The organism is Bacteroides clarus (assembly GCF_015555825.1).
In the GTDB taxonomy this organism is placed as follows: Bacteria; Bacteroidota; Bacteroidia; order Bacteroidales; family Bacteroidaceae; genus Bacteroides; species Bacteroides clarus.
In genome coordinates this window covers 1-57671 of record NZ_JADNLF010000007.1, presented here as the reverse complement: position 1 = coordinate 57671, position 57671 = coordinate 1, and the positions used below count along the sequence as shown (strand labels likewise).

The window sequence follows — 57671 nt, the reverse complement described above, 5'->3', positions numbered from 1 at the left end:
GATATGCATAAGAATCTGGAAACGCTGGCTTCGGTGTGGCAGGCTTTAAGCGAGCAAGGAGCTACCCGCCACTCACTATTAATAAATTTGGGCGGCGGTATGGTAACCGACCTCGGCGGTTTTGCCGCTTCCACCTTTAAGCGAGGAATAGCTTATATCAATATCCCCACGACCTTGCTTGCTATGGTAGATGCATCGGTAGGCGGAAAAACAGGTATTAATTTCAACGGATTGAAAAACGAAATCGGAGTTTTTGCACCTGCCGCCAGCGTATTGTTGGAAACCGAATTCTTACGCAGTCTCGATTCCCATAATTTCTTCTCCGGTTACGCCGAAATGCTGAAACATGGTCTAATCAGCACTCCCGAACATTTAACAGAATTATTATCTTTCGATACGGAAAACATAAACTATACTGCTCTCAAAGCAATGGTAGGCCGTTCTGTTCAAGTGAAAGAAGATATTGTAGAACAAGACCCCCAAGAACATGGTATACGTAAGGCGCTTAACCTCGGCCATACCGTAGGGCATGCTTTCGAGAGCCTTGCCTTGGCAGAGAACCGTCCGGTACTCCATGGTTATGCCGTAGCGTGGGGAATAGTATGTGAACTTTATCTTTCGCATATACAAACGGGCTTCCCTAAAGAAAAGATGCGTCAAACCATTCAGTTTATCAAGGAGAATTACGGAGCCTTTGCTTTTAACTGCAAACAATATGACCGCTTATATGAACTGATGCAGCATGACAAGAAAAATACCGCCGGCATCATTAACTTCACACTGCTTAAAGAAGTCGGGGATATTTGTTTGAATCAAACGGCAGACAAAGAAACAATATTCGAGGTATTCGACTTTTATCGGGAATGTATGGGTGTATAAGCTCCTTATTAGCATAAAGAATATAAAGAAGTTACAAAATAAAGGAGCAAAAAGTTAAGGAATTATTTGCTATTTCAAAATAAAGCCGTACTTTTGCATCCGCAATTCGGGGTGTAGCTCAGCCCGGTTAGAGTACGCGTCTGGGGGGCGTGTGGTCGCTGGTTCGAATCCAGTCACCCCGACTGGTAATTATCAAGGAGTTAAGTCAATGGCTTAGCTCCTTTTTCTTTATAGCGATTACATTTTTATTAAATTTTTCGGCTTCAAAAAGAAATATAAGCAATACCAATCCATAAATTCCTATCTTTACTTTCAAATTCACCCTTAATAGTTTCAATACAACCCTTAACATTAGCCTATGTTCGAATTTATAAAGAAATACAGCAACGGTTCCTTCTCTTTCGGCATTGAAGATAATCTGAAAGCAAAGTGCATGGAAATCCAATATGAAAATATAGACAAGTGTTGCGGCGTATATATCGTATATGGCTATCCCAAAGATAAAGGCGACAAAGAAATCGTTTACATAGGCAGTTCCGGCCATTTTGAAGACAACCGTCCCATCCCTCGCAAAGGCGGACTGCGAAGGAGACTTTACGGGCGGCAGAAGGATGATTTATCGGGCGAACTTGTCTTTAGAAATATATTATGGCCTCGATTGATGCAAAGAAACTCTATCCATAAATTAGAAATATGCTGGTACGATACGGGAAAAGAGCACAATCCCTTAATTGTTGAGTTCTGTCTGATACTAACACATATTATCTGCCGCAAAAGGCTGCCTATTTGGAATAATGAATTAAAGCTGGACGGACGTTCAAAGAACGACTTCGAACAATTTGTAAAAGAACAAAATATAACATCTTTGATTACGGCAATAAACCAATAAGTTAAATCCTTTTTTATAATACTCCGAAATCTAAATCAATGTAAACGAAAAAAGATAAACCGGGCTCCATATAGCCAATCTATAATCTCTATCCGCATTATTCCGTATTTCTTGGCATCGCCCTTCTTTGTATTTAGGCAAGAATAGTTACTTTTGCAAAATCAAAGAACAAAATTATGGGAGCAGGAAAATGGATTGGCGGTATCATCGGCTTTATGGCAGGCGGACCGCTCGGCGCATTGGCAGGATATGCACTTGGTTCGTTGATGGACCTCGGCGGTAATACAACAAGCTATACGGCAACCTACGGTAACGGACAGACAACGGAAGACGTGTTTGCCGGACAGCGGAACAGTTTTCTCTTTTCAATGCTGGTAATGGCCTCGTACATTATACGGGCGGACGGGCGTATCATGCACAGTGAAATGGAATACGTCCGCAATTTCTTACGAACGAATTTCGGCGTGGCCGCAGTCAGCGAAGGAGAACGGATACTACTCAACCTCTTTGAGCAGCGTAAGCGTATGGATATGCAAAACCCTCTTGCATTCAAGAATACCATCCGTGACTGCGGTATGCAAATTGCCGCCAACCTGACATACGAAGAACGCTTGCAGTTGTTGGGCTTCCTCGCCAACATAGCCCGAAGCGACAACAACGTTTGTCGTGAAGAAATAGAAGCGTTGAAAGAAGTGGCGACTTATATGGGACTATCCGAAAACGAAGTGGAATCCATGCTCAATTTGGGTGGCAATTCATTGGACGCGGCTTACAAAGTATTGGAAATACTCCCCACGGCAACCGATGAAGAAGTGCGTGCCGCATACCGCAAATTGGTATTAAAGCACCATCCCGACCGGGTAGCTACGCTGGGAGAAGACATCAAGCGTGCCGCCGAAGAAAAGCTGCAGAACATCAACAATGCCAAAGAGATTGTGTACAAGGCAAGGGGAATGAAATAATAACCAAAGCCCACTTCATCAAGACAATACTCTTACTATAAATCCCTAATCCAATAGAAATACATTCATTATGAAAAAGATACTCGCTTACTTCGCGCTGAGTTTCACTACTCTCGCCACCTATGCAACAACTCCTCTCTGGATGCGTGACATACAAATTTCACCTGACGGGACAGAAATCGCTTTCTGTTACAAAGGAGATATCTACAAAGTTCCTGCAAAAGGCGGCACAGCCATACAACTCACTACGCAGGAGTCCTACGAATCGACCCCTGTCTGGTCACCGGACGGCAAGCAAATAGCATTTGCCAGTGACAGATACGGTAACTTCGACGTATTCGTAATGCCAGCCAACGGTGGAACAGCCCAACGCCTGACCACCCACTCGGCCGGAGAAATCCCATCCGCATTTACCCCCGATGGTAAATACATCCTCTTCTCGGCCGCCATTCAAGACCCAGCCGAAAGCGCCCTCTTTCCCCGTTCTGCCATGACTGAGCTTTATAAAGTATCCGTAACCGGTGGACGTACCGAACAGGTATTGGGTACACCTGCCGAAGCAGTCTGTTTCGACAAATCGGGCGAACTGTTTTTCTATCAAGACCAAAAAGGGTTTGAAGACCAATGGCGGAAGCATCACACTTCATCCGTCACACGTGATATATGGATGTACGATGCCCGCACAGGCAAACATACCAACCTCACCCAACGTGCCGGTGAAGACCGTAACCCCGTCCTTTCTCCGGACGGACAGGAGTTGTATTTCCTAAGCGAACGCGATGGCGGTTCATTCAACGTATACGCCTTCCCGCTGAACCGACCGGAGGCAGTGAAAGCAATAACTTCCTTTAAAACCCACCCCGTACGTTTCCTTTCCATAAGCACCAACGGAACATTGTGCTACGGTTACGACGGCGAAATATACACACAACAGAACAACTCGGAACCACAAAAAGTCCGAATAGAAATCACCCGTGACGACCGTCCGCAGATAGCCCGCTTGAATTATACCAGTGGAGCAACCTCGGCCACCGTCTCACCGGATGGCAAGCAAATAGCCTTCATAGCTCGTGGCGAGGTCTTTGTAACTTCGGCAGACTACGCTACCACCAAGCAAATCACCCACACCCCTGCCAACGAAAGCAGTCTGTCCTTTGCCCCCGACAATCGTACGCTGGCCTACGCCAGCGAACGTAACGGCAACTGGCAGCTCTATCTCGCCAAAATTGCCCGCGAGGAAGAGCCCAACTTCCCCAATGCCACTCTTATAAAAGAGGAAGCGCTACTGCCTTCCGCCACTGTCGAGCGCACTTGCCCGCAATTCTCACCGGACGGTAAGGAATTGGCATTCATAGAAGACCGCATCCGCCTGATGGTACTCAACCTCGACACGAAGAAAGTACGCCGGATTACCGACGGTTCCACCTGGTACAGTACAGATGGCGAATTCAGTTATGCCTGGTCACCGGACGGCAAATGGTTTACCCTCGAATTTATCGGCAACAGACACGATCCGTATTCCGACATAGGTCTTGTCAGCGCGCAAGGCAATAGTCCCATCGTCAATCTGACCAATAGCGGTTACATGAGCGGTTCGCCCCGTTTTGCCCTCGACGGTAACGCGATTCTGTTCAAGACAGAACGTTACGGTATGCGCGCCCACGCCTCATGGGGCTCGCAAGACGACGCCATGCTTATTTTCCTCAATCAGGACGCTTACGACAAATACTGCCTGAGCAAAGAAGATTACGAGTTGCGCAAAGAATTGGAAGCCGAACAGAAGAAAACGCAAGACAAGGATACCGCCAAAGATAAAAAGCGCAGCAAGAAAGACACAGAACAAGAAAAGACCGGCAATGACAAGTCTCAAGTGAAAGACATTGTCGTTGAACTGAAAAACATTGAAGACCGCATTGTACGTCTCACCCCGAATTCTTCGGATATGGGCAGCGTCATCATCTCCAAAGACGGTGAAAGCCTTTATTACTTCGCAGCCTTTGAAGACGGTTACGACCTTTGGAAAATGGATCTCCGCAAGAAAGATACCCGGCTCCTTCACAAAATGGATGCCGGCTGGGCTTCCATGGAAATGGACAAAGACGGTAAGAACCTCTTCCTGCTGGGTGGCAAAACCATGCAGAAAATGGATATGGCGTCCAATACGTTGAAACCCGTCACTTATCAGGCGCAGGTTAAAATGGATTTGGCGGCAGAACGCGAATATATGTTCGGGCATGTATACAAACAACAGCAGAAACGTTTCTACAACACCAATATGCACGGCGTAGACTGGGATGCCATGAGCGCCGCCTACCGTAAGTTCCTGCCACACATCAACAACAACTACGACTTTGCCGAACTCTTGAGCGAATGGCTGGGCGAACTGAACGTATCGCACACCGGCGGTCGCTACTTCCCTTCCGGACAGAGCGAACCGACAGCCAGCCTGGGACTGCTTTTTGACTGGAAATACCGGGACAAAGGCATGCGTATAGCCGAAGTAATAGAAAAAGGCCCGTTTGATAACGCCACTACCAAGGTGAAACCAGGCAGCATTATCGAAAAGATTGACGGTATGGAGATTACCCCCGAGACGGATTACTATACATTAGTAAACAATAAGGCCAAAAAGAAAACCCTCGTCTCGCTCTACAACCCGCAGACCAAAGAGCGTTGGGAAGAAGTGGTAATCCCGATAAGCGGCAGTGCGCTAAACACTCTGCTCTACACCCGTTGGGTAAAACAACGCGCGGCAGATGTAGCCGAATGGTCTGGCGGCCGTTTGGGCTATGTGCATATCGAGTCGATGGGCGATGACAGCTTCCGTTCCGTTTACTCGGATATTTTGGGTAAATACAACAATTGCGAAGGCATCGTCATCGACACCCGCTTCAATGGCGGCGGCCGTCTGCACGAAGATATCGAGATTCTGTTCAGCGGCAAGAAGTACTTTACGCAGGTAATCCGCGGTCGCGAAGCTTGCGATATGCCCAGCCGCCGCTGGAACAAGCCGTCTGTCATGCTGACGTGCGAAGCCAACTATTCCAATGCGCACGGTACGCCGTGGGTATACCGCCACCGGAATATCGGCAAGCTCGTAGGCATGCCCGTTCCGGGAACTATGACCAGCGTATCGTGGGAACGCCTGCAAGACCCTTCCCTCGTTTTCGGCATTCCCGTTGTAGGCTACCGTCTGCCCGACGGCAGTTATTTGGAGAACTCCCAATTGGAACCGGATATCAAAGTCGCCAACTCGCCCGAAACCATTGTGAAAGGCGAAGACACCCAGCTCAAAGTAGCCGTAGAAGAGCTGCTGAAAGAGCTGGAATCCGTCTTATGAGACAAAAAGATTCGTCCTGCGGGACAAAAATATTCATCTCACGAGATAAAAAAAATCATCCCACGAGACAAAAAAAACCGTCTCGCGGGATGAAATAAACTGTTCCGTAAGCAGGAAAAAACGCTCTCTCTAATCATCCATATCGTTCAGATGTATCTCCAGCGCTTTCACCGAGATATAAATTTCGTATACTGAAATAGTCAGCGAGATAATCAGCAGTACCAAAGCAAGGCCGAAAATATAAACCGAGGCCAGATAAAGCCGGATATAAATAAAGAACATACTGACTACGCACAGCAGCAAACTCGCTATGCCCGTTACCTGCATGGCACGTGTCAGATACAGACGTTTACGCAGGTTGGCAATCTGCGCGGCGGTTACAGACGAATGGCTCTTCTGGTGCTGTTCCTTCAAAGCGCGCACAAGACCGGCATACGACAAAAAACGGTTGGTATACGCCAACATAATCAAGGATATTGCCGAAAACAGCAAAGCGGGGGTAGTCAAATCTATTTCCATAAGACGGATTTCTTTAAATCTTTAGCGGCTGCAAAGATAAATAATACTTTCTCTATCTAACTTTTTTCCTTTACCTTTGTTCCCACGAAAAGACTAATTCACCGAGCCTATGTTCACTGACCTGCTTAATTCCTCTTACTTCGCGCTTTTCCTCATCGTAGCCTTAGGCTTCATGCTGGGAAGAATCAAAATCAAAGGATTGTCGCTCGACGTTTCCGCAGTAATATTCATCGCCCTGCTCTTCGGACATTTCGGGGTGATTATCCCTAAAGAGCTGGGAAACTTCGGGCTTGTACTATTCATATTCACCATCGGCATACAGGCCGGTCCGGGCTTCTTCGATTCCTTCCGGAGCAAAGGGAAGACACTCATTATCATCACCCTGCTGATTATTTGTTCCGCCGCTTTGACGGCGACAGGGCTGAAATATGCGTTCGACATCGACACGCCAAGCGTGGTAGGGCTGATAGCCGGCGCACTGACCAGTACTCCGGGACTTGCCGTTGCCATCGACAGCACGCATTCACCGCTGGCATCCATAGCCTACGGTATCGCCTATCCGTTCGGAGTAATCGGCGTTATCCTGTTCGTGAAGCTGCTGCCCCGCATCATGCATATCGACCTCGACCGGGAAGCCCGCCGCTTGGAAAAAGAACGCCGCGGACAATTCCCCGAACTGATTACCTGCATTTACCGCATTACGAACCCTATCGTTTTCGGACGCACCCTGATGCAAATCAATGCCCGTGCCATGACCGGCGCGGTAATCTCCCGCCACAAGCATGACGAGCAAATCTCTATCCCGACCGCACATACCGTACTCCACGAAAACGACTACATACAAGCCGTCGGCAGTGACGAAGCCCTGAATCAGCTTGCCACTCTGGTAGGCGAACGCGAAGAAGGCGAGCTCCCGCTGAGCCACACCCAGGAAATAGAGTCTCTGCTGCTCACCAAAAAGGATATGATAAACAAACAGCTGGGAGACTTGAACCTGATGAAGAACTTCGGCTGCACCGTAACGCGTGTCCGCCGAAGCGGTATCGACCTCTCCCCCTCACCCGACCTCGCCCTTAAGTTCGGCGATAAGCTGACGGTAGTCGGCGAGAAAGAAGGGCTGAAGGGTTTGGCGCGTTTGTTGGGCAATAATGCCAAGAAGCTGTCCGATACGGACTTCTTTCCAATCGCAATGGGTATCGTGCTCGGAGTGCTATTTGGCAAACTGAATATATCCTTCCCCGGAGGTCTGTCGTTCTCACCGGGATTGACAGGCGGTATACTGATAGTGGCCTTGTTCCTTAGCGCCGTAGGCAAGACAGGCCCCATCATTTGGTCTATGTCGGGTCCAGCCAATCAACTGCTGCGACAATTGGGACTGCTGCTATTCCTCGCCGAAGTAGGGACATCGGCCGGAAAGAATTTAGTAGCTACCTTTCAGGAAAGCGGCTGGCTGCTGTTCGGCGTGGGCGCAGCCATTACGCTAGTGCCCATGCTGATAGCCGTAATCGCAGGCAGGCTGTTTTTTAAAATCAGCATCCTCGATTTATTGGGAACCCTTACCGGAGGCATGACGAGTACTCCCGGCCTGGCAGCCGCCGACTCCATGACGGACAGCAATATTCCGAGTGTGGCCTATACTACGGTGTATCCTATTGCGATGGTGTTCCTCATATTATCCATCCAAATTATTGCAACGGTGATTTAAGACGATGAGAGCCTTGGACAAAGAAACAGCCATCACCCGCATGAACGCATTCGGACGTAAAAACACACCTTTTCTGTTCATCATCGACTATACGCAAGAGCAGTCGTACGTTGAAGCCCTCGATGAGATAGATACGTCCGTCTGCCTCTATCGGTTCGGAGAAGCCGGTAATGCCCCCGATGCAGATGCCCGGTATACCGGAACAATAGATTGGGACTTTACTCCCCCGTCTCCAACCGATTACCGCCGTTCTTTCGATATCGTGAAACGTAATCTGCTGGGCGGAAACAGTTATCTGACCAATCTGACGTGCAAAGTTCCGCTTCGCACTAACCTGACGCTAAAGGATGTATTTCTGCATGCTCACGCTTTGTATAAGCTTTGGCTGAAAGACCGTTTCGTCTGTTTCTCGCCCGAAATCTTTGTCCGCATGGAAGAAGGCAGGATAAAGTCCTTTCCGATGAAAGGAACGATTGATGCCGCTCTGCCCCATGCCGAATCAATATTGCTGGACGATGCCAAAGAAGCGGCGGAACACGCCACCATTGTCGATTTGATACGCAATGATATCAGTATGGTTTCCGAACACGTCACCGTAACGTCCTATCGCTATATAGACCGCCTGCAAACCAACAAAGGAGCGATTCTGCAGACAAGCTCTGAAATATGCGGCACGCTGCCCGATGATTATACCGAGCGGCTCGGCGATATCCTTTTCCGGTTATTGCCTGCCGGCTCTATTACCGGCGCTCCCAAGCCGCGTACCATGCAAATCATCGCCGAAGCGGAAGGCTACGAACGGGGATTCTACACCGGAGTTATGGGCTGCTACGCCAACGGCCGACTGGACAGCGCCGTCATGATACGCTTCATCGAACAAGAAAACGGGCAACTCTATTTCAAAGCCGGCGGCGGTATCACCGCCCAAAGCCGATGGGAAAGCGAATACAACGAGGTAAAACAAAAGATATATGTGCCGATTTATTGAAACCATACGTATTGATGGCGGAGTGGTTCGTAACTTAGCCTACCATGAACGGAGGCTGAACGATACCCGCACACACTTCTGGCCGGAAAGTACCGGCCTGCAATTGACCGATTTTCTGCCCCCGATTCCCGAAAACGGCAGACACAGATTGCGTATAGTCTACGGACGATGCGGTATCGAGGAAGTGACTTGTACCCCTTACATCTTACGTCCCGTCCGTTCACTGGCATTGATATCGGCAAACGACATCGGTTACACCTACAAAAGCGCCGACCGTGAAGCGCTCAACCAACTGTTTGCGCAACGCGGTTCTTGTGATGACATTCTCATTGTCCGCCAGCGCCTGCTCACCGACACCAGCATTGCCAACATCGCTCTCTTCGACGGCAAGCGGTGGTACACTCCGCAACATCCTCTGCTGAAAGGAACCAAACGAGCCGAGCTATTGGACAAAGGCATTCTTACGGAAAAGAATATACGCATGGAAGATTTGCCTTCCTATTCCACCGTCCGCCTTTTCAATGCGATGACAGACTGGGGTGAACTGGAACTTTCCGTCCGTCACCTGCAACCAATATTCTGAAAATTTCTGAAACCGGTTGCGGCATCGCAGGTTTCAAGCCCATCCGGATAACTCCGTTATTCAAAGAAACGGCAGACACTCAATATTTATCTGCCTCAACATTTCGGAGACGTACCGAATGCGAAGTAAAGCCTAGCCCGCCTTTTGCCCAAAGCCAGCAGGATGCAACTTAACGAGCAGCCGGCACTGATGACAAAGATAATTCCCGTGGATACCAGGATATCACCGAGCCCCACCAAAGGAGAGACAATTCCGCCGGAAGCGAAACAGACAGCCCCCAATAGCGCGGAAGCCGTACCCGCATTGTCACGCTGGCACTCCATCGCCAATGTTGTGGTAGACGTAAAAGTCAGCCCCATCATAAACAACAAAACCAGCAGAAGCGCTTCGTACATCCAGAAACCGCATCCTGTCATAAGCGCCGTACACTCTCCGAGTGCAGCCACCGCCATGCCCACACAGCCTATCAACGTACTACTGACAGGACGCCTGAACTTCACGGATGTCGCAGCCGCAACCCCTATCGCCACCGCATTAACAGCAAAGCAGAAACTGAATACCAACGGCGAATATCCGTAATGCTGCTGCACAATAAAAGGTGAAGAGGAAATATAGGCAAACAGCACTCCTTGCGCAAACGCCATTTGCAACACATAAAACACATATTGCCTATCTTGCAGCACCACTTTAAAACTGCGGAATGTATCTCCCCACCGGCTTACCGAACGGTGCTCCTTGGGCAATGACTCCCGAAAGCAGTAACTGCCGACAAGCAACACAACGCCCAATCCCAACAGAATACCGAAGATGCCCTGCCAGCCGATAGCTTCCGTAAATACTCCTCCGATAATAGGAGCCACCACCGGAGCCACTCCGTTGATAGCGCCAATAACCGCAAGCATCTTCGCCAGTTCCTTACCCGAATATTTATCCGCAGCCACCGAACGGGCGATTACAATACCGCCTGCCCCGGCTATGCCTTGTACCAGACGAAAAGCCACAAACTGATGAATATCCCGTGCAAACAGACAAAGAATGGTAGAGACGATAAACAGCCACATGGCTGCCAGTAACGGTATGCGCCTCCCGTAGCGGTCGCTCAGCGGACCAAACAAGATTTGTCCTGCCGCCAACCCTATCATGCTCGTGGTAAGTCCCAACTGTACCATTGAAGAAGCGGTTTGAAAATAATCTCCCATAGCCGGAAGGCTGGGCAGATACATATCGGTGACGAATGGGCCGAAAGCAGTCAGCATACCCAGCAATACAAGTAGAAACAACTTAGAATTATCTTTTACCATACTACATATTAATTTGAGCCACAAAAGTAGTGTATTTCCATAAGTCCGGCGAGACATATTATTAAGCAATCCTGTTCATTTTAGGAACATGCTTCCATTTCCCAAAGATTTGTCTTACTTTTGCATCGGAATATAAAGCTCTCCACTACCGTAACTTAACAAATACAACTATGCGTTATACCGTTTCCGCCCCCGGCACCCCGATACACGCCGCTATTCAATTGCCGGCATCCAAGAGTATCAGTAACCGTGCGCTTATCCTGCACGCCCTTGCTCACGGCAAGCAAACGCCCTGCAATCTGAGCGATTGCGACGATACCCGTGTCATGGTGCGCGCGCTGCAAGGCAATCCCGAACATATAGACATTATGGCAGCGGGGACGGCTATGCGTTTCCTCACCGCCTATCTCAGCGTGACACCCGGCAACCGTATCATCACCGGAACGCAACGCATGCAGCAACGTCCCATCCGTATCCTCGTAGATTCGCTGCGTTTGCTCGGAGCAAAAATCGATTACGCCGGACAAGAAGGATTCCCACCTCTGCGCATCACGGGGACGGAGTTGCAAGGCGATGAAATATCCCTTGCCGGAAACGTCAGTTCGCAATATATCTCCGCCTTGCTGATGATGGGAGCGGTGCTTCCCAAAGGACTGCGCCTGCACCTTACGGGCAGTATCATCTCCCGCCCCTACATCAACCTCACGCTTCAGCTTATACACGACTTCGGCGGACGTGCCGAATGGAGTTCCGAAAACAGCATCACCGTATATCCCGGCGGTTACCGGGATGTCCCGTTCACCGTGGAGAGCGACTGGAGCGCGGCATCCTACTGGTATCAGATATTGGCGCTGAGGGGAAATGAAGAACGAAGAATGAAGGATGAAGAATCTCCGAAGGGTGATGAGCATGAAACGGTGGAGCTGCTCGGGCTGTTTCCCCGCAGTTATCAAGGTGACAGTCGCGGCGCGGAGATTTTCTCCCGACTGGGCGTACATACCGAATATACCGACCGGGGCGTACGACTGACATTGGCGGGCACACCCGTCTCGCGCTTGGAAGAGGATATGGTAGACATTCCCGACCTGGCACAAACCTTTGTCGTAACTTGCTGCCTGATGGACATTCCTTTCCGCTTTACCGGTTTGCAAAGCCTCAAAATTAAGGAAACCGACCGTATCGCCGCCCTTATCACCGAGCTGCGAAAGTTAGGTTATTTGGTACGTTCCGAACAGGACAGCATTCTGTTATGGGACGGAGAACGTTGTCCTGCTGAAAACACCCCGATTATCTCCACATACGAAGACCATCGTATGGCAATGGCATTTGCTCCTGCCTGCATCGTATTGCCGCAGATAGTGATTGATGAACCTCAAGTAGTTTCCAAATCCTACCCGGCCTATTGGGAAGATTTAAAGAAAGCGGGGTTCACAATCTCCAACGAACAAGGGTAAAAGGCAATGTTTCTTTTTGCTATCCGCCAGTTTCTCCGAAGAGAATCAACCTTTTTGCCCGTTCAAAAGAAGCCAGATACGAAAACAATGTGTATCTTTGTCCGTTCTATTTTATAAGGACACTTTTTTCAAGGAAAGAGAACGTATGTGGATACTGATTATTAGCCTGATTGCCCTCGCCATCGTAGCTGCCATAGCGGGAATAGTACGCAACCGCAGACTTCAAAAGAAAATTGACAACGGCGAGTTGGACGCCATGCCCGAAGTGCAGGAAGCAGATATGGAATGTTGCGGACAGCACGAAGTATGCGAGAAAGACAGTCTGCTGGCCGCCGTCAGCAAGAAAATAGAATATTATGATGACGAGGAACTGGACAAATACATCGGGACTGCTCCCGACCGGTATACTCCCGAACAAGAAGAAGAATTTCGTGACGTATTCTATACCATGCAGTCGGAAGATGTGGCCGGATGGGTGCGCAGCCTGCAACTACGAGGCATCGCGCTACCGGACAACATAAAAGACGAAGTGTTCCTGATTGTAGGAGAAAGGAGAATTAATCACTAATCACCGCCACATGGAACTTTTACAATATACTTTTTTTCAACATGCCCTTATCGGCAGCTTGCTGGCAAGTATTGTCTGCGGAATTATCGGTACATACATCGTTACCCGGAGACTGGTATTCATCAGCGGCGGACTGACGCATGCTTCTTTTGGAGGTATAGGAATGGGGCTGTACACGGGAATTTCACCGATTCTTTCGGCAGCTATCTTTTCAGTACTGTCGGCATTCGGTGTAGAATGGCTCAGCAAACGGAAAGATATGCGTGAAGACTCTGCTATTGCGGTATTCTGGACGTTAGGAATGGCATTGGGCATCATCTTTACATTCCTGTCTCCCGGATTTGCCCCCGACCTTTCCGCTTATCTGTTCGGGAATATCCTGACAATAACATTTGGCGACATCGCCTTGCTGGGCGGGCTGGCGATATTACTTATCTTGTTTTTTTCGTGTTTCCTGCATCCGATAATCTATGTAGCATTCGACCGCGAATTTGCCCGTTCACAAGGTATTCCTGTACAGGCTTTTGAATATGTATTGATGATGTTCATCGCATTGACTATCGTAGCCTGCCTCCGTATGGTGGGTATCGTGCTGGTTATCTCATTACTGACAATTCCGCAAATGACAGCCAATCTCTTCTCGCACAGGTTTCACCGTATTATATGGCTATCCATCGGCATCGGCTATCTTAGCTGCTTGGGGGGACTGCTTATTTCATACTATCTCAATGTTCCTTCGGGAGCAGCCATAATCTTCTTCTCCATTATTATTTACGCAATCTGTAAAGGAGGAAAAAGTTTTTGGTTATCTTTGCATCAAAATACAAGATAATGGAAATCAAAATTCAGTCATTAGACCAGATTCATGAAGCTGCCCGCCAATTCATCGAAGCGATGGGCGACAATACGGTATTTGCTCTTTACGGCAAGATGGGAGCCGGTAAAACAACCTTTATCAAGGCGGTTTGCGAAGAACTCGGCGTATCCGATGTCATCACCTCTCCTACTTTCGCTATCGTCAACGAATATCGTTCCGATATTGCCGGAGAGTTAATCTATCATTTCGACTTCTACCGCATCAAGAAACTGGAAGAAGTGTACGACATGGGATATGAAGACTATCTGTACAGCGGTGCGCTTTGCTTTATCGAATGGCCGGAATTGATTGAAGAGCTTCTGCCGGGAAATACCGTAAAAGTTACTATTGAAGAGGTGGAAAGCGGTGAACGAAAAGTAACGCTGGAACCACTGGATTAATATAGATTACTAAATTAACAGCTAATCACTTTACAATGAGCCAATACATTGTTCAAGGTATCTTTGTTGCCGCGGGAATTATCTCCCTGCTGGCTGCTATTTTGGATTGGAATTGGTTCTTTACCGCCCAAAATACGCAGTTTGTTGTGCGAAACGTAGGCCGCCGGCAAGCGCGCTGGTTTTATGGCGTATTAGGAGCGATACTTATCGGAATGTCAGTATTCTTTTTTCTGAATACTCCGCCAATGGCATAATAAAGAAAGACCAATACAGTTTAATTAATAAAAGGAAAGGCGCAGGTTTTACAATCTGCGCCTTTCCTTTTATTAATTAAACTGTGATTTACTCATCTTCCAAAGATTCCGTATATTCCATTTCACCTTGTACAATGAAAAGGATTTCATCCGGATCATAATCACCCATTTCATCCTTATGAGCTTCTTTGATGATGTAATCTACGATTTTCTCCAAATCGACTTCGATATATCCATCACCGTCGGGCTGCACATCAAGGATGCCGCTCTCGGAATAATACTCGTCAATCAAATCGAGGAAATAATAGAACTCGTCATCAGAGAACTTCTCTTTTAACTCCTGCGGCAAATAGTTTTTGATGTACTCAATGGTCTTTTCATCATCGAGATCATTCTTCAAAAAATCGTCTTCCAGTCCCATAGCTTTATATTTTAAATTTGTCAAATAGTACCTTATAACAACGCTTCAATCTTCGTTACATAAACCGGTTTGGGGGCAGAACCTACCTGTTTATCCACCAATTCCCCGTTCTTGAAGAACAGTACGGTAGGAATGTTACGAATACCATACTCGGCAGCTACATCACCGTTCTCGTCTACATCACATTTACCGATAAGTACTTTACCTTCATATTCACCTGCCAATTCATCGATGATAGGACCTACCATTTTACAGGGTCCGCACCACGGTGCCCAAAAGTCAATTACTACAGGTTTACCCTCTGCCAAGATTTCCTTGAAATTGTTGTCTGTAATTTCTAAAGCCATTTCTTCTAAATATTAAGTTTAAATATTAATTCAATAATACAGTATCAAACATTATCTTCTTACTGTTATCAGTGAAGCAAAGATAATTAATTTATCCGAAACTCAAGCTCCGGACGCTCTTTTAAATAAGAGATAAGTTCACGGCCTACGGAAAGCTTCACCGGACGAGACACCAAATCAACAGTCATCTTACTATCCGGATCGGTCACTCTGAAATAGAGTTCCGTAGTACCGGGACGGTCTTTCGTAAGTTCTGCCAATTCCGTCACCAATGCTTTGTTCAGTACACTGAGCGGGATAAGAATCGTAATCTTCTCTATCAGCTTCTCTTTTACGTCGGGAAGCAATTCCATAGAGGTAATCTTCAGTTCCAATTCATCCTGCCGCCACTGTTTAGGTTGGCAACGCGCCTTAATATAAAGGAAAGTACGCTCACCCAAATAGCCTTGATAAGTTACCCAATCGTTCCCGAAGAAAGGTAACTCTGCCGAACCGGAATAGTCTTCTATCTTGGCTATACCGTAAGGATTGCCGTTCTTACTGATGCCTCGGCGGACGGTAGTGACTATACCGCCCATGGTAATTTCACGTCCCACCAGGAGTGTCTTATCCTCCAACTCCGCCATGTGTGTATTACAAACATGTTCCAGCACTACGGAATACTCATCCAAGGGATGAGCGGAAAGATAAATACCGACTAAATCACGTTCCTTATTCAATCTGTCAAGGTCGCTCCAACGCTCTGCGGGAAGAATTTCGGGAGTAGCGATATCTACCACATTTTCACCGCCGAACAAAGAGTTGACCGCTGCCGCTTTATCCGCTTGATAACGGTTACCATAGCGTACCAATGTCTCGATAAAGACTTCATTCTTGGCATTAATGGCAAAATATTGTTCACGCTTCAACTCGGGGAAACTGTCAAAGCCGCCGGCAAGAGCAAGGCATTCCAGGTTCTTCTTGTTACAAGCGTTCAAATTGACACGCTGTACGAAATCGAAGATACCTGTATACGGACCATTCTTCTCACGCTCCTCCATGATGCTTTGCACAGCACCCTCACCTACTCCTTTCACCGCACCCAATCCGAAACGGATATTACCTTCCGGATTGACGGTAAACTTCAAGTTCGATTCGTTCACATCAGGACCAAGTACTTTAATACCCATCGACTTACATTCGTCCATGAGTTTGGTTATGGTAGTTATATCGGATAAACTTCGGCTCATGACGGCAGCCATATATTCCGCCGGATAATTCGCTTTCAAGAAAGCCGTCTGATAAGCCACCCATGAATAGCAGGTGGCATGAGATTTATTGAAAGCATAAGACGCGAACTTTTCCCAGTCAGTCCAAATCTTTTCGAGCACCTTCGCATCGTGCCCGTTTTTCTGTCCGCCCGCAATGAATTTCGGCTTCATGTGATCCAGTTTATCCCGCAACTTTTTACCCATCGCCTTACGCAAAGCATCGGATTCGCCACGGGTGAAGTCCGCCAACAAACGGGACAGAAGCATGACCTGCTCCTGATAGACAGTAATACCGTATGTATCCTTCAAGTATTTCTCCATAATAGGAATATCATACTCGATAGGCTTGCGTCCCCACTTACGGTCGATGAAATCCGGGATATAGTCCATAGGACCCGGACGATAGAGGGCATTCATGGCAATCAAATCCTCAAATGTACCGGGTTGCAACTCACGCAGATATTTCTGCATACCGGCAGATTCAAATTGGAATGTACCGATAGTCCGTCCGTCACAGTATAATTTATAGGTAGCGGGATCATTGATGGAAATCTTGTCGATATCCAATGCCAATCCCCGATGTAAACGTACATTCTCAACAGCTTCCTTAATGATTGAAAGAGTCTTCAATCCCAGGAAGTCCATTTTAATCAACCCCGTATCTTCAATGACCGAACCTTCGTACTGGGTAACGAGCATCTTCTCACCGGTCTCCTTGTCATCCGCCGTACTGACAGGAACCCAGTCGGTGATATCGTCACGGCAGATAATCGTACCGCAAGCGTGTACACCTGTACCTCTCACATTACCTTCCAGCATTTTGGCATACTTCAACGTATCGCGTACCAACGGGTCGGGCGATGCCTCTGCCGCCTGCAATTCCGGTACGTAAGCGATAGCATTGGGAAGATTCAGTTTCTTATCAGGGATTTTGTCGGGAACCAGTTTGGCCAAACGGTCAGATTCCGACAAGGGTAATTTCTGTACACGGGCAACGTCCTTGATAGCCAATTTGGTTGCCATGGTACCATACGTGATGATATGCGCTACCTTCTCCTGTCCGTACTTTTCCGTTACCCAACGCAACACTTCACCACGTCCGTCATCATCAAAGTCCACATCAATATCAGGCAACGAGATACGGTCCGGATTAAGGAAACGCTCAAACAGCAAGTCGTACTGGATAGGGTCTATCTTGGTAATACCCAAACAATAAGCCACAGCCGAACCGGCAGCCGAACCACGTCCCGGCCCCACCGAAACTCCCAGTTGCGTACGGGCGGCATTGATAAAGTCCTGTACAATCAGGAAGTAACCGGGGAAACCCATCGTCTTCATGATGTACAACTCAAACACCAAACGCTCTTTTACTTCATCCGACAACGGATCACCGTAAATCCGTTTGGCGCCGTCAAATGCCAGTTTGGCGAGATAGTCGGCTTCCAGCTTGATACGATAAAGCTTTTCGTAACCGCCCAAACGCTTTATTTTGGCTTTAGCGGCTTCCTCATCCAAGACTACTTTCCCATTTTCGTCTTGCGTAAATTCATCGAACAAATCTTTTTCCGTATATTTCTGCCTGTATCCTTCTTCTGTTCCAAAATCCTCGGGAATGGCGAAAGTAGGCATGATAGGAGCATGGTCTATGGAGTAGTATTCCACCTTGTCCAAAATCTCCAACGTATTGGAAAGCGCTTCAGGAACATCGGCAAAAAGCTCGTTCATCTCCGCCTTGGTTTTCATCCACTCCTGCTTGGTATAAAGCATACGGCTCGGATCGTCCAAATCCTTGCCCGTACTCAAACAGATAAGGCGGTCGTGCGCCTCGGCATTCTCCTCGTCCACAAAGTGAACGTCATTGGAGCAGATTACTTTTATATTGTACTTCCTGGCATATTCCAGCAGTTTGGTATTGGCTTTTTGCTGTAAAGGATAAGCTTCGTGATTGGCACGGGGAACGGTCGCCTTATGGCGCTGCAATTCCAGGTAATAATCATCTCCGAAAAGATTCTTATACCAGCGGATGGCTTCTTCGGCCTCCTCTAATTGGTCGTTGATAATCTTTTTAGGAACCTCTCCACCGATACAGGCGGAGCAGACAATCAGGCCTTCGTGATACTTCTCCAGCTCATTGCGATCGGTACGCGGACGCATATAGTATCCCATAGTCCATGCGCGGGACACCAATTTTATAAGATTGTGATAACCAGTTTCGTTCTTCGCCAATACAATCAGGTGGTAACCGCTTTGGTCGGGCTTACCCTCTTTCTTATCCATTGTACGGCGGGCCACATACATTTCGCAACCGATGATAGGCTTGAACAGTTTATTTTCAGCTTCCGTTATCTTCGCTTTGCAAGCCGCTATCTCCGCTTCCTTATCCTCACATGCTATTTCACCGCTCTCTATACCGGCAATCCGCTTTTTCAGGTCTTTTATTTCCCCTTTCGGACCACCGTTCTTTTTATTAACATAGTTGGTGAATTCCTTGATACCGAACATATTGCCATGATCGGTAACGGCAATACCTTTCATACCATCCTTCATCGCCTTGTCTACCAAACGGCTCACACTGGCCTGGCCGTCAAGGAGCGAATACTGGGTATGTACGTGCAAATGAACAAAATCCTGCATAAATCTATCCTTTCTATAAGTGAGCATAAAGGTACGACCTATGCGATATCTAACAAAAATATTCCTCAAAAAGTTATCAACATCTGCAATTCTATGACTAAATTCTTGTTAGATTTTCAAAATAAGCCTATTTTTGCAGATAATTTGCATCAGAAAAGAATAAAACAAGATACATGGGTCGACTTAAAAAACTAAAGAAAATACGCATTCACCGCGAAGGCACACATACACTGGCCGGCAGTTTGCTGTTGATACTTGCCGTAAACGCCGGACTTTATTTCGGTTTGGAGTGCAAGATTCCGTTCTATGTAGTGGCCGTCATCAGCCTTGTAGTTTATGGAATCTTGGTAAACTTCTTCCGTTGCCCGATACGTTTGTTCGGTCAGGAAGAGACTGAAAAGATTGTGGTCGCTCCCGCTGACGGGAAAATTGTGGTAGTGGAGGAAGTTGAAGAGACCGAATATTTCCATGACCGCCGTATCATGGTTTCCATATTTATGAGTCTGGTCAATGTACATGCCAACTGGTACCCGGTAGACGGAACCGTGAAGTCGGTGTCTCACCAGAACGGTAAGTTCATGAAGGCCTGGCTGCCTAAAGCAAGTACCGACAACGAGCGTTCCACCGTAGTAATCGAAACTCCCGAAGGAGTGGAAATCATGGCACGTCAGATTGCGGGCGCTATGGCACGCCGTATCGTAACCTATGCCGAACCGGGCGAAGAATGTTATATTGACGAACATATGGGTTTCATCAAATTCGGTTCCCGCGTGGATGTATTTCTCCCGCTGGGTACGGAAGTGCTTGTTAAACTCGGACAACTGACCACCGGTAATCAAACCGTGATAGCAAAACTTAAATAACAATGGCAAATCGCATCACCCGTTCTATACCAAACACCTTAACCTGTCTGAACTTATTCTCCGGGTGTATCGCTTGTGTCATGGCTTTCGAGGCCAACTACAATCTGGCGCTTGTATTCATTATCCTCAGTGCCGTATTCGATTTCTTCGACGGTATGATGGCACGTTTACTGAACGCGCATTCCCCCATCGGAAAGGATTTGGATTCCTTGGCGGATGATGTAAGTTTCGGTGTAGCACCCTCATTGGTAGTATTTTCCTTATTCAAAGAAATGTACTATCCGGCATCCATGGAGTTCATCGCTCCTTACATGCCGTATGCCGCATTCCTTATTTCCGTATTCTCGGCGCTGCGTTTGGCGAAATTCAATAACGACACCCGCCAGACCAGTTCCTTTATCGGTGTGCCGGTTCCTGCCAACGCCCTTTTCTGGGCATCGTTAGTGGCGGGCATACATCCTATCCTTATCTCCGGGAACTTCAATCCTTTTTATCTGTTAGTATTGGTCTGCCTGTTCTCATGGCTGCTGGTATCGGAAATACCGATGTTCTCATTGAAGTTCAAGAATCTTTCATGGAAAGACAATAAAGTAAGTTTCATTTTCCTGATTGTCTGCATTCCACTCCTTATTTTTTTAAAAGTCAGCGGCTTTGCAGCGGTGATTGTATGGTACATCTTACTGTCACTCCTAACAGGAAAACGTAAATAAACATTTTCTTGGCACGGTTGTTGTACTATCGTTCGCTGAAAACGAACACATAAAAAGACATTAGCCCATGTTTCATTTTTTAGGATTCTTATTTATCATTATAATTGCTATCCTGCTTATCGGGCTTAGCATTATAGGCACTGTCATCCGAAGCGTCTTCGGATTAGGCGGCCGCCGTTCATCGAGCACTTACCGGAATGACAACGGAAATTACCAATCCGGAAGGGGATATTCTTTTAATGACAGACAGCAATCAGGCCCTTCTCCCAATGAAGAGCCGGACACAAGAACTAAAGAAGCCCCCACACACAACAGACACAAAAAACTATTCTCCCAAGATGAAGGAGAGTACGTAGACTTTGAGGAAATCAAAGAAGAATAACAATAAAACACACCATGAAAACACTACTTGCCTTTATTCTTTTCGCGTTATCATCCCTGACGTATGTTAATGCAACGGATAACAAAACAATCCGCATCTCTACAAAAGACACAGACTTAATACTCCAGGTAGGGGAAAACGGTCGGCTGTACCAAACCTATTTGGGTGAAAAACTATTGCATGAGCAAGACTTGCAGCATTTCCAATGGAATATACATGCCGGCTCGGATGGCAGCGTAAGCAAACGGGGTTGGGAAGTGTACAGCGGTTCGGGCAACGAAGATTTTTTTGAACCGGCCATCAGTATCACGCACCACGACGGTAATCCATCCACCATATTATATTATGTTTCTTCATCCGACAAGGCCGTTGAAGGTGGTACGGAAACAACAATTCTGTTACGCGACGACCAGTATCCGGTAGAAGTTACCCTACATTACATAGCCTATCCCAAAGAGAACATTATCAAGACATGGAGTGAAATCAGACATCAGGAGAAGAAACCCGTTACCCTATCCTCCTATGCCTCTACCATGCTTTACTTCAACAACTCCGGTTACTATCTCACCGAGTTCAGCAGCGACTGGGCCAAAGAAGCGCAGATGAGCAGCCAGCAACTACAATTCGGCAAGAAAGTCATCGATACGAAACTCGGTAGCCGCGCCGCCATACATACACACCCCTTTTTTGAAATAGGATTAGACCAACCCGTCAACGAACACCAAGGCACCGTGCTCATGGGGACATTAGGCTGGACCGGAAATTTCCGCTTCACCTTTGAGGTAGACAACGTAGGCAATCTTCGTGTAATCCCCGCCATCAATCCCTACGCCTCAACTTACGAATTAAAAGCGAATGAAGTGTTCACCACGCCCGAATTCATATTCACATTAAGCAATAGCGGTACCGGACAAGGCAGCCGCAATTTCCACGAATGGGCGCGTAACTACGGCATAAAAGACGGTAACGGTTCCCGTCTGACACTATTGAACAACTGGGAAAATACGGCGTTCAACTTTAACGAGGAGAAGCTTGCCGCACTGATGAAAGAAGCCAAACACTTGGGAGTAGACATGTTCCTGCTGGATGACGGTTGGTTCGGCAACAAATATCCCCGTAAAAACGACCGTGCCGGTCTGGGCGATTGGGAAGTGACCCGTGACAAACTGCCCGGCGGCATACCGGCTTTAGTCCGGTCGGCAAAAGACGCCGGTGTAAAATTCGGTATCTGGATAGAGCCGGAAATGGTAAATCCTAAGAGCGAGTTGTTTGAAAAGCACCCGGAATGGGTAATCAAGCTACCCAACCGCGAAACCTATTATTACCGTCACCAATTGGTCTTGGACCTTAGCAATCCGAAAGTACAAGACTACGTTTACAACGTTGTCGCCGATATATTAAAAGAGAATCCGGAAACAGCTTTCTTTAAATGGGACTGCAACAGCCCTATCACCAATATATACTCGCCCTATCTCAAAGAGAAACAAGGACAGTTATATATTGACCACGTACGCGGCATCTACAATGTTATGAAGCGCGTCAAAGCGAACTATCCCGATGTGCCCATGATGCTTTGCTCCGGCGGTGGCGCCCGTTGCGACTATGAAGCGCTGAAATACTTCACCGAATTCTGGTGCAGTGACAATACCGATCCGATAGAACGTATCTACATCCAATGGGGGTTCTCTCAGTTCTTCCCCGCCAAAGCAATGTGCGCGCACGTCACCGGCTGGAACAAATCCACTTCCGTCAAGTTCCGTACCGATGTGGCCTCCATGTGCAAACTCGGCTTTGACCTCGGCCTGAAAGAACTTAGTGCTGACGAGCTGGCCTATTGCCAAACGGCGGTAACCAACTGGAAACGCCTGCAAGCCGCAATCATGGACGGAGTTCAGTACCGATTGGTCTCTCCGTACCAAAGTAATCACATGGCTGTAAATTACGTGAGCCGGGATACCGACAAGGCCGTTCTTTTTGCCTACGACATTTATCCCCGCTTCCAAGAGAAGCTGATGCCCGTCAGACTGCAAGGCCTGAACCCAGACAAACGATATAAAGTAGAAGAGATAAATCTGATGCCTTCCGTAAAATCCGCTTTAAAAGCCAATGGAAAGATATATTCGGGAGATTATCTCATGAAAGTCGGTTTGGATGTATTCGGAACGGCAATTACGCAGAGTCACGTTATTGAACTGACCGCGCAATAATCATCCCGTAAGATAAAAAAAATCATCCCGTGAGACGGATTATTCCATCTCACGGGATGATTTTTTTTGTCCCGCGGGACGAATCCATCCGTTCCGCAAGACGATTTCATTCGTGTTCCGTACTATCTGGGCAGTCTGCTGTAACGGTATTATTCAGAAAAGCATTACCTGCGTTTCGCAGCGAAAAAGTCTTTCATCAACGCGGCACATTCGTCCGCCAGTACACCTTTCACTACCGAGGTTTTAGGATGCAAAGCCTGTGGCGCATAACGCTGGTATCCCCGTTTCTCGTCTTCCGCGCCAAACACCAGCCGTCCCGTCTGCGCCCATGCAATGGCTCCGGCACACATGACGCAAGGCTCAACGGTGACATAAAGAGTACATTCATTCAGATATTTACCGCCAAGCGTAGCGGCGGCGGCAGTAATCGCCTGCATTTCGGCATGCGCGGTGACATCGGTCAGAGTCTCAGTCAGATTATGGGCACGGGCAATAATGCGGTCTTTGCAAACAACGACAGCCCCAACGGGCACTTCCCCCCGCTCACCCGCCTTTTGCGCCTCAAGAAGCGCCTGCTTCATATAATCCGTATCCGTCATTTTCTTCCTGCCTGCTGTTTATCTTCTTCTACATCATGCACGACACCCTGCTCCGCCGCTTTCTCATCTTCGCATATCATGCTCGCCGAACAGCGTAGGATAATCTTCCTCCATATTCTTGTGGATAAACATGAGAATGGTTTCCCTGAGCCAGCGTGATTTATTCGTTATCTTGTACTTCTCCAGATAACGGTCTACAATCCGCAGCTCTTCCTCGCTCATCAGGCATACCATGCGCTGCTCGCGTTTAGGCTCTTCGGGTGTTGCTTTTGCACACGTTTTGTCTCTCTTTCTCATATTTCTTTGCAAAATTAGTTTTACTTCTGTAAAAACAAAGCAGAAAAAACGTATTTTTGTACTGAAAGAAAGAAAATCGTACTATGGCAATACATAATGCTCTGGGAAAAGCAGGAGAAGATGCGGCAGCAGCCTATCTGGAGCGTAACGGATACGAGATACGCGATCGGAACTGGCGGAAAAACCATCTGGAACTGGATATCGTCGCGACCAAAGACAATGAGCTGATTATCGTCGAAGTGAAAACCCGAAGCAACACAGAGTATGTCGAGCCGCAAGATGCCGTCAATTGGCAGAAAGTACGCCGTATTGTCATAGCCGCCGATGCTTACATAAAACATTTTTGCATAGATATGCCCGTACGTTTTGACATTATTACGGCAGTAGGCGATATAGGAGCTTTCAAAACGGAACATATCAAGGAAGCGTTTTATCCGCCCATGTTTTAAGAACTCTAATACCTGAAATACAATGGATATAGAAACCGCCCGCGAATATTGCCTCAGTAAAAAGGCTGCGACCGAAGACACTCCTTTCGGTGAGGATTTCCTCGTTATCCGAGTTATGGGGAAGATGTTTTTATGTATAAACCTCAATACCCCCGACCGCATCACCATGAAATGCGACCCGGAATACGCGCTGGAATTGCGTGACCGCTATAACGCCATCGAAGGCGCCTGGCACTTCAATAAAAAGTACTGGAACCAAGTGTTCCTGAGCAGTGACGCAGATGACAAGCTGATAAGACGTCTGATAGACCACTCTTACGAAGAAGTAATAAAGAAATTCACTAAAAAAACGCGCAATGAGTATGAAGCCCTGCCCTGAAACATTCCCTTATCCGCTGATAGCGTTGGACGAGACAGACTCAACCAACCGATACATCAGCCAGTTGTGTAATGAGCTGCAAGAATCCGTTGCCGAGCTGACTACGGTTACAGCCGAGTTTCAAAGTGCCGGCAAAGGCCAGCGTGGCAATACCTGGGAAGCGGACAAAGGAAAGAATCTGCTTTTCAGTTTTGTCCTCTATCCTACTTTTCTGGCAGCACGCCGCCAGTTTATCCTGTCGCAAATCGTTTCCCTCTCCATTAAGGAAGAGCTGGACAGATGGTCGGACGAGATTACGATAAAGTGGCCGAATGATATTTACTGGAGAGATAAGAAAATATGCGGTATACTGATAGAGAATGACCTCTCCGGACACTTCATCGGACGCAGCATCTCCGGCATCGGAATCAATATCAATCAGGATGAATTTCACAGCGATGCTCCCAACCCGGTATCCCTGAAGCAGATTACCGGTCAGGAGCACGACCGCTATGAGATTCTATCGCATATCCTGAAACGGGTGCAAATCTACTACAACGGTTTGCAAACGGAAGACGGCAGTACTTATACCGCCGAAATAGCCGCCCGCTATGCCCGCTCTTTATTCCGCCGCAGAGGCTTTCACCCTTATGAAGATACCGACGGCAGGTTTTCCGCCCGCCTGCTGCGCGTGGAGCAAGACGGACGTTTTGTTCTGGAAGACGAGAACGGCAAGGAACGGGAGTATTTATTCAAAGAGGTGCAATACATCGTCTGATTAAACAAATTGGCAAACATTATCTTTGTAAAACACGTTTTGTATGGAATTAATATATAAACTCATGAAGATACAAGTCTTAATCGTAGCCGTCATATCAAGTTTCATTTTATATGGTTGCGAAGATAATGAAGCCGACTATTTGGAACTCTCCGAATCGTCATTCGGCAATGTCAGTAGCGACGGGGCTACACTGACTGTCAATATCACAAGCGACGTAGAATGGCAAGTGTCCAAAACTGCGCAATGGTGCAGCATCACTCCCGGCAAAGGCTCCGGAAATCAGACGCTGACCCTGCAAATAGAAGCCAACCCCGACAGTAAAGAAAGGAAAGTTACAGTAACAGTCGCGTCGCCGTCCATCCAAGTGAGCAGAAAGATAGAAATCACTCAAGCGGCAGGATATACCCCCATAGAACAGTATCACTATAAACTGCCTGTGGTTTTTCATGTTCTCTATCACGACAAGTCCGACCCTGAACAGTACGTCAGACAAAGTCGCTTATCCGAGATATTGAACACGGTAAACCGGCTGTATAAAAACAGCACGCAAAGTGTAGACATGAACCTGACCTTTACACTCGCCACCGTTAATCCTGACGGAGAAGCGATGGAACAGCCGGGAGTGGAATACATTGCATGGCCGGAGAACTATCCGATAGATTGCGATGCCTTTATGAACGATGATATAAGCGAAGCAACTGGAAAAGGCTATGTAAGATATTTATGGGATCCCAACAGATATATCAATATAATGGTCTACAACTTCGCCAATGACCCCAACAGCAATACGACAACATTGGGGATATCACATCTGCCTTTCACCGTGAAAGGAGCCAATAGCCTGGCAGGTCTCAGTGAAATCAATGTATCCCATTTAGAATTGGAGAACTTATCCTTTCCCTATTGCGTATCCATCAACAGCCTGTTCATTAACGAAGAAAGTACGGGAAACACATACAATACGGCGGACATTACCGTTACATTGGCGCATGAATTGGGGCATTACTTAGGATTGCACCATGTATTCTCCGAAACGGAAAACGAAAACAGTTGTGAAGATACCGACTATTGCGCAGATACCCCCACCTATAACAAAAAAGCATACGATATGGATTGCGCATACATCGAGGTGAATGACCCGGATAACTTCACATTCGCCAATTTGGTGAACCGCGAGAATTGCCTGACAGGCGAATCCTTTGTCTCATACAACATCATGGATTATGCAATCAGCTATTCCGACCGTTTTACTCCCGAACAGCGGGCGCGTATTCGTCATGTCTTGCTATACAGTCCTCTGATACCGGGCCCAAAAGCCGGTCAGGAAGCAGGCACGCGCTCTGCGCCAAGCGGGCTCATGGAGTTACCAATCCGTACCGCCAAATAGGGATTGCGATAGAAAGAAAAAAGGAGATGAACAATCACTTGTTCATCTCCTTTTCCAATATCTTTATCCGTTCCAATGTTTTTCCCGCTTCCGTAGAAGGAAACAGCTGAAGAACTTTCTGCAAATAGTTCTTAGCCTTATCATACCCGTTAGCGAACACATCCGATAACCCGTTACGGTAACTGGCATATTGCATCCGTGTGGGAGAAATAATTTTCTTATAGTTATCTTCCAGCGTCTTCTTCTTTCGCTCGGCTTGCAGGTAGTAATAATTACCTAAAAAGATATTTGCCTGAAGATTATCTGCATCCAAAGCCAACACTGTCTCATAGAGTTTCAAGGCATCTTTCGCCTCGCCACGCATCATCTGCATCTCCGCACAGGCTACAAGGCCGGGAACATCTTCCGGATAATACTGCAACCATTCCTTATAAAAAAGGTATGCTTTGTCATAATTCCGCTTATCCTTGTAATAAGCAGCCAGTTCGCGTACCAGACGAGGAGCCACCGCACTGTTCTTCTCAATGCGGGTCCAATAAAACATCTCCGTCTGCTCCGCTCCCATGCCTGCGGCCTGACGGAACAAACTCACGGCATAATCATCCTTACCGGTTGATAAGGCATCGGACACTTTCTGCAACAACACATCTGCCGATTGTGCCAAAAGTGACATCGGGCACAGCAAGAGCCCAAAGAAAAGTAAAGTTAAGGTCTTCATTTTTTAAGTCTATATAGTTTAACAGCCCGAAATCGCTCATAGAGAGTCACCTACAAATTTACAAACTTCCCCGCCAATCATCAATAGATAAAAGTAGAAATATAGTTAATCTTTCCCACTATTTTTGCTTTTCTGCGTACCTTTGCCCCCCGTTAAACCAAATATTGCGAATGAAGCCCATAGACAGACAGATATTACAGATAGCCTTACCTTCCATCGTATCGAATATCACCGTGCCTTTGCTCGGACTAATCGATGTGGCTATCGTGGGGCATCTGGGTGCTCCCGCCTATATCGGCGCCATTGCGGTAGGCGGTATGCTGTTCAATATCATTTATTGGATATTCGGCTTTCTGCGTATGGGAACCAGCGGCATGACATCACAGGCTTATGGTAAACGGGATTTCCCCGAAATTGTTCGGCTGCTGATACGTTCCGTAGGTATAGGGTTGGCTGTGGCTCTTTGCCTTATCCTGCTGCAAGTGCCTATCAGGCAAGCGGCCTTCCTCATTATCCACCCCACGGAAGAAGTCAGGGAAATGGCGACGCTCTATTTCCACATCTGTATATGGGGCGCTCCTGCCATGTTAGGATTATACGGGCTCTCCGGATGGTATATCGGCATGCAGAACTCGCGCATTCCCATGTACATAGCCATTACACAGAACATCGTGAACATCATCGCCAGCCTCAGCCTTGTCTATTTCTTCAATATGAAGGTAGAAGGCGTAGCTTTGGGGACGCTGATCGCCCAATACGCGGGCTTCTTCATGGGACTCATACTGTGGACGAACCGTTACGGTAAACTGAAAAAGCACATCGTTTGGAAAGGGGTATTGCAAAAAGAAGCAATGGTACGCTTTTTCCAGGTGAACCGCGACATATTCCTACGTACGCTCTGCCTTGTAGCCGTCACGTTATTCTTCACCTCGGCAGGCGCTTCGCAAGGTGAAATTATACTGGCGGTAAATACATTGCTGATGCAGCTCTTCACCCTTTTCTCTTACGTAATGGACGGCTTCGCCTATGCGGGAGAGGCACTGAGCGGACGATACATAGGCGCCCGTAACCGGGAAGCATTTACAAACACCGCCCGTCACCTGTTTATGTGGGGCGGTTGGATGGCCATACTCTTTACATTGGTTTACGCGTTGGGGGGGAATGCTTTTCTGGGACTGCTGACCGATGACCGAAACGTGATAACCGCCGCCGATACCTATTTCTATTGGGCGCTTGCCATACCCGTTGCCGGAATCGCCGCCTTTATTTGGGACGGTATCTTTATCGGCGCTACCGCCACCCGCGGAATGCTCGCATCTATGGCAGCGGCGGCCGTCTGCTTCTTTGCCGCATTTTACGGGTTCCGCCCGGCTTTAGGCAACCATGCCTTATGGCTTGCTTTTCTTATCTACCTCTCCATACGGGGAGCTATGCAGACCTTGCTCAGCCGAAAGATTATCGAAGAAAGCTTCAGCTAAAGCCGTTGCGCATACCCGCAAAGAAATTACTTCTCCTCCAACAGCAGGAAACTGTCCAGCCTGCCAAAGAGCATCCTCGCCCAATGATTAGACAATGCATAAAACCACATCATAGGAATGAAACAGAAGAAGAAACGCTTGGCGGAGTAAGCCAGAACATTCTGGATGGAGTCCCATTTATAATCAATCTGATAAAGAACCATCACATAAAAAGCCAGAGAGGTGACAACCATCGCCAGCAAAGCCAGATTATCTTTCCTCTTGAGTAAGAACCAGCCGTTTGCGAGCAATGATAGGGAGAACGCCATAACAGTCCAGCCGAAGAACTGCGTATCTTTATAATAAGCTTTCATAAACGCCCAAATAATACCGGCTTTCTCCGCATCCCAATAAGGACGGAATATGACGATGTTTTCGGCATAAAAACCGCTCACCCACGAAAAGACCGCCCACAAAAGCGCGGGAAACAGCGCAGCGGCAACAGGCAGCAAATCTTTCCAATGCCTGTTCCTGAGCACATCCGCAAAAACAACCGCCAAGGCCGCACCGATAAAGACTATCCCTTCCGAACGCGTCCATATATTTACGGCAAGCAGCAAGGAGCCGAGGTACAAATCTTTCCGTTCCCTGCACTTCAGCCATAAAGCAATATAAATAATGCCCGACGAAGCAGTGGCGGCATGAATGACATTAGTGGCCGACAACGACGAAAACGCAATCATCTCCGGAGTAATCAGCACGAAGAAAGTGGCGACAGCCGCACCCGTAGGCCCTGTCACGCGCTGCATGCTGCCGTAGAAAGCTATCAGCAGGGATAAATACATCAATGCCGGAACAAGCTTGGACGTTTCCGCTCCCAAAAGATAGACAAAAGCATAACTCAACTGAACCATCGGAGCATACGTCATGTAACTGCCCGCATCGTGGATGTGCGGCATATAGCTCTGCTGAAAGATGCTCAAGTTCCTAAAAGTATGTTCCTGTGCCATGACATAACCAATGGTATCAAATCCCGCCAGACTATCCCTGTCGAACGTAGGGAAATACATGCACTTGGTAAAGTTCATATACTCGAAGTACGCAATAAGCACGATAAAGAAGCACCAGACAAGGTTGCAGTTCGAAGTATCGATACAGACAGCCTTCTTATAATACATTATCACCCCGTCCCTGCGCTTGTACAGAAACGACAGTAACAGAAGCAGTATCAACACTCCCCCAAGCATAACGCTGGCAGTTATCAGTTTTATTTTAAGCAGGTTGATGATGAGCATCATCATTGTTTGCAGTCCGATTCCCACCGGAAAGGCAAGACCTATCTTTTCGCTCCACGTAAACTTCACGGAGATGCAGTTGACGGCAAGAAAGCCTATTGCAATAACGAGAATTATTCCTAATACAAGCATAAGCTACTGTTTTTTCGGTTGGACAACCGGTAATACGGCGTGTTGAATCTCCGGATCGACTTGATAAGGAAGCCTGTCTTTACCTTCTCCGTTCACTATGGCTACGTGGGTTATCCTATCCGCATACCTGCTTTCTTCCAATTCACTTTCCAATATGAGCAGGCGGGGGTACAGGAAACGGGTCGCGTAAAGCTTATTGCCGATTTCCCGCTTAAACGGACTGCCTTTCTTCAGGAAAGCCTCCTGAGAGGGATAAAGAATGACCGCATTCTCCGGCGTGGCCTGCTTTATGAAAAGAAGATAATCGTAGTCAACTCCCAGCTTCATCTTCATTTTCTCTTCAAAAGTAAGCTCGGGATGTTTCTTTATCGTCGCCATATTCTCTTTTAGCAGGCTGCTGTATACCCAATGATAAGCCGGCTGTTTCGTCAATGTATATTTAACGAGGAGCAAAGCAAGAATCATGAACAGCACATTCCTTGCAAGCCACACGGCGTACACGGCAAAAGTTTTCCTTTGCTTCTCCTGTTTCCCTTCCTTAGTCGTTTTCTCAGATTGCATACCCGGTATTTACTTTTCGTTAAACCTATATTTCAGCAATATGCCGATAGCTTCCACTCCATCATGCCATTTTATCTTTTTCCCCTCTTGCCTGGAGCGCGGATAATAGCGTATCGGAACTTCCTTTATCTTATATCCCCTTCTGAGAACCTTGGCCGTCACCTCCGGGCAGAACCCGAACCTGTCGCAGACAAGCGGTATGGACTTCAGCAAGGAAGCGTCAAACATCTTGTAACAAGTAGGCTCGTCCGTTATCTTCCGGGAGAAAAGCAGGCTTGTGACAAAAGACACCAGCCGCCCGCCCCAATAAAAGGTACGATATATCGGCTTATTGTTACCGCCCAACAGCCTGGAGCCATATACAACCCTATATTCTCCCGACAGAATAGGCTCCAGCAAAACCCGGTAGTCGTCCGGGTCATATTCCAAATCGGCATCTTGTATGATTATGACGTCACCGGTGGAGCGCGCTATTCCCTGACGCACCGCATATCCCTTCCCCCGGTTTGCCGGCAGCCTGAGATACCGAATGCAGGCATCCGCATACTGCGCTTGGGCTTTCTCCACCTCCCGTTCCGTATCGTCGGCGGAGCAATCGTCAATCACCCATATCTCTTTTTCCACAGCGGCAGGAAGCTCCGCGCCTATAACCTTTTCCAAAACCCTGAAGATGGTTCCGGCCTCATTATAAGCAGGTATTATTACGGAGAGTTTCTTTACTGATTTCTTCATCTTTATCGATTAGGATATTATCCCTTCAGGCCGCGTCCCCAAAGAGCCCATAAGGTAATCGTCCGCAAAGTAATGAAATTTTGATTAGAAAGTCACGATAAGCGCCATTAATATTTATTCGCAAATAAATGCAAGCAAAAACAAATCGTTCGTGTTATCTTTGCTCGAAAAAGAACAAGATGCCCGATACCGTACCCAATCCCGAAAATACGCTGCACATCAAGAACATGGTCTGCAACCGTTGCATCATGGTGGTGAGAAACCAGCTTGAGCAATTGGGACTCCACCCCCTTTCGGTGGAACTGGGCATCGCCGTCCTGCCCGACACCGTTACCGACGAGGTATATCAGAGCGTAAAAGCCTCGCTTGAGCCTTTCGGATTCGAACTGATTGACGATAAGAAGTCCCAGACAACAGAACGGATAAAAGACGCCATCATCGAATTAGTGCATTACAACGACAACGATTTGAAGGTCAACCTGTCCGATTATCTGGCAGCCAAATTGCATCGGGAGTACAGCGCGCTAAGCAAACTGTTCTCGGAAGTCACCGACACCACTATCGAGAAGTATCTCATCGCGCAGAAGATAGAGCGCGCCAAAGAACTGCTGGTATACGGAGAACTATCCCTGAACGAAATAGCCGACAAGCTGAACTATTCGAGCGCAGCCTATCTCAGCTCCCAATTCAAGAGCGTCACCGGATTGACACCCAGTTATTTCAAGAAGATAAAAGCAAACAAGCGCAAACCGCTTGACGAGGTATAGGCGTAATCTTGTAAATCATATCCCGAATTTTACAATTCCCAAGCAACTTCCCTGCCGTATCTTTGTTCCATATAAAAGTTTGGAACGTGAGATAAATAAGTTCCCAACCCGTGGTACCGGAAATACCAACGGTTGGTACCGGCAGTTTCAAGCGTTGGTACTGAAGATTCCAACCGTTGGTATCAGGCGTACCAACCGTTGGTATTTCCGGTTTCAGCCGTTGGTACTGAAAGTTCCACACCAAGAGCTAACAATTTAGATACAACATTATGGCAAACAAAAGCATTGTTCAAGAAACTTTCCCCGTATTGGGAATGAGTTGCGCCTCATGCTCGGCAAGAGTGGAGAAGACGTTAAACCATCAGTCCGGCGTCCAAAAAGCGACCGTAAACTACGCTTCGGCAATGGCGACCGTGGAATATGACACCCGGGATTGCTCTCCCGAAGCCCTGCAACAGGCAGTGCAGAATGCCGGATACGACTTGCTGATAAAACAGGATGAGGATACGCCGGATGAGTTGGAGCAGGCGCACGACAAAAAATATCGCGCTCTGAAATTCCGTACCACATGGGCCATCGTCTTGTCCGTACCCATTATGGTTATCGGCATGTTCTTTATGGACATGCCGTACGCCAATCTCATTATGTGGCTGCTCTCCACTCCCGTCGTATTCTGGTTGGGAAGAAGTTTTTTTACCAGCGCATGGAAGCAACTGAAACATGGCACGGCCAATATGGATACGTTGGTAGCCAACAGTACCGGGATTGCTTACCTTTTCAGCCTGTTCAACATGCTGTTCCCCGGGTTTTGGCTGGAAAGGGGTATTCATCCGCACGTCTATTTCGAAGCGGCGAGTGTCATCATCGCCTTTATCCTGCTGGGACGGCTGCTGGAAGAAAAGGCAAAAGGAAACACTTCCTCCGCCATCAAGAAACTTATGGGACTGCAACCCAAGACGGTAACCGTCATTGACGGTTCCTCGTCGGAGAAGATTGTCCCGATTGGACAGATTCGTCCGGGAGACATTATTTTAGTGAAACCGGGGGAGCGGATCGCCGTAGACGGCATCGTCACGGAAGGCAGCTCTTATGTGGACGAAAGCATGTTGAGCGGTGAGCCGGTGGCGGTAGCCAAACAAAAGAACGCAAAAGTCTTTGCCGGCACTATCAATCAGAAAGGAAGTTTCCGGTTCAGCGCGGAGAAAGTAGGGACAGATACGCTGTTGGCAAAAATCATCCACATGGTGCAGGACGCGCAAGGCAGTAAAGCCCCCGTCCAGCAATTGGTAGATAAGATTGCGGGTATCTTCGTACCGGTTATTATCGGCATTGCCGTGCTCTCCTTCATCGCATGGATGTTGCTGGACGGACAGAGCGGATTCACACACGGACTGCTGGCATTGGTTACGGTACTCATCATCGCCTGCCCATGCGCCCTGGGACTTGCCACACCTACCGCCATCATGGTAGGCATCGGCAAAGGCGCGGAACGGGGCATTCTGATAAAAGACGCCGAAAGTCTGGAAACCGCCAAGAAGATTGATACGGTGGTACTGGACAAAACCGGAACCGTAACCGAAGGGAAGCCGGTAGTCGGCGATTTGATTTGGGAAACGCAGACGGCGGAGACCGGAGACATCTTTTACAGCCTGGAAAAGTTATCGGAACATCCGCTTGCCGAAGCGGTAGTCCGCCACTTACAAGATGCCCGAAGCGTAAGCATCGATAATTTTGAAAGTATCACCGGCAGGGGCGTAAAAGGCGAGTCGAACGGAAAAGCCTATTATGCCGGCAACCGGAAACTGCTGGAAGAGAACCGGATTGCCGTCAGCCGGTCGCTAAGCGACGAAGCCGCCCGTCTGACAGCGGACGCGCAGACCGTTATCTGGTTTGCCGACAGCGAAAACGCGCTTGCCATAGCCGGGATTACAGACCAAATCAAACCGACCTCCATACAGGCCGTCAGCGAATTGCAAGCCGCCGGCATCGAAGTCTGCATGCTGACGGGCGACAACGAAGCCACCGCGCGGGAGATTGCACGCAAAGCGGGTATTCTTCATTATAAAGCGGGAGTATTGCCGCAGGATAAGGCCGCCTTTATCAGTGACCTGCAGAAAAACGGCAGGAAAGTGGCAATGGTAGGCGACGGCATCAACGACAGCGCAGCCCTGGCGCAAGCGGATTTAAGCATCGCCATGGGCGGCGGCAGCGACATCGCCATGGATGTAGCCAAGATGACCATCATCTCTTCCGACCTCACAAAGATACCGGAAGCGTTGAAGCTCTCCAGACTGACCGTGCGCACCATTCGTCAGAACCTGTTTTGGGCGTTCATTTATAATATAATAGGTGTACCCGTCGCGGCCGGCGTACTCTACCCCGTCAACGGCTTCCTGCTGAATCCCATGATAGCCGGCGCGGCCATGGCGTTCAGCAGCGTCAGCGTGGTAACCAACAGCTTGCGGCTGAAAAGGAAAAAGATAGAGAGTGCCGAAAGCCCTGCCATCGACCCGGCAGGACAACCGGACAATAAAGTAGAACCATCAACAGAAAAAATCATGAGAAAAGAATTTAAAGTGGAAGGCATGATGTGCAACCATTGCCGCATGCATGTGGAAAAAGCATTGAACAGCATGGAAGGCGTACACGCCACCGTAACCCTCAATCCGCCGGTGGCGACCGTGGAATTCCCGGAAGGCGAAAAGACACTCGACGAGCTGCAGGCCGCAGTAACCGCAAAAGCCGGTGACTATACGCTGAAAGAATAACTGAAAATTGTTTATAGCGATTGGCATTATTTTCCTATCTTTGCCGCTAAGCGAAATAAATTAATAAACTATGGCAACATACAAAAGAATCTTATTGAAACTCAGCGGCGAGAGCCTGATGGGAGAAAAGCAATACGGTATCGACGAGAAACGTCTGGCCGAATATGCAGCGCAGATTAAGGAAATCCATGAATTGGGCATACAAATCGGCATCGTTATCGGCGGTGGCAACATCTTCCGCGGGCTGAGCGGCGCCAACAAAGGTTTCGACCGTGTAAAAGGCGACCAAATGGGTATGCTGGCAACCGTTATCAACAGTCTTGCGCTAAGCTCGGCACTGGTAGCGGCAGGCGTAAAAGCCCGTGTGCTGACAGCCGTCCGCATGGAACCTATCGGTGAATTCTACAACAAATGGAAAGCTATCGAGTGCATGGAAGCGGGCGAAGTGGTTATCATGTCTGCCGGAACGGGTAATCCGTTCTTCACGACAGACACCGGTTCCAGCCTCCGCGGCATCGAAATAGAAGCGGACGTCATGTTGAAAGGGACACGCGTCGACGGCATCTACACCGCCGACCCGGAAAAAGACCCTACGGCAACGAAGTTCCACGATATCACTTACGACGAAGTGCTGAAACGCGGCCTGAAAGTCATGGACCTTACGGCTACCTGCATGTGTAAGGAAAACAACCTGCCCATCATCGTCTTCGATATGGACACCGTAGGCAATCTGAAAAAAGTAATGCAAGGCGAAGAAATAGGAACGCTGGTACATAACTGATATCCATCCGCACCCATCCGCCGGTTTACATGACAGATACGGATTCAGATTTACACAGGTTATCCGAATAAAATAATCTGTGTAAATCTGTGTAATCTGTCGTGAAACAATTATATTTGCAAAGTTTCAAATTAAAAGCTACTTCAAACAATAGAAATATGAAAGACGTAAAAGACATCTTAGACGAAGCACAAGAGAAAATGGATATGGCTGTAATGTACCTGGAAGAATCATTAGCCCATATCCGTGCCGGAAAAGCCGACGTTCGTTTGCTGGACGGAATCCGTGTCGATTCTTACGGAAGCATGGTGCCCATCAACAACGTAGCAGCCGTAACCACCCCGGATGCCCGCAGTATCGCTATCAAGCCGTGGGACAAGAGCATGTTCCGTGTCATTGAGAAAGCAATCATCGACTCCGACCTCGGCATCATGCCCGAAAACAACGGCGAAATCATCCGCATCGGTATTCCTCCGTTGACAGAGGAACGCCGTAAACAACTTGCCAAACAGTGTAAGAACGAAAGCGAAACCGCCAAAGTAAGCGTACGTAACGCACGCCGCGACGCTATCGACGCCTTTAAGAAATCTGTGAAAGAAGGATTGGCGGAAGACGCCCAAAAAGGCGGCGAGGAAAAGCTGCAAAAGATTCACGACAAGTATATCAAGCAGATTGACGATATGCTGGCGGCGAAGGACAAAGAGATTATGACAGTATAAATATAGTTGAAAGTTGAAAGTTGAGAGTTGAGAGTTACCGTGCGGCATGACCGTTCCAACGACTCCCGGCACTCAACTTTCAGCTTTCGGCTCTCAACTTTCAACTATTTTGAGGGGACTGGTAATTAAAAATACAGGGAGTTGGTATCTGGTAAAGACCGACGAAGGAACATACGTTGAATGTAAAATCAAAGGTAACTTCCGTCTGAAAGGTATCCGTAGCACCAATCCGGTGGCGGTAGGCGACTACGTGCAAATCATATTGAATCAGGAAGGCACGGCTTTCATCAATGAAATCGAAGACCGGAAGAATTACATCATCCGACGTTCGTCCAACTTGTCCAAACAATCTCATATCCTTGCCGCCAACCTCGACCAGTGCATGCTGGTGGTAACAGTGAATTATCCGGAAACCTCCACTACATTCATCGACCGCTTTTTGGCATCAGCCGAGGCATACCGAGTACCCGTCAATATCATATTCAATAAGACAGACGCTTACGATGAAGACGAGCTTCGCTATCTGGACGGGCTTATCAATCTTTACACCACTATCGGTTACCCTTGTTTCAAGGTGTCCGCCAAAACCGGTGAAGGCGTCGACACCATAAAAGAAGAGCTTAAAGGGAGAATAACTCTCTTCTCCGGACATTCCGGAGTAGGCAAATCCACCCTTATCAATGCTATCCTGCCTGAACTGGATATCAAGACCGGCGCCATCTCCACCTACCACAACAAAGGTATGCACACCACCACTTTCTCCGAAATGTTTCCCGTGCCGGGTGACGGCTACATCATCGACACACCGGGCATCAAAGGTTTTGGAACATTCGACATGGAAGAAGAAGAAATAGGACATTACTTTCCGGAAATATTCAAAGTTTCCGCCGGCTGCCGCTATAACAACTGTACCCACCGCCATGAACCGGGTTGCGCCGTACGCGAAGCGGTAGAGCAACATTACATCAGCGAATCCCGCTATGCCTCTTACCTGAACATGCTGGAAGATAAGGAAGAAGGTAAATACAGGGCAGCGTATTAATAAAGCGGTAAAGTGGCAGTCTTGCCCCTAACGCTCTACCGCTTTATTGCCTTATCACTTTTATTAACTTTTCTTGTTTTAAACTTTTTCGTACCTTTTCCGTCCAAATCTACGGCTAAATATACTACTAATACTACGATATGAATAAAAAAGTAAAATGGGGCATCATCCTATTCATTGGTGCCGGACTGATAGGCGGAGGTATTTATTCTCAACTTCCCAAGACAAACGAGGAATTGGCGGCTGCCGATAAAGTAATGACCGGTAAGCGTGGAGGCAAAAAGATTCTGAACGTAAACGCTAAAATAATAAAACCGCAACTGCTCAAAGACGAAATACAAATCAGCGGCAGTTTGCTGCCCGATGAAGAAGTAGACCTTTCATTCGAGACATCCGGCAAGATTATCGAAATCAACTTTGAAGAAGGCAGTTTCGTGAAGAAAGGGCAATTGCTCGCTAAAGTGAACGATCGTCCTCTTCAGGCGCAATTGCAAAGGCTGGTATCGCAGTTGAAGCTGGCGGAAGACCGCGTATTCCGTCAAAATGCCTTGCTGGAAAGAGATGCGGTCAGTAAGGAAGCGTACGAACAGGTAAAGACCGAACTGGCGACCTTGAATGCCGACATCGACCTGATAGAGTCCAATATTGCACAAACAGAGCTACGCGCTCCCTTTGACGGAGTTATCGGCCTGCGGCAGGTCAGCGTAGGAACATACGCTTCTCCCTCTACCATTGTAGCCAAGCTCACCAAGCTCTCTCCCTTGAAAGTAGAGTTTGCAGTACCCGAACGATATGCCAATGACGTAAAAATCGGCGCAGGGCTGGACTTTACGCTCGAAGGAAAGCTGAACGCTTTCCATGCCACTGTTTACGCACGCGAATCAAAGATAGACCCCACGACCCATACACTGACCATCCGTGCGCTCTATCCCAACGCCAATAGCGCCGTACTGCCGGGACGCTACGCCAGTATCAAACTGAATAAGGACGAAATACAGAATGCGCTTGCCGTACCCTCCGAAGCCATCGTACCGGAAATGGGTAAGGATAAGATTTTCCTCTATAAGTCAGGAAAAGCACAGCCGACAGAGATTACCACCGGTATCCGGACGGAAGCCGAAGTGCAAGTATTGCAAGGTCTGAACGTAGGCGACACAATCATTACTTCAGGAACCCTGCAACTCCGCACAGGATTACCCGTGACATTAGACAACATTAACTAAGTATAAAGTATCAAGGATAAAATATGAGCTATGGCAGGTTTATGCCGGAAGCAGTAATTCATAATTCGTACCTTATACTTCATATTCATACCTTATACTTCTTATCATGAATATATCTGAATTAAGCATACGGAGACCGGTACTCTCCACCGTATTGACACTGATTATCCTGCTTTTCGGTTTCATCGGGTACAACTACCTCGGTGTCCGCGAGTATCCGTCAGTGGATAATCCTATTATCTCCGTATCCTGTTCCTATCCCGGAGCAAACGCCGACGTTATCGAAAATCAGATTACAGAACCGCTGGAGCAGAATATCAACGGTATTCCGGGGATCCGTTCTCTCTCCAGCGTCAGCCAGCAGGGTTCATCACGTATTACGGTAGAGTTCGAGCTTTCCGTCGACTTGGAAACGGCCGCCAATGACGTACGTGACAAAGTTTCGCGCGCCCAGCGTTATTTACCCCGCGACTGCGACCCGCCAACCGTATCCAAAGCCGACGCGGATGCTACTCCTATCCTCATGGTGGCTTTGCAAAGCGACAAGCGTTCGTTGCTGGAACTTAGCGAGATAGCAGACCTCACGGTCAAAGAACAGTTACAGACCATTTCCGATGTAAGCAGCGTAAGCATTTGGGGAGAGAAACGTTATTCCATGCGTTTGTGGCTCGACCCCATTAAGATGTCCGGTTACGGTATCACTCCTATCGACGTAAAGAATGCGGTAGACAATGAGAATGTGGAACTTCCTTCGGGCAGTATCGAAGGAAATACCATCGAACTGACGATTCGCACGCTCGGCCTGATGCATACGGCAGAAGAATTCAATAACCTCATCCTGAAAGAAGACGGCAACCGTATCGTCCGGTTCAGCGACATAGGCCGCGCCGAACTTGGCCCGGCAGACATCAAAAGTTATATGAAGATGAACGGTGTGCCTATGGTGGGTATCGTAGTGATTCCGCAACCGGGCGCCAATCATATCCAGATTGCCGACGCCGTGTACGAACGTATGGAGAAGATGCAGAAAGACCTGCCGGAAGACGTGCATTACTCGTACGGTTTCGATAACACCAAATTCATCCGCGCCTCCATCAATGAAGTAAAGCAAACGGTGTACGAGGCGTTCATCCTCGTAATCATCATTATCTTCCTGTTCCTGCGCGACTGGCGTGTGACCCTCGTTCCCTGTATCGTAATTCCCGTCTCATTGATCGGAGCTTTCTTTGTGATGTACCTGGCAGGATTTTCCATCAACGTACTCTCCATGCTGGCCATTGTGCTTGCCGTGGGACTTGTGGTGGACGATGCCATTGTAATGACGGAGAATATCTATGTCCGTATTGAAAAGGGAATGCCCCCGAAAGAGGCAGGTATCGAAGGAGCCAAAGAAATCTTCTTTGCCGTAATCTCCACTACCATTACGCTGGTAGCGGTGTTTTTCCCTATCGTATTTATGGACGGTACGACAGGACGTCTGTTCCGTGAATTCAGTATCGTAGTATCCGGTTCGGTTATCATCTCCTCTTTTGCCGCGTTGACTTTTACACCGATGTTGGCTACCAAACTGTTGATAAAAAGAGAAAAGCAGAGCTGGTTCTATCGTAAAACCGAACCTTTCTTCGAAGGGATGAACAACGTTTACAGCCGCTCTTTGGACGCTTTCCTGCGGAAACGCTGGATTGCACTGCCGTTCACGGCGTTAACCATTATCATTATCGGTTTTCTTTGGAACTATATCCCCGCGGAAATGTCACCGCTGGAAGACCGTTCGCAAATCAGCATCAATACGCGTGGTGCCGAAGGCGTCACCTACGAATATATCCGTGACTACACAGAAGATATCAACCAGCTGGTCGATTCTATCGTGCCCGATGCGGAAGCGGTGACCGCCCGTGTATCCAGCGGTAGCGGTAACGTGCGCATTACTTTGAAAGACATGCAGGACCGTGACTATACGCAAATGGAAGTAGCGGAAAAGCTATCGAAAGCGGTACAGAAAAAAACGATGGCCCGTTCTTTCGTGCAGCAGTCTTCCTCGTTCGGCGGACGACGCGGCGGCATGCCCGTACAGTACGTACTGCAAGCTACCAACATTGAGAAATTGCAAGAGGTACTTCCCAAGTTCATGGCGAAAGTATACGAGAATCCGGTGTTCCAAATGGCGGATGTGGACTTGAAGTTCAGTAAACCGGAAGCCCGTATCAACATCAATCGTGACAAAGCAAGTATCATGGGAGTCAGCACCCGTAACATTGCCCAAACACTGCAATACGGTTTAAGCGGCCAGCGCATGGGTTACTTCTATATGAACGGCAAGCAATACGAGATATTGGGAGAAATCAACCGTCAGCAGCGTAACAAGCCTGCCGACCTGAAAGGCATTTATATCCGTAGCGACAAGGGGGATATGGTACAGCTCGACAACCTTATAGAACTGACAAACGGCATCGCTCCGCCTAAGTTGTATCGCTACAACCGTTTCGTATCCGCCACTATCTCCGCCGGGCTTGCCGATGGCAAGACTATCGGACAAGGTTTGGACGAAATGGACAAGATAGCTAAAGAAACATTGGACGACACTTTCCGCACCGCCCTCACCGGTGACTCAAAAGAGTACCGTGAGAGCTCTTCCAGTCTGATGTTCGCTTTCATTCTGGCAATCCTGCTTATCTACCTGATTCTGGCCGCCCAGTTCGAAAGTTTCAAAGACCCGCTGATTATCATGCTGACGGTGCCCCTTGCCATTGCCGGCGCACTGGTATTCATGTATTTCGGAGACATCACAATGAATATATTCAGCCAAATCGGTATCATCATGCTGATTGGTCTGGTGGCAAAGAACGGTATCCTTATCGTAGAGTTCGCCAATCAGAAGCAGGAAACCGGCGAGGACAAGATGCAAGCCATCAAAGATGCCGCTCTGCAACGCCTACGCCCCATCTTGATGACAAGCGCCTCTACCGTACTGGGACTGATACCGTTGGCATTCGCCACAGGTGAAGGATGTAACCAACGTATCGCCATGGGTACGGCCGTAGTAGGCGGTATGCTTGTGTCCACACTGCTCACGATGTATATCGTCCCCGCTATTTATAGTTATGTATCTACCAACCGAAGTAAACTAAAGAACGAATGAAACGTACGATTTTATCTTTCTTAATCATTCTGTGCGCCACGCTTGCCGTTCAGGCACAGCCCGCGCCTATCTATACTCTGAAGTCTTGTCTGGAACAGGGGCTGTTGAACAACTATTCCCTGCGTATCACCCGTAACGAACAGCAAGTAAGCAAGAACAACGCCACCCTTGCCAATGCCGGCTACCTGCCTACCCTGGACTTATCTGCCGGTTATAAAGGTACTCTGGATAATACCGAAACAAAGCTGCGCGCCACCGGTGAAACAACCAAAGAGAACGGTGTGTTCGACCAGACCGTCGATGCCGGCATTAACCTGAGCTGGACTATCTTCGACGGCTTCAATATCACCGCCAACTACCAGAAACTGAAAGAGCTGGAACGACAAGGCGAAACCAATACCCGTATCGCCATCGAAGATTTGATAGCCAATATTGCAGCCGAATATTACAATTATGTACAGCACACAATCCGCCTGAAGAACTTCCGCTATGCCGTATCGCTCTCCAAAGAACGTCTGCGTATCGTAGAGGAGCGTTATCATATCGGAAACTTCTCCCGCCTGGACTACCAGCAGGCTAAAGTAGACTTCAATGCCGACAGTGCGCAATACATGAAACAACAGGAGTTATTGCATACCTCACGCATCCAGCTGAACGAATTAATGGCACACGAAGATGTAGACCGCCCCTTCATCGTTGAAGACAGCCTCATCAATGTCAGCGCCAAACTGAATTTCGAGGAACTTTGGAACGCCACTCTCCAAGCCAATGCATCTTTACTGAAAGCTGAACAGAACAATACTTTGGCACGACTGGATTATAAAAAAGCCAGTTCCCGCGACTACCCGTACGTAAAGATGAATGGCGGCTACGGCTATACCCTCAACAAATATGATATTTCCGCCAACAGCCGTCGTAGCAACCTCGGACTGAACGTAGGCGTCACCGTAGGCTTCAATCTCTTTGACGGCAACCGTCGCCGCGAACTCCGGAATGCACGTATCGCAGTGCAAAACGCCCGTCTGGAACGGGAACAGCTGGAACAAGCCTTGCGCGCCGACCTGAGTAACCTGTGGCAAGCCTATCAGAACAACCTCCAAATGCTGAACCTGGAACGTCAGAACCTTGTTGCAGCCAAAGAAAACCATGAGATTGCCATGGAACGATATATGCTCGGTAACCTCTCCGGTATTGAAATGCGTGAAGCGCAAAAGAGCCTGCTGGATGCCGAAGAACGTATCTTATCGGCGGAATATGACACCAAACTATGCGAAATATCCTTGCTGCAAATCAGTGGAAGAGTGGAACAATATTTAGAGTAAATACATAAATCACAATATTTACTCTCTTAAAAACAAATATTACTATTCTCTCTTTAGAGTTTTCCCTACTTTTGTTCGCAAAGAAACTCAAAACTTCAATAGTATGAAACGAACATTTCTCTTCTGCGCATTGCTCGCCCTTCTCACCGGAGCCAATGCGCAGGAAACAACCGATTACAAGGAAAAACATCCCTACAAGGATTGGGTGAAGATAGCTCCCAAACTGGATGACGCTTTCTTCACCACTCCCGAAGCCATTCGCATTGCCGACAATGTACTGCTCTACCAACAAACGACCGGCGGCTGGCCCAAGAACATCTATATGCCCGCCGAACTGACGGCCGATGAGTATAAGAAAGCCCTCGCCGCGAAAGATAACGTCAACCAGAGTACCATCGACAATAATGCCACGAGTACGGAAATCCGTTACCTTTCCCGGGTTTATCTGGCCACCGATATAGAGAAATACAAAGAGGCCGCTTTAGAAGGTATACGTTACATACTGAAAGCTCAATACCCCAACGGCGGCTGGCCTCAATTCTGGCCGCGTCCCAAAGGCTATTATACCCATATCACCTACAACGACAACGCAATGGTAAACGTCATGAACCTGCTACGTGATGTTTACAACAAGAAAGCCCCGTACACCTATGTACCGGATACTCTTTGCCAACGCGCCCGTGCCGCATTCGACAAAGGTGTGGAGTGTATCCTTAATACTCAGGTGAAGCAAAACGGCAAACTGACAGTGTGGTGCGCCCAGCATGACGAACACACCCTCGCCCCCGCCAAGGCCCGTGCCTACGAACTTCCCTCACTCAGCGGGGCCGAATCAGACAACATCGTCCTACTGTTGATGTCCATCCCCGATCCGTCACCCGAAATCATCGCTTCCGTGGAAGCAGCCATCGCATGGTTCAAGGCAAACAAGATAACAGGTATCATGCGTGAGAATTTCACTAATAGCGAAGGCAAAAAAGACTACCGGATGATTCCATGCCCGCAGGACGATTATCCTTGTCCCGTACTTTGGGCGCGTTTCTACACTCTCGAAGACAACCGTCCTTTCTTCTGCGACCGAGACGGCGTGAAGAAGTACGATATCTCCGAGATAGGCTATGAACGCCGTAATGGCTACAGCTGGTACAACAATGCCGGACTGAAAGTGCTGAAAAAGTACGAACAGTGGAAAAAGCGGATAGGTAATTAAGCATACCTATCCCAACACCCATTTCGTCTTCTTCCCGAAACAGCGATAAGCCATCGCTACCAGAAACCAGGATACACAGAATGCCACCACTGCCGCACAAGGTATCTGCAAAGGAATGGGAATATGGATAGCGCGCATCAGTACCACACTCGGTCCGGTAAAGAAATAATGTATCATATACACACCGAAACCGCAAAGAGTCAGATTGGCCAGCGCTCGTCTGACTCTTTCCGATTTAATATTTGCCCGTTTACACAGTACGAATACGGGAACAGTCATCATGACTACATTCAGCGAGCAATATGTAAAGTACAATTCCAGCATTTCATCCGTGAAGTCCGGTAACGAAGTCATGTGACGGAACCCCAGGAAGGTCACCGCATACCCCGCTACAAACATCGGTATACCGATAAATGCCAGTTGTCTTCCGCTCCAATCATGGTTACGCAAATAATGCCCCAGCAACAGGTAACCGTTGAAACCGGCAAAGTAGTACAACATTCCGAACGCATTCCACGAACAACCGCCCCAAAGATATTCCGATACGTACTCATTATAATAAGGTAGTAATAAAGTCACTCCCCACGCCGCAAGAAACCAGAGTTTGGCACGTTCCGACGCCTTTTCCACCCATGCCGAGAATATCGGCAAATATAAGTAAAGGCCGATCAGCAAGTATATATACCACATGTGTACGGCAAGCAGCGAGAAATTAAGGGGTATTTGAGCGATATATCCCATGCTCACTGCAAAAGATTGGCGCATGACATCCTCGCCCGAGTAAGGGAAGAAATCAAGAATGACTTCCGGGTTCAGCCCTAACAGTCCCGTTATCCAAGGAAAGAAATTATATATCAGCGACCAGATAATAAACGGGAAGAATACGCGGGGAATACGTTTCTTATAAAATACGGATGCTTCTCCACGTACCGGCAACAGCAACGCGCCGGTAATCATTACGAATAGCGGTACGCAGGGACGAAGCACCGCACCATAGACGGCTCCCCAAAACTTAATGCTTTCGATGTCGGGCGACGTACCCGGAAAGAAATTGAAAGGGTCTGCACTGTGGCAGCAAACTACGGTAAACATAGCTACCAATCGGGCTACATCGAGCCATACAATGTGTTGTCCTGCTTTGGATTGTGTAAGTGTTTGTTCCATGTTATCAGATATTTGTGTTTGAAAGCGTAAAGATAGAAAATGTACCAAAATACAGCAGCCTTTTTCCATATATATTTTTGACAGGAAACTCATCAAACACAAACAGAGCCGCTGAAGTCTCCCTCAGCGGCTCTGTCTTTATTTAATCTTGCGGCACTTATTTGCTGCAATTCCAGGGTTTCAGTTGTTTAAAGAAGTCATTACCCTTATCATCCACCAGGATAAATGCGGGGAAATCTTCCACTTCAATCTTCCAGATAGCCTCCATACCGAGTTCGGGATATTCCACACACTCGATACTCTTGATATTATTCTGTGCCAAGATGGCGGCAGGACCGCCGATAGAACCGAGATAGAAGCCGCCATACTTCTTGCAGGCATCCGTAACCTGCTGGCTACGATTACCTTTGGCAAGCATAATCATACTTCCGCCGTGGCTTTGGAAGAGGTCCACATACGGGTCCATACGTCCGGCAGTTGTCGGCCCCATTGAACCACACGCCATTCCCTGCGGAGTTTTGGCAGGACCGGCATAGTAGATAGGATGGTCTTTGATGTATTGCGGCAAATCTTCACCGCGATCCAAACGTTCTTTCAACTTGGCATGAGCGATGTCACGACCTACGATGATAGTACCGTTCAGAGACAGACGGGTAGAAACCGGATACTTGGTCAGCTCCTTCAGGATATTTTCCATCGGTTGGTTCAAATCGATCTTCACTACATCACCCTCACCGGCTTTACGGAGTTCGGCAGGAATCAACTCACCCGGATTGCTGTCGAGTTTTTCAATCCAAATACCCTCTTTATTGATTTTACATTTGATGTTACGGTCGGCAGAACAGGACACGCCCAGACCTACCGGACAGGAAGCACCGTGACGCGGTAAACGAATGATACGTACATCATGAGCCAGATATTTACCGCCGAACTGTGCGCCAAGACCAATCTTGTGAGCTTCCGCCAATACCTGTTTCTCCAATTCCACATCACGGAAAGCACGACCGAACTCATTGCCGGTGGTAGGCAGGTTATCGTAGAAATGAGTGGAAGCCAACTTCACCGTCAGCAAGTTCTTCTCGGCAGAAGTACCACCGATAACGAATGCAATGTGATAGGGCGGACAAGCAGCCGTACCCAATGTCTTTATCTTTTCGATAAGGAACGGAACCAGCGTTTCAGGATTCAGGATAGCTTTCGTTTCTTGATAGAGATATGTTTTATTGGCAGAACCGCCACCCTTAGTAACGCAAAGAAACTCATACTCCATGCCTTCAGTAGCTTCAATATCAATCTGCGCCGGAAGATTGCACTTCGTGTTCACTTCGTCGTACATATTGAGAGGGGCGTTCTGAGAATAACGCAGATTCTCTTCCGTATATGTTTTATAGACACCGAGCGAGAGGGCTTCTTCATCACAATAGCCCGTCCACACTTGTTGTCCTTTTTCACCGTGGATGATAGCCGTACCCGTATCCTGGCAGAAGGGCAGCACACCCTTAGAGGCAACTTCGGCATTACGCAGGAAAGTCAAAGCCACATACTTATCGTTGTCACTTGCTTCGGGGTCACTCAAAATCTTAGCAACTTGTTCGTTGTGCGAACGACGCAACATAAACGAAACGTCACGGAAAGCCGCATTAGCCATTGCGGTCAGACCCTCTTTTTCAATCTTCAGGATGGGTTTTCCTTCAAACTCGCTTACGGACACGTAGTCTTTTGTAAGCAGATAATACTCAGTTGTATCCTTACCCTTCTCGAACATGGGCTGATACTTGAACGGAGGTGTTGTTGCCATAATTACTTGTTCATTTAATATTTAAAAGTGATTCGTGACACAAAGGTAACAACTATTATTGAAATATTTCTTTAATTAGGGTGAAAAACTTATAGGCACAACCATCTTGCCATTACTTAACGTACGTGTCGCATGCGTCCTATCAATTCATCGCCCAACGCCGTCTTTACTTCGATATGTTTCAACACGGCAGTTACAAACGGATTACTTTCAAAATCACCGCGCACTTGCTCAAAGTCAAGTTCTTTTTCAAGACGTGAGCCATCGGCTCCGAACCCGGTCATAGAAGCCAAAGAGAATTCTTTCTTGGCATCTTCATAGACCATACGGTCTAGACCGACAACAGACTCTTTCCACTTTTCTACGATGTGTATAATGTCTTCCGCCGTAATATTTTCGGGATTGATACCGTAAAATTCTTCCAGTTTGTCGTACGCCCATGTCCACTCGTAAGTGTAGTAGTTCTGATGCATCCGTTCAAATTCCGCATTGATGTATTTCAATCGGTTGACCACCCCGGACTCAATACCGTCTATTAATGCGTCAATTTCGCTTTTAGGAGCTATCAATCCGGAAATATCCACCCACTCCCCGCTACCGATAGAGGTATCAGGCTTAAGGCGGGCGCGTATCTCTTCATTACTTCGGAAATTGATACCTTCCAAACGCTTGATTACGGAGTTACCAAGGAATTTGTGAATAGCAATTTCATAAAAGCGAATACCTTTTACCAATGCTGAATTGCGAATCTTGGCACTATGGAAAGAATAGATATCGGATAATTCACCCGAAGCATAACGCAGGTTCTTCAATGTCTCCCGCCCCTTGAACATCTTTTGTACAGTATACGGACTCAAAAGGTTGTAGTTAATGAAGTCCAGCTTATTGGTATCGGTACGCTGGTCACGCTTAGGCCATTTCTGGGCATCACGGATAGTACCTACACTGCGCAGATTGACACCCGGAACAAGATAGGTCGTATTGTTCTGCTCTATCAGATAAGAGAACGGCAAGTTGGAAGTATCGGAATGGTTGACGTGACGACCCATAACGAGAGAGAAAGCCCCCACCCTTGCAGGCCACAGAATATAAGAATCGGAAGTGGTCTTAGCGCCGCGTTCCAACGTTCCCTGGTGAATAGGGCCGAGCTTGTACATGTGATTACTCTGATTGGAACCGGAACCGGCATTCATAAAGGAGAACATACCGGCTATAAGCAAAGTGGATTTGTGATGCGTCACCGTATAAGGTCCGGCAAAGATGGCACATGCCTCACCGTTTTCTCCCTGACAGTTACTGAAGAACAAGGAATCCGAAGCAGAATAGTTATGCCCCAGTTTGCAAGCCTGTCCTACAAAACAACGGGTAAGCATAGCACCGTCGTCCACACGCGAACCGGATGATATAATAAAGTTATCGCAAATAACGCCGTGACCGATATGTACAGGAGCTACCTCATTACTGTTGACGCTTCCGTTGTACAGACGGCACGTACCGCAAATGTGGCAATAGTCACCGATACGCACATTCTTGATAGAACCGGTGTTGAGTATCATGACATGATTACCGATAGAACCGACAGTAGAAGCGTGCTTATTGGAATAGAAATCTGTTATTTCCTTCATCCGCGCAATCAGCTCCGGACGATGGCGGTAAAGCGCCATGATATAAGCTTGATGGGCGGAAAGTTTATCACTGATAAGAACCTCACGGCCACCCGTTTCGTTCAGAACGGATACCTCTACACCATTACCAAATTTAGATAACCCGTCTACAAGAATGATATCCACATTCTCAATGAAAGTATCATGTCCGATTTCATAGTTGGCAATGTAGTTCTGAATATTCTCAATGCAGCAGTTATCGCCCACCGTTACATTGTGAAGCGTTACATGCCGCAAACCGGAATGTTTCTTTATTCCACCCGGTAAGGTAAATTCCGAATGGAATACCCCCAAACGCACCTCGCCCGAGAAGCGGGTATGATGCACAAATTCCGTTGAAAACTCTTCAGCAACGGTTACCTTCCCCCAATCATCCGCCAGACACGACTGGCTCTTTAACCGGAGCACTTCGTCTTCGGTCAAGTTTCTGTAAGTCATAACACCTAAATTAAGAATGAAGAATTAAGAATGAAGAATCCGGCTGCGCCGTGTCGTGCAGACATCATTCCGCACGGTAATTCTTCACTCTTCATTCTTAACTCTTCATTAAATTAAACCTCTTCTTCTTCGTAGGTCTGATAAAGAAAATCGTTATAGGGGTACTTTTGCACATGCAGTTCTTTTACACGCTGATAAACCACACTCTTCAATTCCTCTACATTGACTCGTTCACGGGCAGAGATAAAGAGACAGTTGTCTTCCATCTTTGCCATCCATGTCTTCATCAGTTCTTCGAGCGTTAAGTTTTCTTTGGTTCTGGGGGTAAGGTCGTCTTCCGCTTTCGCCACATAGGTGTAAGCGTCTATTTTATTAAATACAAGTATCATGGGTTTACCGGATGCACCGATGTCCGCCAATGTCTTGTTTACCACTTCTATCTGCTCTTCAAAGTCGGGATGTGAAATATCTACGATGTGCAGCAACAAATCGGCTTCGCGCACTTCGTCCAAAGTAGATTTAAAAGAATCTACCAAGTCGGTCGGCAACTTACGGATAAAACCAACCGTATCTGACAAAAGGAACGGCAGGTTCTCGATGATAACTTTACGTACCGTAGTATCCAACGTAGCAAACAGCTTATTCTCCGCAAATACTTCGCTCTTGGAAAGCAACGTCATCAAAGTAGATTTGCCTACATTGGTATATCCTACCAATGCAACACGAATAAGACGACCGCGATTCTTACGCTGGGTTGCCTTTTGCTTATCAATCTCCGCCAAACGTTCTTTCAGTAATGACATGCGGTTTAAGATGATACGACGGTCCATCTCCAACTGTGTTTCACCCGGACCGCGCAAACCTACGGAACCTTTACCGCCACCTGCACCTGAACCACCTCCCTGACGTTCCAAGTGAGTCCACAAACGTTGCAGACGGGGAAGCATGTATTTATACTGCGCCAGTTCAACCTGAGTTTTCGCATTGGCAGTCTGTGCACGCATGGCAAAAATGTCGAGAATGAGTGAGGTACGGTCTAATATCTTTATTTTCAACTCAGCCTCAATATTACGTATCTGCTTTGCCGAGAGCTCATCATCGAAAATCACCATACCGATTTCACGTTCGGCTTCTTCTTCGTTACGGATATATTCTTTTATTTCTTCCAGCTTACCCTTTCCGACATATGTCACAGAGTTTGCCTGATCTAACTTCTGAGTAAATCGTTTCACCACTTCCGCCCCGGCTGTCTCAGCCAAGAATGCCAATTCATCGAGGTATTCGTTCGTCTTGCGCTCATCCTGAGTTTTCGTGATAAGACCTACCAATACTGCGGTTTCGACCTGTGCTTCGGAAATTACAAATTCTTTCATTCTATTTTATACCTTATTATATATGTATACCTTTATTATATGTGGCGGCAAATATAACAAAAAAAAAGAGGACAATGTTGCGTTGTCCTCCTTTTCGTATTCTCTAGTTTCAAAATTACTCATCTTCAGCAAAGCCTGTACGACGGAAACCCGCAATTTTATAGGTATCGTCTCCCTGCACATTTACAAAGAAAACAATACTATCCGCCGGCATTCCGCTCGGAGTAGTGGCCTCGCCTTCCAAAACCTTACCGTCTGTAATGCTCAGTGTTATCTTGGGCGCTCCCCAATTAGCTTCATTGACAGCAATAGACGTTTCTGCCATTTCAAACGTACGACCTGCATAGTTAGTAGTAACTTTCAATGCAGTATTCAGCAGATAGCCTTCTTTCAACCACATCTCGGTAGGAACATTAGCGGCAGTATTATAGGTGTTCAATTCCACCGTACCGCCCAATACATCTTCCCATTCTCCTTGAGCATTTTTCTGCTCCCATGTTACATACCATGTTCCTGCCATCTTTTCTACGGCAGTACCGCCCGCTTCTACATCCGTTTCTTCGCAACCTGTCAGCGAGAAGGAAAGAACGGCAAACAATAACATCAAATATTTTTTCATATACATATTCCTTTTATATTTATTCTACTGGTTTATCCAACACTATATTAAATAACATTCCCTGATATTCAATAGACCATTTCAATATGCCCGGATAAATATCATCAGCCGGAGTTACATCCGGATTATAAGTGATACCGGATAATTCATCATACATTCCACCAAAAGCAGAAGTTCCTCCTGATACGATAGTAAATGCAGGATCAGTATTGCTCTTCATGCTGACATAAGCAGGCATAGCATACGCAGCACCGTATCCACGGCCTTGATCGTAGTAACCGCCCATCATATCCGAGATATGGAAAATACCCGGAGCAATCTTTTCAATGACAACAGAGAAATTACTTGAGAAAGGTTCCGGAGTATCCCACACATAATTACCACCGTCATCTGTCATATCTTCACCTTCATCGTTTGTTTGAGGCATTTGGCGATTAGAGTCCAAACTGGTAGAATACGTACCGGATATATCGGTAGTGATGGCAGGGTCATAAACGGCAACCATTCTTGTAATCTCACTGCTATACCCGTCTACGTTTGTAGCTGAATATGTAATGAAATATACACCGGCCTTGCTGACGTCTACTTTATCCGCACCGGTAGTTACAATCGTAGAAGTAATATCCTTGCCCTGCTCTTTAGCAATTACACCCGGCTCTACATAAGGGGTACCTAATTCAACCGTCATAATCTCATCTCCGTTCATCTCAAAATCCACATAGTAAGTGATGAATGACGGGTCTTGTGTTGATTCATCGCAAGAAACCATCACAAGCGATAAACAAACAAATAAACTATATATTATCTTTTTCATATCTTTCTTTTATTATAAATATGTGATTGATACGCTTAATTCTTATCCCACCAAACAGGATCAGTCAACTTCATACCTGTAGGAGTATTTTTATTCAGCTGACTTGCACTATAAGAAGGATACAGACGCTTAATCATATTCTGACCGCCCAACGCATTAGTCATCGGAGCAATTAAATCACCGGCCTCATACCCTGAAATATCACCACTTGCCATATCGGCAGCCGATTTAGATGACAGTTTCGGACAATCCGTGCGACGAATTTCCGACCAAGCCTCCATATGATCCATATAGCAAAGAGCAACCCACTTTTGCATATAAATAAGTTTCAATTTAGCATCAGTAGTTGCAGCCGAAGCCCAACTAACAGTAGTAGTATATAATGCATCCGCTCCGGTCAAGCCACGTGCGGCGAAGTCGGCTTCGATACCGGCTTCATAAGCAGCTTTTGCTTTGGCATCATCATTGATGAAACGGATATATACCTCCGCTATCAAGAACCGAAGCTCACTTTGAGTAAAGAAATAGACCGGTTTTGTAGCATAATACTGCATACCGCTATAATCTTTATTAAATTTACTTCCTTTCAGATTATTCTTGACTCCCGGAATTTCACCCTCATACTTCTTGGTAGCTTTTGCTTCCTTAAAACTATAAGCCAAACGTTCGGTATCATTTGTCTGACTCATATACGCAATGATAGGATATGAAGCACAATGATTGTTAGCCAGACTGATGTTATTCTGTCCATACCAAGGATTATACTTGGATGTTTCATTGGCATACACATCAAATTTCACATCACCGGAAAAGAATTGATTGGCAGTAACGAGAGATTTTACTTTTTCCGTATATCCGGCAACATCCACGCCCGCATCAATAAATCGAAGATACATACGCAAACGAAGAGCATTGGCAAAACCAACCCATTGGGATACATTCTTATTGAGCAGCAAATCCGTACAAGTCATTGCAGACTCCCCAAGCTCTTTTTCAGCTTCTTCCATTTCTGCCAAAACACCTTCATATATGGCTTGGCCGCCATCCCATTTAGGCATTGGATTTTCACTACCCATCAAAGCTTCACTGTAAGGAGCCTGATCCATATTATCCACTAATAACTGGAAGCTGAATGCACGCAATACAGACACGGCAAAACGGTCGGCCGGAGTTACATCTTCACTTTCGCTAATAGTTTTCAAATCTTCCAAAGCACCTGCATATAATTGGGTATAAGCACGGTCTATAATCTGAGAAGAAGGATTTATATCATATTCAATCAATGCATCATATTGCTGAGCTTCCGGCATTTGCTCGTAGTACTGAGCAAAGAAACCGGCATAATTGTACATAGCATTACCTACCGTCCATGCAATAACATTTTCCGCAGCAGGAAGTATCATATCCGGTGTTACATCACTCGGTGCATCCGGATCCGTATTAATATCGAGGTTGCAGCTCGTAAACCCTATGAGCAACGAGGAAGCAAATATCATTAGTTTCTTTTTCATATTCGTTTCTGTTTTTTTAGAATTTAACCATTAAGTTAAAACCGAACTTACGGCTGCTCGGGTTGGCCGTCCATTCACCGTACTGTCCTTCAAGGTCATTACCGAATGAAGTCATTTCCGGGTCAATAAAGGTATTGTCTGACGGAGTCCATACAAAAAGGTTGCTTCCGTAAACAGACACCTTGATATCTTGGAACGGAGTCTTGGATAACCATCTCTTTGGCAAATCCCATCCTAAAGAGATATTGCGCAACTTAACAAATGATTTATCAATCAATTCATAGCTGCCCATCATATCTCCACCTGCATTCCAATAATCACAAATCTTAGCATAGCTCACCGGAGTGGTATTTTCCACGAAACTGCCATCGCTTAATTGATTAACCGAGTTAGGCACGATGAACGGGTTACGGTCGTTATAGGCAGTCTGGATAGCATTACCTGTAAAATAGTTGATTGCCTTTGTACGTGAATACATTTTACCACCCTGACGAATATCGAAATCTACACCTAAAGTAATACCTTTGTATTGCAACATGGTAGATACACCCATCTGATATTTATAGTTCATGGTACCTACAATAGCCATTTGGTCTGAAGCCACCGGCAGACCGGTAGAAGGATTCACTACAATATTACCATTATCATCAGTCATAGGAACTTCAGCTTTGTACGTACCCAAAGGTTCACCTACAATAGCATATAGTGTTGTACCACCGCTCAAACCGAAAATGGTAGCAAGGCCGCCCAATTCTTCCGGCAAACTGATTACCTTACTATTGTTTTTCGTAAAGTTCCAGGTCAATTCCCAAGTAAAGTCTTTAGTCTGAATAGGACGTCCGGTAACAAGCAACTCCCAACCTTGATTACGAATTTTACCCAAGTTGACGTTACGATATGTATAACCGCTGGCAGCATCCATATTCAAACTCATAATCTGATTGTCTGAATTACGGTTATAATATGCCGCATCTACTGACAGTCGTCCATTAAAGAACGCTACATTTGCCCCGAATTCATATTCCGTAGTCATCTCCGGCTTCAATGCATTATTGCCAAGTATATTACCTTTGGTAAAAGCATTAGTACCATTCAGCGGAAACTTCACTTCACCCCAGCCTCCGCTATCAGCCACGGCTTGGCCATAAGAAGTCAATGTCATATAAGGATCGGCATCATTACCGGTCTTACCATAAGCCGCACGAATCTTACCAAATGTAAACCAGCTTTTCAAATCTTCATTAAACAATTCGCTGAATACAAAACTACCTGTAACACCCGGATAGAAGAAACCGCGTTTACCCTTAGGAAGAGTAGATGACCAGTCGTTACGCGCTGTGGCAGTCAAATAAACCATGCTTTTCCATGCCAAGTCCACTTGCGCAAACACCGCATTGGAACGACGGCGAGAGCTTAATTCCTCTGCAAGAGGAGTATTGGCCGAATTGCTCAAATGATACCAAGTAGGGATATCCAAACCTGTAACAGTCGATGTCATTGAAGAATATTTACGCTCATTGAAGTTACCACCGACTAAAGCATTGATATCAAAATCACTTACCGGCATGCTGAAAGTAACTAATACATCTTGATTCAGCTCACGACGACGTAACATTTCTTCCATTACCTTTCCGTTCTTTCCATTAAAGTTTCCCTGATCATCATTAGGAGTACCGGCAAATAAAGCTGCCAAATTAGGCTCACCATATTTTTGTTCGCTGTTCGTAGCGTCTAAACCGATGCGATAGGTAAACTTAAAATATTTCAAGAAATCGTAATCTACCTGGAACTTTCCATAAATCTTCTCTGACTTATAAGTATTCATATAAGTATCCAGAATATAATAGGGATTGGTTACACCATAAGGAGTATAATAGTATCCCGGACCATTGAATGGATCATTCAAATCCTTTTGACCAATAATGCTTATATCACGCGGAGTTTGGTACAGAGAGTTAATCATTGAAAGTCCCTGTCCGGTTGTAGCAAACTTATTACGCTGACTTGCGTAATTTACAGAAGATGACAGGGTCAAATTTCCAATCTTATGTCCGCCACGGGCAGAGAAAGTATATTTGTCATACGTATCTGCCTTGCCCGGCAACATTCCATCATCACTTATTTGTGAAAATGACACATAGTAATTACTTTTTTCATTAGCATTATTGAATGAAAGGCTGTTTGAGTAACGGAAACCTGTATCAAAGAAATCTTTAATGTTATCTTTCATTGCCACATAAGGCTTTACTTTCTGCGAGTTATCATAGACATTACCCCAAACACGCATAGAACCGTCAAAACGAGGTCCCCAACTACCATTCTCCAATTCAGTATGTGTACCGCTCCAACCCATACCGAATTCATTCTGTAATTGCGGGTAACGTAAGATAGTAGAAGCCTGTAAGCCACCATTATATTCTATTCCCAAACCTTTCTTTTGCTGCTTACCGGTTTTTGTAGTGATCATGATAACACCATTAGCCGCACGGCTACCATAAAGTGCCGTTGCAGCAGCACCTTTCAATACTGTCATGCTCTCTACATCATCAGGATTAATAGCATTGGCACCATTACCAAAGTCATAGCTCGTATCAAGAGCATCACTGGTAGATGAACCGGCGGTAGAGTTACTCATCGGTACTCCATCAATAATATAAAGCGGCTGATTGGAACCTGACAAAGAACTAAAACCACGTACGACAACAGAATTAGACGCACCTGGATCCGATGAGTTACTTGATATCTGTACACCCGCAATTTTTCCGGATAAAGCAGACATCACATCTGAATTGCGAGTAGCTGTAATCTTGTCACTATTCACAGAAGTTGCAGAATATCCCAATGCTTTTTCTGAACGTTTAATACCCATTGCTGTCACAACGACCTCATCAAGCACTTCTGTATCAGACTTTAATACAACTCTCAAATTAGGCTTGATTGCAACTTCTTGTGCCTGCATACCTACGAACGAAACCTGCAAAGTCTTCGCAGAACTATCAGATGCATAAATATCTCTAAATAAATAACTTATAAATAATAA

50 protein-coding genes and 1 tRNA gene (1 of these 51 running past the window's edge) are annotated in these 57671 nt (G+C 47.0%); 32 read left to right on the top strand and 19 right to left on the bottom strand.

Annotated elements, in window-relative coordinates; genetic code table 11:
• The 5 genes from aroB to I2F54_RS09345 all read left to right on the top strand — a co-directional run.
• Window positions 1-879, top strand: partial view of a 3-dehydroquinate synthase gene (gene aroB, locus I2F54_RS09365; RefSeq protein WP_009122958.1) — the 3' portion only. Its footprint begins 183 nt before the window's first position; only the last 879 of its 1062 coding nucleotides appear in the window; the start codon falls outside the window, past its left edge; it ends in the stop codon at window positions 877-879.
• A 107-nt stretch (window positions 880-986) separates the two neighbouring features.
• A tRNA-Pro gene (locus I2F54_RS09360) sits at window positions 987-1061 on the top strand.
• 176 nt (window positions 1062-1237) lie between these two features.
• A complete protein-coding gene (locus I2F54_RS09355; protein WP_195501049.1) occupies window positions 1238-1768 on the top strand; it encodes a hypothetical protein in 531 nt (176 codons plus the stop codon).
• A gap of 176 nt (window positions 1769-1944) precedes the next feature.
• Window positions 1945-2730 (top strand): TerB family tellurite resistance protein, encoded by a 786-nt coding sequence (locus tag I2F54_RS09350; protein ID WP_022218058.1) that lies wholly within the window; start codon window positions 1945-1947, stop codon window positions 2728-2730.
• Window positions 2731-2800: 70 nt separating this feature from the next.
• Entirely contained in the window at window positions 2801-6070 is a 3270-nt protein-coding gene (locus I2F54_RS09345; protein WP_195501048.1) for a S41 family peptidase, read from the top strand.
• Window positions 6071-6199: 129 nt separating this feature from the next.
• Here the strand turns inward: I2F54_RS09345 and I2F54_RS09340 are convergent, their stop codons facing one another.
• Complete coding sequence (locus I2F54_RS09340) at window positions 6200-6589, bottom strand: DUF2721 domain-containing protein (protein WP_009122953.1); 390 nt, start codon at window positions 6587-6589, stop codon at window positions 6200-6202.
• 109 nt (window positions 6590-6698) lie between these two features.
• On the opposite strand from I2F54_RS09340, the gene I2F54_RS09335 reads away from it, so the two are divergent.
• From I2F54_RS09335 to I2F54_RS09325, 3 genes are read left to right on the top strand one after another with little or no spacing between them, the layout of a single operon-like run.
• On the top strand, window positions 6699-8294 hold the full coding sequence (locus tag I2F54_RS09335; protein WP_195501047.1) for an aspartate:alanine exchanger family transporter: 1596 nt from the start codon (window positions 6699-6701) through the stop codon (window positions 8292-8294).
• A 4-nt stretch (window positions 8295-8298) separates the two neighbouring features.
• Window positions 8299-9282 (top strand): aminodeoxychorismate synthase component I, encoded by a 984-nt coding sequence (locus I2F54_RS09330; protein WP_195501046.1) that lies wholly within the window; start codon window positions 8299-8301, stop codon window positions 9280-9282.
• Window positions 9266-9865 carry an aminotransferase class IV family protein gene (locus tag I2F54_RS09325; protein ID WP_087412388.1) on the top strand — a complete coding sequence of 200 codons (600 nt, stop codon included), beginning with the start codon at window positions 9266-9268 and terminating at the stop codon, window positions 9863-9865. The genes I2F54_RS09330 and I2F54_RS09325 overlap by 17 nt, the downstream gene beginning before the upstream one ends.
• Before the next feature lie 95 nt (window positions 9866-9960).
• Here the strand turns inward: I2F54_RS09325 and I2F54_RS09320 are convergent, their stop codons facing one another.
• Window positions 9961-11166 carry a multidrug effflux MFS transporter gene (locus I2F54_RS09320; RefSeq protein ID WP_087425631.1) on the bottom strand — a complete coding sequence of 402 codons (1206 nt, stop codon included), beginning with the start codon at window positions 11164-11166 and terminating at the stop codon, window positions 9961-9963.
• Window positions 11167-11336: 170 nt separating this feature from the next.
• On the opposite strand from I2F54_RS09320, the gene I2F54_RS09315 reads away from it, so the two are divergent.
• The 5 genes from I2F54_RS09315 (at window position 11337) to I2F54_RS09295 (ending at window position 14699) form a co-directional block, all read left to right on the top strand.
• A complete protein-coding gene (locus tag I2F54_RS09315) occupies window positions 11337-12620 on the top strand; it encodes a 3-phosphoshikimate 1-carboxyvinyltransferase (protein ID WP_195501045.1) in 1284 nt (427 codons plus the stop codon).
• 145 nt (window positions 12621-12765) lie between these two features.
• Complete coding sequence (locus I2F54_RS09310; protein WP_009122947.1) at window positions 12766-13188, top strand: hypothetical protein; 423 nt, start codon at window positions 12766-12768, stop codon at window positions 13186-13188.
• Window positions 13189-13198: 10 nt separating this feature from the next.
• Complete coding sequence (locus I2F54_RS09305; RefSeq protein WP_009122946.1) at window positions 13199-14020, top strand: metal ABC transporter permease; 822 nt, start codon at window positions 13199-13201, stop codon at window positions 14018-14020.
• Complete coding sequence (gene tsaE, locus I2F54_RS09300; protein WP_087412391.1) at window positions 14020-14445, top strand: tRNA (adenosine(37)-N6)-threonylcarbamoyltransferase complex ATPase subunit type 1 TsaE; 426 nt, start codon at window positions 14020-14022, stop codon at window positions 14443-14445. Before I2F54_RS09305 ends, tsaE begins: the two co-directional genes overlap by 1 nt.
• Before the next feature lie 35 nt (window positions 14446-14480).
• Window positions 14481-14699, top strand: coding sequence for an immunity 17 family protein (locus tag I2F54_RS09295; RefSeq protein WP_087412392.1), 219 nt, complete (start codon window positions 14481-14483; stop codon window positions 14697-14699).
• 88 nt (window positions 14700-14787) lie between these two features.
• Here I2F54_RS09295 and I2F54_RS09290 read toward each other — a convergent pair whose 3' ends face one another.
• The 3 genes from I2F54_RS09290 to dnaE form a co-directional block, all read right to left on the bottom strand.
• Window positions 14788-15120, bottom strand: coding sequence for a hypothetical protein (locus I2F54_RS09290; protein WP_022218048.1), 333 nt, complete (start codon window positions 15118-15120; stop codon window positions 14788-14790).
• Between the two features lie 32 nt (window positions 15121-15152).
• On the bottom strand, window positions 15153-15467 hold the full coding sequence (trxA, locus tag I2F54_RS09285; protein ID WP_009122942.1) for a thioredoxin: 315 nt from the start codon (window positions 15465-15467) through the stop codon (window positions 15153-15155).
• Between the two features lie 86 nt (window positions 15468-15553).
• The gene (gene dnaE, locus I2F54_RS09280) at window positions 15554-19351 is read right to left on the bottom strand and encodes a DNA polymerase III subunit alpha (RefSeq protein WP_195501044.1); all 3798 of its coding nucleotides are present in this window, start codon (window positions 19349-19351) and stop codon (window positions 15554-15556) included.
• 173 nt (window positions 19352-19524) lie between these two features.
• Here dnaE and I2F54_RS09275 point away from each other — a divergent pair, with 173 nt between their 5' ends.
• From I2F54_RS09275 to I2F54_RS09260, 4 genes are all read left to right on the top strand, one after another.
• Complete coding sequence (locus I2F54_RS09275) at window positions 19525-20214, top strand: phosphatidylserine decarboxylase family protein (RefSeq protein ID WP_118468869.1); 690 nt, start codon at window positions 19525-19527, stop codon at window positions 20212-20214.
• Window positions 20215-20216: 2 nt separating this feature from the next.
• Entirely contained in the window at window positions 20217-20924 is a 708-nt protein-coding gene (gene pssA, locus I2F54_RS09270; RefSeq protein WP_022218047.1) for a CDP-diacylglycerol--serine O-phosphatidyltransferase, read from the top strand.
• A gap of 67 nt (window positions 20925-20991) precedes the next feature.
• Window positions 20992-21306 carry a DUF4834 family protein gene (locus I2F54_RS09265; protein WP_022218046.1) on the top strand — a complete coding sequence of 105 codons (315 nt, stop codon included), beginning with the start codon at window positions 20992-20994 and terminating at the stop codon, window positions 21304-21306.
• Window positions 21307-21320: 14 nt separating this feature from the next.
• Window positions 21321-23513, top strand: a complete 2193-nt coding sequence (locus I2F54_RS09260) for an alpha-galactosidase (protein WP_195501043.1) — start codon at window positions 21321-21323, stop codon at window positions 23511-23513.
• Window positions 23514-23677: 164 nt separating this feature from the next.
• On the opposite strand, the gene I2F54_RS09255 is transcribed toward I2F54_RS09260, so the two are convergent.
• Both I2F54_RS09255 and I2F54_RS09250 read right to left on the bottom strand, forming a co-directional pair.
• Window positions 23678-24112 carry a nucleoside deaminase gene (locus I2F54_RS09255; protein WP_009122935.1) on the bottom strand — a complete coding sequence of 145 codons (435 nt, stop codon included), beginning with the start codon at window positions 24110-24112 and terminating at the stop codon, window positions 23678-23680.
• Between the two features lie 63 nt (window positions 24113-24175).
• Window positions 24176-24409 carry a hypothetical protein gene (locus I2F54_RS09250; RefSeq protein ID WP_004293731.1) on the bottom strand — a complete coding sequence of 78 codons (234 nt, stop codon included), beginning with the start codon at window positions 24407-24409 and terminating at the stop codon, window positions 24176-24178.
• 83 nt (window positions 24410-24492) lie between these two features.
• Between I2F54_RS09250 and I2F54_RS09245 the strand changes: the two genes are divergently transcribed.
• Genes I2F54_RS09245 through I2F54_RS09230 form a run of 4 tightly spaced genes read left to right on the top strand, consistent with a single transcriptional unit; the run spans window position 24493 to window position 27384 of the window.
• The gene (locus I2F54_RS09245) at window positions 24493-24858 is read left to right on the top strand and encodes a YraN family protein (RefSeq protein ID WP_009122934.1); all 366 of its coding nucleotides are present in this window, start codon (window positions 24493-24495) and stop codon (window positions 24856-24858) included.
• A 22-nt stretch (window positions 24859-24880) separates the two neighbouring features.
• On the top strand, window positions 24881-25237 hold the full coding sequence (locus tag I2F54_RS09240) for an MmcQ/YjbR family DNA-binding protein (RefSeq protein ID WP_195501042.1): 357 nt from the start codon (window positions 24881-24883) through the stop codon (window positions 25235-25237).
• A complete protein-coding gene (locus tag I2F54_RS09235; RefSeq protein WP_195501093.1) occupies window positions 25221-25994 on the top strand; it encodes a biotin--[acetyl-CoA-carboxylase] ligase in 774 nt (257 codons plus the stop codon). The genes I2F54_RS09240 and I2F54_RS09235 overlap by 17 nt, the downstream gene beginning before the upstream one ends.
• Before the next feature lie 43 nt (window positions 25995-26037).
• Window positions 26038-27384, top strand: a complete 1347-nt coding sequence (locus tag I2F54_RS09230) for a zinc-dependent metalloproteinase lipoprotein (protein ID WP_410518264.1) — start codon at window positions 26038-26040, stop codon at window positions 27382-27384.
• A 34-nt stretch (window positions 27385-27418) separates the two neighbouring features.
• Here the strand turns inward: I2F54_RS09230 and I2F54_RS09225 are convergent, their stop codons facing one another.
• Window positions 27419-28102, bottom strand: a complete 684-nt coding sequence (locus I2F54_RS09225; protein ID WP_195501041.1) for a tetratricopeptide repeat protein — start codon at window positions 28100-28102, stop codon at window positions 27419-27421.
• Window positions 28103-28272: 170 nt separating this feature from the next.
• On the opposite strand from I2F54_RS09225, the gene I2F54_RS09220 reads away from it, so the two are divergent.
• Window positions 28273-29580 carry an MATE family efflux transporter gene (locus tag I2F54_RS09220; RefSeq protein ID WP_195501040.1) on the top strand — a complete coding sequence of 436 codons (1308 nt, stop codon included), beginning with the start codon at window positions 28273-28275 and terminating at the stop codon, window positions 29578-29580.
• A 26-nt stretch (window positions 29581-29606) separates the two neighbouring features.
• Here the strand turns inward: I2F54_RS09220 and I2F54_RS09215 are convergent, their stop codons facing one another.
• From I2F54_RS09215 to I2F54_RS09205, 3 genes are read right to left on the bottom strand one after another with little or no spacing between them, the layout of a single operon-like run.
• Window positions 29607-30986 (bottom strand): glycosyltransferase family 39 protein, encoded by a 1380-nt coding sequence (locus tag I2F54_RS09215; RefSeq protein ID WP_195501039.1) that lies wholly within the window; start codon window positions 30984-30986, stop codon window positions 29607-29609.
• A gap of 3 nt (window positions 30987-30989) precedes the next feature.
• Window positions 30990-31547, bottom strand: a complete 558-nt coding sequence (locus I2F54_RS09210; RefSeq protein WP_195501038.1) for a hypothetical protein — start codon at window positions 31545-31547, stop codon at window positions 30990-30992.
• A gap of 9 nt (window positions 31548-31556) precedes the next feature.
• The gene (locus I2F54_RS09205; protein ID WP_195501037.1) at window positions 31557-32279 is read right to left on the bottom strand and encodes a glycosyltransferase family 2 protein; all 723 of its coding nucleotides are present in this window, start codon (window positions 32277-32279) and stop codon (window positions 31557-31559) included.
• 179 nt (window positions 32280-32458) lie between these two features.
• Between I2F54_RS09205 and I2F54_RS09200 the strand changes: the two genes are divergently transcribed.
• From I2F54_RS09200 to pelA, 10 genes are all read left to right on the top strand, one after another.
• Complete coding sequence (locus tag I2F54_RS09200) at window positions 32459-33046, top strand: helix-turn-helix domain-containing protein (RefSeq protein WP_022217840.1); 588 nt, start codon at window positions 32459-32461, stop codon at window positions 33044-33046.
• Between the two features lie 79 nt (window positions 33047-33125).
• The gene (locus I2F54_RS09195) at window positions 33126-33305 is read left to right on the top strand and encodes a hypothetical protein (protein ID WP_118468850.1); all 180 of its coding nucleotides are present in this window, start codon (window positions 33126-33128) and stop codon (window positions 33303-33305) included.
• A gap of 10 nt (window positions 33306-33315) precedes the next feature.
• Window positions 33316-35814, top strand: a complete 2499-nt coding sequence (locus tag I2F54_RS09190; RefSeq protein WP_195501036.1) for a heavy metal translocating P-type ATPase — start codon at window positions 33316-33318, stop codon at window positions 35812-35814.
• A gap of 70 nt (window positions 35815-35884) precedes the next feature.
• Window positions 35885-36595 (top strand): UMP kinase, encoded by a 711-nt coding sequence (pyrH, locus tag I2F54_RS09185; protein WP_022217846.1) that lies wholly within the window; start codon window positions 35885-35887, stop codon window positions 36593-36595.
• Window positions 36596-36753: 158 nt separating this feature from the next.
• Window positions 36754-37314 carry a ribosome recycling factor gene (gene frr, locus I2F54_RS09180; protein ID WP_009122921.1) on the top strand — a complete coding sequence of 187 codons (561 nt, stop codon included), beginning with the start codon at window positions 36754-36756 and terminating at the stop codon, window positions 37312-37314.
• Between the two features lie 109 nt (window positions 37315-37423).
• On the top strand, window positions 37424-38356 hold the full coding sequence (gene rsgA / locus I2F54_RS09175; RefSeq protein ID WP_087412407.1) for a ribosome small subunit-dependent GTPase A: 933 nt from the start codon (window positions 37424-37426) through the stop codon (window positions 38354-38356).
• Window positions 38357-38496: 140 nt separating this feature from the next.
• Window positions 38497-39579 (top strand): efflux RND transporter periplasmic adaptor subunit, encoded by a 1083-nt coding sequence (locus I2F54_RS09170; protein ID WP_009122919.1) that lies wholly within the window; start codon window positions 38497-38499, stop codon window positions 39577-39579.
• Between the two features lie 106 nt (window positions 39580-39685).
• Window positions 39686-42718 (top strand): efflux RND transporter permease subunit, encoded by a 3033-nt coding sequence (locus I2F54_RS09165; protein WP_195501035.1) that lies wholly within the window; start codon window positions 39686-39688, stop codon window positions 42716-42718.
• Window positions 42715-44040 (top strand): TolC family protein, encoded by a 1326-nt coding sequence (locus I2F54_RS09160; protein WP_009122917.1) that lies wholly within the window; start codon window positions 42715-42717, stop codon window positions 44038-44040. Before I2F54_RS09165 ends, I2F54_RS09160 begins: the two co-directional genes overlap by 4 nt.
• Before the next feature lie 103 nt (window positions 44041-44143).
• Window positions 44144-45250 carry a pectate lyase gene (pelA, locus tag I2F54_RS09155; protein WP_087425644.1) on the top strand — a complete coding sequence of 369 codons (1107 nt, stop codon included), beginning with the start codon at window positions 44144-44146 and terminating at the stop codon, window positions 45248-45250.
• A gap of 6 nt (window positions 45251-45256) precedes the next feature.
• Here the strand turns inward: pelA and I2F54_RS09150 are convergent, their stop codons facing one another.
• The 8 genes from I2F54_RS09150 to I2F54_RS09115 all read right to left on the bottom strand — a co-directional run bounded on the left by I2F54_RS09150 (window position 45257) and on the right by I2F54_RS09115 (window position 57611).
• The gene (locus I2F54_RS09150) at window positions 45257-46414 is read right to left on the bottom strand and encodes an acyltransferase (protein ID WP_195501034.1); all 1158 of its coding nucleotides are present in this window, start codon (window positions 46412-46414) and stop codon (window positions 45257-45259) included.
• A gap of 157 nt (window positions 46415-46571) precedes the next feature.
• Window positions 46572-48212 carry a fumarate hydratase gene (locus tag I2F54_RS09145; RefSeq protein ID WP_022217852.1) on the bottom strand — a complete coding sequence of 547 codons (1641 nt, stop codon included), beginning with the start codon at window positions 48210-48212 and terminating at the stop codon, window positions 46572-46574.
• A 116-nt stretch (window positions 48213-48328) separates the two neighbouring features.
• Window positions 48329-50314, bottom strand: a complete 1986-nt coding sequence (locus tag I2F54_RS09140; protein WP_022217853.1) for a DUF4954 family protein — start codon at window positions 50312-50314, stop codon at window positions 48329-48331.
• A gap of 113 nt (window positions 50315-50427) precedes the next feature.
• A complete protein-coding gene (gene hflX, locus I2F54_RS09135) occupies window positions 50428-51687 on the bottom strand; it encodes a GTPase HflX (protein WP_009122911.1) in 1260 nt (419 codons plus the stop codon).
• Window positions 51688-51802: 115 nt separating this feature from the next.
• Window positions 51803-52306, bottom strand: a complete 504-nt coding sequence (locus I2F54_RS09130) for a lipid-binding protein (protein ID WP_087412408.1) — start codon at window positions 52304-52306, stop codon at window positions 51803-51805.
• Window positions 52307-52325: 19 nt separating this feature from the next.
• Window positions 52326-53120 (bottom strand): BT_2262 family domain-containing protein, encoded by a 795-nt coding sequence (locus I2F54_RS09125; protein ID WP_009122908.1) that lies wholly within the window; start codon window positions 53118-53120, stop codon window positions 52326-52328.
• Between the two features lie 35 nt (window positions 53121-53155).
• Window positions 53156-54631: a SusD/RagB family nutrient-binding outer membrane lipoprotein gene (locus I2F54_RS09120; protein WP_195501033.1), complete on the bottom strand. Its 1476-nt coding sequence runs from the start codon at window positions 54629-54631 to the stop codon at window positions 53156-53158.
• A 16-nt stretch (window positions 54632-54647) separates the two neighbouring features.
• The gene (locus I2F54_RS09115) at window positions 54648-57611 is read right to left on the bottom strand and encodes a SusC/RagA family TonB-linked outer membrane protein (protein ID WP_195501091.1); all 2964 of its coding nucleotides are present in this window, start codon (window positions 57609-57611) and stop codon (window positions 54648-54650) included.
• Window positions 57612-57671: the final 60 nt, after the last annotated feature.

Bases quoted from the DNA above. Each gene is read 5' to 3' on its own strand.
- I2F54_RS09245 (WP_009122934.1), top strand. From the start codon at position 24,493: ATGGCAATACATAATGCTCTGGGAAAAGCAGGAGAAGATGCGGCAGCA.
- I2F54_RS09345 (WP_195501048.1), top strand. From the start codon at position 2,801: ATGAAAAAGATACTCGCTTACTTCGCGCTGAGTTTCACTACTCTCGCC.
- I2F54_RS09250 (WP_004293731.1), bottom strand. From the start codon at position 24,409: ATGAGAAAGAGAGACAAAACGTGTGCAAAAGCAACACCCGAAGAGCCT.
- I2F54_RS09160 (WP_009122917.1), top strand. From the start codon at position 42,715: ATGAAACGTACGATTTTATCTTTCTTAATCATTCTGTGCGCCACGCTT.
- I2F54_RS09165 (WP_195501035.1), top strand. From the start codon at position 39,686: ATGAATATATCTGAATTAAGCATACGGAGACCGGTACTCTCCACCGTA.
- I2F54_RS09170 (WP_009122919.1), top strand. From the start codon at position 38,497: ATGAATAAAAAAGTAAAATGGGGCATCATCCTATTCATTGGTGCCGGA.
- I2F54_RS09305 (WP_009122946.1), top strand. From the start codon at position 13,199: ATGGAACTTTTACAATATACTTTTTTTCAACATGCCCTTATCGGCAGC.
- I2F54_RS09130 (WP_087412408.1), bottom strand. From the start codon at position 52,306: ATGAAAAAATATTTGATGTTATTGTTTGCCGTTCTTTCCTTCTCGCTG.
- I2F54_RS09120 (WP_195501033.1), bottom strand. From the start codon at position 54,631: ATGAAAAAGAAACTAATGATATTTGCTTCCTCGTTGCTCATAGGGTTT.
- I2F54_RS09355 (WP_195501049.1), top strand. From the start codon at position 1,238: ATGTTCGAATTTATAAAGAAATACAGCAACGGTTCCTTCTCTTTCGGC.
- I2F54_RS09210 (WP_195501038.1), bottom strand. From the start codon at position 31,547: ATGCAATCTGAGAAAACGACTAAGGAAGGGAAACAGGAGAAGCAAAGG.
- I2F54_RS09350 (WP_022218058.1), top strand. From the start codon at position 1,945: ATGGGAGCAGGAAAATGGATTGGCGGTATCATCGGCTTTATGGCAGGC.
- I2F54_RS09330 (WP_195501046.1), top strand. From the start codon at position 8,299: ATGAGAGCCTTGGACAAAGAAACAGCCATCACCCGCATGAACGCATTC.
- I2F54_RS09275 (WP_118468869.1), top strand. From the start codon at position 19,525: ATGGGTCGACTTAAAAAACTAAAGAAAATACGCATTCACCGCGAAGGC.
- I2F54_RS09255 (WP_009122935.1), bottom strand. From the start codon at position 24,112: ATGACGGATACGGATTATATGAAGCAGGCGCTTCTTGAGGCGCAAAAG.
- frr (WP_009122921.1), top strand. From the start codon at position 36,754: ATGAAAGACGTAAAAGACATCTTAGACGAAGCACAAGAGAAAATGGAT.
- I2F54_RS09235 (WP_195501093.1), top strand. From the start codon at position 25,221: ATGAAGCCCTGCCCTGAAACATTCCCTTATCCGCTGATAGCGTTGGAC.
- I2F54_RS09150 (WP_195501034.1), bottom strand. From the start codon at position 46,414: ATGGAACAAACACTTACACAATCCAAAGCAGGACAACACATTGTATGG.
- I2F54_RS09125 (WP_009122908.1), bottom strand. From the start codon at position 53,120: ATGAAAAAGATAATATATAGTTTATTTGTTTGTTTATCGCTTGTGATG.
- hflX (WP_009122911.1), bottom strand. From the start codon at position 51,687: ATGAAAGAATTTGTAATTTCCGAAGCACAGGTCGAAACCGCAGTATTG.
- I2F54_RS09225 (WP_195501041.1), bottom strand. From the start codon at position 28,102: ATGAAGACCTTAACTTTACTTTTCTTTGGGCTCTTGCTGTGCCCGATG.
- I2F54_RS09295 (WP_087412392.1), top strand. From the start codon at position 14,481: ATGAGCCAATACATTGTTCAAGGTATCTTTGTTGCCGCGGGAATTATC.
- I2F54_RS09205 (WP_195501037.1), bottom strand. From the start codon at position 32,279: ATGAAGAAATCAGTAAAGAAACTCTCCGTAATAATACCTGCTTATAAT.
- I2F54_RS09220 (WP_195501040.1), top strand. From the start codon at position 28,273: ATGAAGCCCATAGACAGACAGATATTACAGATAGCCTTACCTTCCATC.
- dnaE (WP_195501044.1), bottom strand. From the start codon at position 19,351: ATGCAGGATTTTGTTCATTTGCACGTACATACCCAGTATTCGCTCCTT.
- I2F54_RS09310 (WP_009122947.1), top strand. From the start codon at position 12,766: ATGTGGATACTGATTATTAGCCTGATTGCCCTCGCCATCGTAGCTGCC.
- pelA (WP_087425644.1), top strand. From the start codon at position 44,144: ATGAAACGAACATTTCTCTTCTGCGCATTGCTCGCCCTTCTCACCGGA.
- I2F54_RS09140 (WP_022217853.1), bottom strand. From the start codon at position 50,314: ATGACTTACAGAAACTTGACCGAAGACGAAGTGCTCCGGTTAAAGAGC.
- I2F54_RS09335 (WP_195501047.1), top strand. From the start codon at position 6,699: ATGTTCACTGACCTGCTTAATTCCTCTTACTTCGCGCTTTTCCTCATC.
- I2F54_RS09190 (WP_195501036.1), top strand. From the start codon at position 33,316: ATGGCAAACAAAAGCATTGTTCAAGAAACTTTCCCCGTATTGGGAATG.
- I2F54_RS09230 (WP_410518264.1), top strand. From the start codon at position 26,038: ATGGAATTAATATATAAACTCATGAAGATACAAGTCTTAATCGTAGCC.
- I2F54_RS09265 (WP_022218046.1), top strand. From the start codon at position 20,992: ATGTTTCATTTTTTAGGATTCTTATTTATCATTATAATTGCTATCCTG.
- I2F54_RS09315 (WP_195501045.1), top strand. From the start codon at position 11,337: ATGCGTTATACCGTTTCCGCCCCCGGCACCCCGATACACGCCGCTATT.
- I2F54_RS09200 (WP_022217840.1), top strand. From the start codon at position 32,459: ATGCCCGATACCGTACCCAATCCCGAAAATACGCTGCACATCAAGAAC.
- I2F54_RS09240 (WP_195501042.1), top strand. From the start codon at position 24,881: ATGGATATAGAAACCGCCCGCGAATATTGCCTCAGTAAAAAGGCTGCG.
- I2F54_RS09340 (WP_009122953.1), bottom strand. From the start codon at position 6,589: ATGGAAATAGATTTGACTACCCCCGCTTTGCTGTTTTCGGCAATATCC.
- I2F54_RS09290 (WP_022218048.1), bottom strand. From the start codon at position 15,120: ATGGGACTGGAAGACGATTTTTTGAAGAATGATCTCGATGATGAAAAG.
- trxA (WP_009122942.1), bottom strand. From the start codon at position 15,467: ATGGCTTTAGAAATTACAGACAACAATTTCAAGGAAATCTTGGCAGAG.
- pssA (WP_022218047.1), top strand. From the start codon at position 20,217: ATGGCAAATCGCATCACCCGTTCTATACCAAACACCTTAACCTGTCTG.
- I2F54_RS09325 (WP_087412388.1), top strand. From the start codon at position 9,266: ATGTGCCGATTTATTGAAACCATACGTATTGATGGCGGAGTGGTTCGT.
- pyrH (WP_022217846.1), top strand. From the start codon at position 35,885: ATGGCAACATACAAAAGAATCTTATTGAAACTCAGCGGCGAGAGCCTG.
- I2F54_RS09320 (WP_087425631.1), bottom strand. From the start codon at position 11,166: ATGGTAAAAGATAATTCTAAGTTGTTTCTACTTGTATTGCTGGGTATG.
- I2F54_RS09260 (WP_195501043.1), top strand. From the start codon at position 21,321: ATGAAAACACTACTTGCCTTTATTCTTTTCGCGTTATCATCCCTGACG.
- I2F54_RS09215 (WP_195501039.1), bottom strand. From the start codon at position 30,986: ATGCTTGTATTAGGAATAATTCTCGTTATTGCAATAGGCTTTCTTGCC.
- tsaE (WP_087412391.1), top strand. From the start codon at position 14,020: ATGGAAATCAAAATTCAGTCATTAGACCAGATTCATGAAGCTGCCCGC.
- I2F54_RS09145 (WP_022217852.1), bottom strand. From the start codon at position 48,212: ATGGCAACAACACCTCCGTTCAAGTATCAGCCCATGTTCGAGAAGGGT.